45 protein-coding genes and 3 pseudogenes (1 of these 48 running past the window's edge) are annotated in these 50,947 nt (G+C 72.1%); 27 read left to right on the plus strand and 21 right to left on the minus strand.

Annotation, left to right across the window (positions count from 1 at the left end; all coding sequences use genetic code 11):
- The 5 genes from BU52_RS17900 to BU52_RS17920 all read left to right on the plus strand — a co-directional run.
- Positions 1–124: the end of an O-antigen ligase family protein gene (locus tag BU52_RS17900; RefSeq protein ID WP_037935415.1), read on the plus strand. 1,220 nt of this gene lie to the left of the window's left edge; the window shows 124 of its 1,344 coding nt (coding positions 1,221–1,344); the start codon falls outside the window, past its left edge; the stop codon is at positions 122–124.
- A gap of 782 nt (positions 125–906) precedes the next feature.
- On the plus strand, positions 907–2,550 hold the full coding sequence (locus BU52_RS17905; RefSeq protein WP_078903309.1) for a lipid II flippase MurJ: 1,644 nt from the start codon (positions 907–909) through the stop codon (positions 2,548–2,550).
- A complete protein-coding gene (locus BU52_RS17910; protein ID WP_078903304.1) occupies positions 2,534–3,298 on the plus strand; it encodes a polysaccharide deacetylase family protein in 765 nt (254 codons plus the stop codon). The genes BU52_RS17905 and BU52_RS17910 overlap by 17 nt, the downstream gene beginning before the upstream one ends.
- Positions 3,298–4,434, plus strand: coding sequence for a glycosyltransferase (locus tag BU52_RS17915; RefSeq protein WP_037935418.1), 1,137 nt, complete (start codon positions 3,298–3,300; stop codon positions 4,432–4,434). Before BU52_RS17910 ends, BU52_RS17915 begins: the two co-directional genes overlap by 1 nt.
- 15 nt (positions 4,435–4,449) lie before the next feature.
- On the plus strand, positions 4,450–5,100 hold the full coding sequence (locus BU52_RS17920; protein ID WP_037935420.1) for a YveK family protein: 651 nt from the start codon (positions 4,450–4,452) through the stop codon (positions 5,098–5,100).
- A 32-nt stretch (positions 5,101–5,132) separates the two neighbouring features.
- On the opposite strand, the gene BU52_RS17925 is transcribed toward BU52_RS17920, so the two are convergent.
- Entirely contained in the window at positions 5,133–6,431 is a 1,299-nt protein-coding gene (locus tag BU52_RS17925) for a glycoside hydrolase family 26 protein (RefSeq protein WP_037935422.1), read from the minus strand.
- 167 nt (positions 6,432–6,598) lie between these two features.
- Between BU52_RS17925 and BU52_RS17930 the strand changes: the two genes are divergently transcribed.
- Both BU52_RS17930 and BU52_RS17935 read left to right on the plus strand, forming a co-directional pair.
- Entirely contained in the window at positions 6,599–7,861 is a 1,263-nt protein-coding gene (locus tag BU52_RS17930) for a carboxylate--amine ligase (RefSeq protein ID WP_037935426.1), read from the plus strand.
- A 2-nt stretch (positions 7,862–7,863) separates the two neighbouring features.
- A complete protein-coding gene (locus BU52_RS17935; RefSeq protein WP_037935535.1) occupies positions 7,864–9,129 on the plus strand; it encodes an NAD(P)-binding domain-containing protein in 1,266 nt (421 codons plus the stop codon).
- A gap of 103 nt (positions 9,130–9,232) precedes the next feature.
- Here the strand turns inward: BU52_RS17935 and BU52_RS36985 are convergent, their stop codons facing one another.
- From BU52_RS36985 to BU52_RS36405, 5 genes and pseudogenes are all read right to left on the minus strand, one after another.
- A complete protein-coding gene (locus tag BU52_RS36985) occupies positions 9,233–10,171 on the minus strand; it encodes a chaplin (RefSeq protein WP_037935428.1) in 939 nt (312 codons plus the stop codon).
- Positions 10,172–10,336: 165 nt separating this feature from the next.
- Positions 10,337–11,218, minus strand: a complete 882-nt coding sequence (locus BU52_RS17945) for an ABC transporter permease (protein ID WP_037935430.1) — start codon at positions 11,216–11,218, stop codon at positions 10,337–10,339.
- Positions 11,215–13,875: an alpha/beta fold hydrolase gene (locus tag BU52_RS17950; RefSeq protein ID WP_037935434.1), complete on the minus strand. Its 2,661-nt coding sequence runs from the start codon at positions 13,873–13,875 to the stop codon at positions 11,215–11,217. Before BU52_RS17950 ends, BU52_RS17945 begins: the two co-directional genes overlap by 4 nt.
- Positions 13,876–14,006: 131 nt before the next feature.
- A complete protein-coding gene (gene mmsA, locus BU52_RS17955) occupies positions 14,007–15,509 on the minus strand; it encodes a CoA-acylating methylmalonate-semialdehyde dehydrogenase (protein ID WP_037935435.1) in 1,503 nt (500 codons plus the stop codon).
- A 197-nt stretch (positions 15,510–15,706) separates the two neighbouring features.
- Positions 15,707–15,799 (minus strand): annotated as a pseudogene (locus tag BU52_RS36405) (5-deoxy-glucuronate isomerase); the annotation flags it as partial.
- Positions 15,800–15,995: 196 nt separating this feature from the next.
- Here BU52_RS36405 and BU52_RS17960 point away from each other — a divergent pair.
- Together BU52_RS17960 and BU52_RS17965 are read left to right on the plus strand one after the other, a co-directional pair.
- A complete protein-coding gene (locus tag BU52_RS17960) occupies positions 15,996–16,505 on the plus strand; it encodes a hypothetical protein (RefSeq protein WP_235216368.1) in 510 nt (169 codons plus the stop codon).
- A gap of 274 nt (positions 16,506–16,779) precedes the next feature.
- A complete protein-coding gene (locus BU52_RS17965) occupies positions 16,780–16,980 on the plus strand; it encodes a helix-turn-helix transcriptional regulator (protein ID WP_037935437.1) in 201 nt (66 codons plus the stop codon).
- An 80-nt stretch (positions 16,981–17,060) separates the two neighbouring features.
- Here BU52_RS17965 and BU52_RS17970 read toward each other — a convergent pair whose 3' ends face one another.
- Both BU52_RS17970 and BU52_RS17975 read right to left on the minus strand, forming a co-directional pair.
- Positions 17,061–18,104: a zinc-dependent alcohol dehydrogenase family protein gene (locus BU52_RS17970; RefSeq protein ID WP_037935441.1), complete on the minus strand. Its 1,044-nt coding sequence runs from the start codon at positions 18,102–18,104 to the stop codon at positions 17,061–17,063.
- A gap of 41 nt (positions 18,105–18,145) precedes the next feature.
- Positions 18,146–20,401: an MMPL family transporter gene (locus tag BU52_RS17975; RefSeq protein ID WP_037935446.1), complete on the minus strand. Its 2,256-nt coding sequence runs from the start codon at positions 20,399–20,401 to the stop codon at positions 18,146–18,148.
- A gap of 174 nt (positions 20,402–20,575) precedes the next feature.
- Here BU52_RS17975 and BU52_RS17980 point away from each other — a divergent pair, with 174 nt between their 5' ends.
- The 3 genes from BU52_RS17980 to BU52_RS17990 all read left to right on the plus strand — a co-directional run bounded on the left by BU52_RS17980 (position 20,576) and on the right by BU52_RS17990 (position 23,912).
- Positions 20,576–21,223, plus strand: a complete 648-nt coding sequence (locus BU52_RS17980) for a TetR family transcriptional regulator (RefSeq protein WP_037935448.1) — start codon at positions 20,576–20,578, stop codon at positions 21,221–21,223.
- 90 nt (positions 21,224–21,313) lie between these two features.
- On the plus strand, positions 21,314–21,553 hold the full coding sequence (locus BU52_RS17985) for a heavy-metal-associated domain-containing protein (protein ID WP_037935449.1): 240 nt from the start codon (positions 21,314–21,316) through the stop codon (positions 21,551–21,553).
- Between the two features lie 109 nt (positions 21,554–21,662).
- Positions 21,663–23,912: a heavy metal translocating P-type ATPase gene (locus tag BU52_RS17990; RefSeq protein WP_037935450.1), complete on the plus strand. Its 2,250-nt coding sequence runs from the start codon at positions 21,663–21,665 to the stop codon at positions 23,910–23,912.
- A gap of 606 nt (positions 23,913–24,518) precedes the next feature.
- On the opposite strand, the gene BU52_RS17995 is transcribed toward BU52_RS17990, so the two are convergent.
- The 3 genes from BU52_RS17995 to BU52_RS18005 all read right to left on the minus strand — a co-directional run bounded on the left by BU52_RS17995 (position 24,519) and on the right by BU52_RS18005 (position 28,842).
- Complete coding sequence (locus tag BU52_RS17995) at positions 24,519–25,808, minus strand: citrate synthase (protein WP_037935451.1); 1,290 nt, start codon at positions 25,806–25,808, stop codon at positions 24,519–24,521.
- Between the two features lie 232 nt (positions 25,809–26,040).
- Entirely contained in the window at positions 26,041–28,311 is a 2,271-nt protein-coding gene (gene recD2 / locus BU52_RS18000; protein WP_037935454.1) for an SF1B family DNA helicase RecD2, read from the minus strand.
- 39 nt (positions 28,312–28,350) lie between these two features.
- Entirely contained in the window at positions 28,351–28,842 is a 492-nt protein-coding gene (locus tag BU52_RS18005) for a MarR family winged helix-turn-helix transcriptional regulator (RefSeq protein WP_051858335.1), read from the minus strand.
- Positions 28,843–28,925: 83 nt separating this feature from the next.
- On the opposite strand from BU52_RS18005, the gene BU52_RS18010 reads away from it, so the two are divergent.
- Both BU52_RS18010 and BU52_RS18015 read left to right on the plus strand, forming a co-directional pair.
- Positions 28,926–30,029 carry an epoxide hydrolase family protein gene (locus BU52_RS18010; RefSeq protein WP_037935459.1) on the plus strand — a complete coding sequence of 368 codons (1,104 nt, stop codon included), beginning with the start codon at positions 28,926–28,928 and terminating at the stop codon, positions 30,027–30,029.
- A gap of 127 nt (positions 30,030–30,156) precedes the next feature.
- Positions 30,157–30,633, plus strand: a complete 477-nt coding sequence (locus tag BU52_RS18015; protein ID WP_078903311.1) for a hypothetical protein — start codon at positions 30,157–30,159, stop codon at positions 30,631–30,633.
- Between the two features lie 46 nt (positions 30,634–30,679).
- On the opposite strand, the gene BU52_RS18020 is transcribed toward BU52_RS18015, so the two are convergent.
- The 5 genes from BU52_RS18020 to BU52_RS18035 are packed head-to-tail and all read right to left on the minus strand — an operon-like array spanning position 30,680 to position 33,417.
- Positions 30,680–31,192 carry a diadenosine tetraphosphate hydrolase gene (locus BU52_RS18020; protein WP_051858337.1) on the minus strand — a complete coding sequence of 171 codons (513 nt, stop codon included), beginning with the start codon at positions 31,190–31,192 and terminating at the stop codon, positions 30,680–30,682.
- Between the two features lie 57 nt (positions 31,193–31,249).
- Positions 31,250–31,792 (minus strand): DapH/DapD/GlmU-related protein, encoded by a 543-nt coding sequence (locus BU52_RS18025; protein ID WP_037935543.1) that lies wholly within the window; start codon positions 31,790–31,792, stop codon positions 31,250–31,252.
- A 33-nt stretch (positions 31,793–31,825) separates the two neighbouring features.
- Entirely contained in the window at positions 31,826–32,314 is a 489-nt protein-coding gene (locus BU52_RS18030) for a hypothetical protein (protein WP_235216369.1), read from the minus strand.
- 26 nt (positions 32,315–32,340) lie between these two features.
- Positions 32,341–32,559, minus strand: coding sequence for a DUF397 domain-containing protein (locus BU52_RS33745; RefSeq protein WP_078903306.1), 219 nt, complete (start codon positions 32,557–32,559; stop codon positions 32,341–32,343).
- A gap of 6 nt (positions 32,560–32,565) precedes the next feature.
- Positions 32,566–33,417 carry a helix-turn-helix domain-containing protein gene (locus tag BU52_RS18035; protein WP_037935467.1) on the minus strand — a complete coding sequence of 284 codons (852 nt, stop codon included), beginning with the start codon at positions 33,415–33,417 and terminating at the stop codon, positions 32,566–32,568.
- 222 nt (positions 33,418–33,639) lie between these two features.
- On the opposite strand from BU52_RS18035, the gene BU52_RS18040 reads away from it, so the two are divergent.
- Both BU52_RS18040 and BU52_RS18045 read left to right on the plus strand, forming a co-directional pair.
- Positions 33,640–34,050 (plus strand): ATP-binding protein, encoded by a 411-nt coding sequence (locus BU52_RS18040; protein WP_037935469.1) that lies wholly within the window; start codon positions 33,640–33,642, stop codon positions 34,048–34,050.
- Between the two features lie 57 nt (positions 34,051–34,107).
- Positions 34,108–35,466 carry a hypothetical protein gene (locus tag BU52_RS18045; protein ID WP_037935474.1) on the plus strand — a complete coding sequence of 453 codons (1,359 nt, stop codon included), beginning with the start codon at positions 34,108–34,110 and terminating at the stop codon, positions 35,464–35,466.
- 122 nt (positions 35,467–35,588) lie between these two features.
- Here BU52_RS18045 and BU52_RS18050 read toward each other — a convergent pair whose 3' ends face one another.
- Both BU52_RS18050 and BU52_RS18055 read right to left on the minus strand, forming a co-directional pair.
- On the minus strand, positions 35,589–35,927 hold the full coding sequence (locus BU52_RS18050; RefSeq protein WP_037935478.1) for an XRE family transcriptional regulator: 339 nt from the start codon (positions 35,925–35,927) through the stop codon (positions 35,589–35,591).
- The gene (locus tag BU52_RS18055) at positions 35,924–36,310 is read right to left on the minus strand and encodes a type II toxin-antitoxin system RelE/ParE family toxin (protein ID WP_407702046.1); all 387 of its coding nucleotides are present in this window, start codon (positions 36,308–36,310) and stop codon (positions 35,924–35,926) included. The genes BU52_RS18050 and BU52_RS18055 overlap by 4 nt, the downstream gene beginning before the upstream one ends.
- Before the next feature lie 185 nt (positions 36,311–36,495).
- On the opposite strand from BU52_RS18055, the gene BU52_RS18060 reads away from it, so the two are divergent.
- The 10 genes and pseudogenes from BU52_RS18060 (at position 36,496) to BU52_RS36410 (ending at position 46,138) form a co-directional block, all read left to right on the plus strand.
- Complete coding sequence (locus tag BU52_RS18060; RefSeq protein ID WP_037935485.1) at positions 36,496–37,530, plus strand: LacI family DNA-binding transcriptional regulator; 1,035 nt, start codon at positions 36,496–36,498, stop codon at positions 37,528–37,530.
- A complete protein-coding gene (locus tag BU52_RS18065) occupies positions 37,527–39,068 on the plus strand; it encodes a sugar ABC transporter ATP-binding protein (RefSeq protein WP_037935487.1) in 1,542 nt (513 codons plus the stop codon). Before BU52_RS18060 ends, BU52_RS18065 begins: the two co-directional genes overlap by 4 nt.
- Complete coding sequence (locus BU52_RS18070) at positions 39,058–41,016, plus strand: ABC transporter permease/substrate-binding protein (protein ID WP_037935490.1); 1,959 nt, start codon at positions 39,058–39,060, stop codon at positions 41,014–41,016. Before BU52_RS18065 ends, BU52_RS18070 begins: the two co-directional genes overlap by 11 nt.
- Before the next feature lie 23 nt (positions 41,017–41,039).
- Positions 41,040–41,945: a ribokinase gene (locus BU52_RS18075; protein WP_037935494.1), complete on the plus strand. Its 906-nt coding sequence runs from the start codon at positions 41,040–41,042 to the stop codon at positions 41,943–41,945.
- Positions 41,942–42,331 (plus strand): D-ribose pyranase, encoded by a 390-nt coding sequence (rbsD, locus tag BU52_RS18080; RefSeq protein WP_037935497.1) that lies wholly within the window; start codon positions 41,942–41,944, stop codon positions 42,329–42,331. The genes BU52_RS18075 and rbsD overlap by 4 nt, the downstream gene beginning before the upstream one ends.
- Positions 42,332–42,646: 315 nt before the next feature.
- A pseudogene (locus BU52_RS37160) lies at positions 42,647–42,941 on the plus strand (ankyrin repeat domain-containing protein); the annotation flags it as partial.
- Positions 42,942–43,011: 70 nt separating this feature from the next.
- A pseudogene (locus BU52_RS37280) lies at positions 43,012–44,074 on the plus strand (IS630 family transposase).
- Positions 44,075–44,146: 72 nt separating this feature from the next.
- The gene (locus BU52_RS18100; RefSeq protein WP_037935503.1) at positions 44,147–44,686 is read left to right on the plus strand and encodes a GNAT family N-acetyltransferase; all 540 of its coding nucleotides are present in this window, start codon (positions 44,147–44,149) and stop codon (positions 44,684–44,686) included.
- A gap of 358 nt (positions 44,687–45,044) precedes the next feature.
- A complete protein-coding gene (locus BU52_RS18105; protein ID WP_157847891.1) occupies positions 45,045–45,866 on the plus strand; it encodes a hypothetical protein in 822 nt (273 codons plus the stop codon).
- Between the two features lie 143 nt (positions 45,867–46,009).
- Positions 46,010–46,138: a hypothetical protein gene (locus BU52_RS36410; RefSeq protein ID WP_235216371.1), complete on the plus strand. Its 129-nt coding sequence runs from the start codon at positions 46,010–46,012 to the stop codon at positions 46,136–46,138.
- 64 nt (positions 46,139–46,202) lie between these two features.
- Here the strand turns inward: BU52_RS36410 and BU52_RS18110 are convergent, their stop codons facing one another.
- Genes BU52_RS18110 through BU52_RS18120 form a run of 3 tightly spaced genes read right to left on the minus strand, consistent with a single transcriptional unit; the run spans position 46,203 to position 49,332 of the window.
- The gene (locus BU52_RS18110; protein ID WP_037935506.1) at positions 46,203–47,036 is read right to left on the minus strand and encodes a sugar phosphate isomerase/epimerase family protein; all 834 of its coding nucleotides are present in this window, start codon (positions 47,034–47,036) and stop codon (positions 46,203–46,205) included.
- Positions 47,033–48,184, minus strand: a complete 1,152-nt coding sequence (locus BU52_RS18115; protein ID WP_037935507.1) for a dihydrodipicolinate synthase family protein — start codon at positions 48,182–48,184, stop codon at positions 47,033–47,035. Before BU52_RS18115 ends, BU52_RS18110 begins: the two co-directional genes overlap by 4 nt.
- On the minus strand, positions 48,181–49,332 hold the full coding sequence (locus BU52_RS18120; protein ID WP_037935508.1) for a Gfo/Idh/MocA family protein: 1,152 nt from the start codon (positions 49,330–49,332) through the stop codon (positions 48,181–48,183). The genes BU52_RS18115 and BU52_RS18120 overlap by 4 nt, the downstream gene beginning before the upstream one ends.
- Before the next feature lie 248 nt (positions 49,333–49,580).
- On the opposite strand from BU52_RS18120, the gene BU52_RS18125 reads away from it, so the two are divergent.
- A complete protein-coding gene (locus BU52_RS18125; RefSeq protein ID WP_037935511.1) occupies positions 49,581–50,627 on the plus strand; it encodes a LacI family DNA-binding transcriptional regulator in 1,047 nt (348 codons plus the stop codon).
- The last annotated feature ends 320 nt before the right edge of the window (positions 50,628–50,947 follow it).

Here is a 50,947-nt window from a genome sequence, read left to right on the forward strand (position 1 = left end):
GACGGTACTCACCGGCGTGGCCCTGGGCCTGACGGCGTGGTGGGCCCTCTCTCCCGGCGAACGGCCGGACGCCGCGTGCCGGGACCAGGTACCCGGGCGGCTGGAGGAGGCCGTGGCGCGATGACGGTGCTGCCCTCACAGTCCCCGGGGCACGGCCCCGACGGCACGGAGTCCGGCGGCGCGGGGTCCGGCGGCCTCAAGACCGACGGTCCCGAGCCGGGACCCGGCGCGTCCGGGGCCCACACGCCCGCGCCCGCCGGCCGCGACCCGTACGGCCCTGCACCGTACCGGTCCGGGGGCGGTGGCCCCGCCCCGGGCGGCGTCGTGACCGGCCGGGACGGCCCTGCCGTGAACCCGCCCGGCGGGATCGCGGGACGCACGCCCCGGCCGGGCACGACCGCGCCCGGCACGCCCGGGACCGCGCGAACCGGTCCGCACCCGGCCGGACCGGGCCCGAGCGCGGCCGGGACGCCCGACAACGGCACGCGCCCGCCCGACAACGGCACCGGCCCCGGCGGCAGGGGCAGGGCCCGCACGACCCTGCCGGACACCACCCCGCCCGGCGCACCCGGGACCGCAAGAACCAAGCTCCGCCCGCCCGGCAACGGCACGCGCACGGCCGAATACGGCACGCGCACGGCCGGCAACGGCGTGCGCACGGCCGGGAACGGCACCGGACCCGGTGGCAGGGGCAGGGCCCGCACGACCCTGCCGGACACCACCCCGCCCGGTGCACCCGGGACCGCAGGAACCAAGCTCCGCCCGGCCGGAAACGGCAGGGGCCCGGCCGGGGCGGCCGGCAACGGCACGGGCACGGCCGGCAACGGCACGGGCACGGCCGGGAACGGCACGGGCACGGCTGGGAACGGCACCGGACCCGGTGGCAGGGGCAAGGGCCGCTCGGCCCTGCCGGGCACCACCCCGTCCGGTGCGTGCCGGGGCGGGGGTGCCGGGGCGGGGGCGGCTTCCCGGGGGTTCCTCGCGCGGGCCGCGCTGGTCACGGCGGTGCTGTCGATCGCCGGGTCGGTGCTCGGGCTGGTGCGGGACCAGTCGCTGGCCCGGCTGTTCGGGGCCGGGAGCGACACGGACGCCTTCCTGGTCGCGTGGACCGTGCCGGAGATCGCCGCCACCCTGCTGATCGAGGACGGTCTCGCGATCGCGCTGATCCCGGCGTTCAGCGTGGCGCTGGCGCGGCGGGCCCGGGGCGTGCCCGGTGATCCGGTCCGGGAGCTGGTCAGGGCCACCCTGCCGCGGCTGTGCCTGGCCTTCGCCGCGGTGGCCGCGCTGACCGCCGCCGGGGCGCCGTACCTGGTCCGGGTGCTGGCGCCGGGGCTGCCCGATCCGGGGCTCGCCGTCGACTGCACCCGGCTCACCGCGATCAGCCTGCTGGCCTTCGGACTCGCCGGGTACTGCAGCGCCGCGCTGCGCGCGCACCGCCGCTTCTTCGCGCCGGCGGCGATCTACGTCGCCTACAACACGGGCATCATCGCGACGATGTTCCTGCTCGGCGGGGAGTGGGGGGTGCGTGCCGCCGCGGTCGGCGTCGCGGTGGGCGGCTGCCTGATGGTGGCGGTGCAACTGCCGTCGCTGTGGCGGCGGCTGGCGGCACCCACCCCGGCGCCCGCCGCCGCCACCGGCCACGGTGACGAGGAGCGCCCGGTGCGGCTCGCCCTGATCGCCGCCGTGCTGCTGTTCGCGCTGTGCCGCCAGTCGCAGGTCCTCGTCGAGCGTTTCCTGGCGTCGTCCCTGCCCGCCGGGGCCATCTCGCACCTGAACTACGCGCAGAAGGTCGCCCAGATCCCGATGACGCTGTCGCTGATGGTGTGCACCGTCACCTTCCCGGTGGTGGCGCGCGCCCTCGCGGACGGCGACACCGAACGGGCCCGCGCCCGTGTGGAGCGGGACCTGGTGCTGGCCTCCTGCGTGGTGCTGCTGGGCATGTGCGCGGTGATCGCCTGCGCCCCGCAGATGATCGGGCTGCTCTTCGAGCGGGGCGCGTTCACCGCGGCCGACACCGCCGCGACGGCGGAGGTCATGCGCGTGTACGCCCTCGGCCTGCTCGGCCAGACCCTCGTGGGCGCCCTCGTCCGCTGTTACTTCTCGGCGGGCCGCGCCACCTGGTACCCCGTGGGCGTGATGGCGGCGGGCATCGTCACGACGTCCCTGATCGGCGCCCTGGGGGTGGGCCGCTGGGGCGTGGCGGGGATCGCCGCCGCCAACGCCGTCGGCATCACCGTCACGGCCGCCGCGCTGCTGGCGGGGCTGCGCACGGCCCGCCGCGGCGGTGCCACCGGCGTCTCGGTCGGCGTCCGCAAGGTCCTGGCGGAGCTGAGCCGGCCCGTATTCGCCTCCGCCCTCGCCGTCGCCGCCGGGGCGTACGCCGCCGGCCGGTTCGCGTCGCCGGTGGCGGCCCTCACGGCCGGCTGTCTCACCGTGACCGCCGTCTTCGTCCCGCTCGCCCTGTCGGTCGTCGGGACCAGGGGCCCCGCATCCGCCGTGCGCTCCGTACGCACCGTCACACGAAAGCTCACACATGGCCGCTCCCGTTGATTCCCCCGAGACCCGCAGACCCCCGGTCCCCCGGCCCGCGCCCGTCCCCTGGGTGGCCATGTACCACTCGGTGGGCGACTGCTCGGACGACCCGTACCGCATCACCGTCACGCCCGAGCGGCTCGAGCGGCAGCTGGCGTGGCTGCGCCGGCGCGGGCTGCGGGGGGTGTCCGTCGCCGAACTGCTCGCCGCGCGCGCCCGGGGCGCGGGGCAGGACCTGGTCGGTCTCACCTTCGACGACGGGTACACGGACTTCCTCACCGCCGCCGTGCCGCTGCTGCGGCGGTTCCGCTGCGGCGCCACGCTGTTCGTCCTGCCGGGCCGGCTCGGCGGTGACAACGCCTGGGACCCGCTGGGCCCGCGCAAGCCGCTGCTGACCGCCGACGGCATCCGGCGCGCCGCCGCCGAGGGCGTGGAGATCGGCTCGCACGGCCTCACCCACGTCGACCTCACCCGCGCCGACGACGCCACCCTCACGGCCGAGGTCGCCGAGAGCCGCGCACTGCTCGCCGAGCTGACCGGCGCCCCGGTGGACGGGTTCTGCTACCCGTACGGCACGGTCGACGCGCGCGCCGTCGAGGCCGTACGGAAGGCCGGCTACACCTACGCCTGCGCCATCGACCCCGGCCCGCTGACCGGGCCGCACGCCCTGCCGCGTGCGCACGTCGGGCAGAACGACACGGCGCCGCGCCTGTTCCTCAAGCTCCGGCTGCACCGGTGGCGCCGGCGCCCGGTGGAGGGCGTGTGATGAGGGCGCTGCACATCATCACCGGACTGGGGGTCGGCGGGGCCGAGCAGCAACTGCGGCTGCTGCTGCGTCACCTGCCCGTGGACTGCGACGTGGTGACGCTGACCAACCCGGGTCCGGTCGCCGAGGGCCTCGGCGCCGACGGGGTGCGCGTCGTGCACCTGGGCATGGGCGGCAACCGCGATCTGACCGCCCTGCCCCGCCTGGTGCGGCTGATCCGGTCCGGTGGCTACGACCTGGTCCACACCCATCTGTACCGGGCCTGTGTCTACGGCCGGCCGGCCGCCCGGATCGCCGGGGTCCGCGCGGTCGTCGCCACCGAGCACTCCCTGGGCGACTCGCAGATGGAGGGCCGCCGGCTGACCGCGGGGGTGCGCGCGCTGTACCTGGCGAGCGAGCGGCTCGGCTCGGCGACGGTCGCCGTCTCCCCGACGGTGGCCGACCGGCTGAAGCGCTGGGGCGTGCCCGCCCCCCGCATCGAGGTCGTCCCCAACGGCATCGACGTGGACCGCTTCCGCTTCGACCCCGAGCGGCGTGAACGCACCCGCCGCCGTCTCGGGCTGCCTCAGGGCGCGTTCGTCGTCGGCGGCGTCGGCCGGCTGGCGCCGGGCAAGCGGTTCGACGTCCTCGTCCGCGCGCTGGCCCTGCTCCCGGAGGACCACTGGCTGCTGCTGGTCGGCGGCGGTCCCGAGGAGCACGTCCTGCGCCGCACGGCCGGCGAGGCCGGGGTGTCCGGGCGGGTCCTGTTCACCGGTGAGCGCCCCGGCGTCCCCGACGGCTCGCCCGGCCCCGATCTGCCCTCGCTCACCGCGGCGATGGACCTGTTCGCCTCCCCGTCCGCGGACGAGGCCTTCGGGCTCGCGGCCGTGGAGGCGCTGGCGTCCGGCCTGCCCGTGCTCTACGCCTCCTGCCCGGCGATCGAGGACCTGCCGGCGTCGGCGTCCGCCGGGGCCCGACGGGTGCGCGGCGGCCCGGACGCGTACGCCCGCGCGATCGCCGAGGTCCGCGCGGCGGGCCCGGGCCCGCGCACGGCCCGGGAGGCCGCGCGCCACTACAGCATCACCCGCAGCACAGCCCGCCTCATGGACGTGTACCAGGCAGCCGTCTCCGGCTCGTCGCCGTCCCCCGCACCTTAAGGGAGCAAGCCCGTCATGACCGACACCCCGACCCGTCGGCGCCTTCCGTTGCCGGACCGCGTCAAGAAGCTGCCGGCCTGGTCCGCACTGGTGGCAGGCACGCTCGTCGGCGGTCTGCTCGGCGGCGCCTACGGCGTGCTCACGCCCCCGTCGTACACGGCCACCAGTTACGTCGTCGCCGTGCCGACCGGGCAGTCGACACCGGACGCCGCCCGCGGATTCGCCCAGGCCTACGGGCGGGTGGCCACCCAGCTCGCGGTACTCGGCGACGCACAGGTGTGGGCCGGGGTACCGCTGCGCACGCTGCGGGAGAGCGTGCGCACGGCGACCTCGCCGGACGCGCCGATGGTCTCCGTCACGGCCACCGCCGCGCGGCCCGAGCAGGCCGTCGACATGGCCAACGCGGTCTCGCGCGCGCTGACCCGGCACGCGGAGGACACCAAGGGCAGCACCCAGGTGCGGCTGGTGCAGTTCTCGCGTGCGGTGAAGCCGGCCGGGCCGGCGTCCGTGTCGTCGGCGGTGACCGCCCTGGTGGGTGCGAGCGGGGGCGGGCTGCTCGGCGGCCTTGCCCTGCTCGCGCGGCCGAGGCGGGCCGGCCGGGACGACGATCCGGTGCCCGCCGCCTCCGTGCCGGGGCCGGCCACCGCCGCCGATGTGCCGCGGTGACGGCGGTGCGTCCGGCCGGTGCGGCCGCCGTCCTAGCGGCCGCGCGACCACCAGTCGAAGCGGAGGCAGATCTTGCCGCCGAGCCAGTGCTCCACCCAGCGGCCCAGGTCCAGCGACGAGCAGTTCTCCGGGGGCAGTTCCCCGGCCGGCGCGGACGGTGCCGGGGTGACCTCCGGGGTGCCGGGGTCCTCGTCGTGGGTGCGGCCGTGCAGCACGCTCCTGTAGACGCGGGAGGAGTCCGGGTTGTCGTCGCACTGCCACACCCCGTGCGGGCAGTAGTCGGTCACCGTGTTGTAGAGCGGCCGGTGCTTGTCCATCCAGGCCAGCATGCGCCGCATGTACTCGGGATTGTCGCCGTTGCGGAAGAGCCCCCACTCCGGATAGGAGACGGGCTTGTCGTGGGCCTTGGCGAAATCGACGTGCGCCTGGAGACCGTAGGGCTCCTTCACCTGCTCGTCGAACGAACGCCCGGCGGGCTGGTCGTAGGAATCCATGCCGACGATGTCGACCGTGTCGTCCCCCGGGTAGCACGCCGTCCAGGGGACGGCGTCCCGGCCCCGGCTCGGTGTGAAGTCGAACCTGAACCGCTGGCCCGGCACCGCGCGCATGGTGGTCACGATGCGGTTCCAGTACTTCTTCCAGGCGGCCGGGTCGGGGCCGCACCGGTGGGTGTAGGTGACGCCGTTCATCTCCCAGCCGAGCACCAGGATCGTGTCCGGCACCTTCAGCCTCACGAGCCGCTCGGCCAGCGCCCGGAAGTGGTGGTCGAACTCCCCGGCCGCGCCCCTGCGCAGGAGCTGCCGGACCTCGCCGTCGGAGACGCCCTCCTCGTTGCGCTCCTGCATGGGGACGTTGAGGACGAGCATCCGGTCGTCCCGGGCGTTGCGCCAGCGCGCCCACGCCTCGAGGAACCGGATGTCGCCCTCGATGTCGCTCCAGCGGTTACCGGGCAGGTAGGTGTGGCCGACGCGCAGCTCCGCACCGCCCAGCCAGCGGCTGAACTGCTCCATGCGGGCCACGCCGCGTTCGTCGGAGGCGAGGAAGGCGCCGAAGGCCGGCACTCCCCGGCCCGGCACCGGGAGGGGCGGGGCGGTGAGCGACGGCAGGTCGATGACCGGGGGCTTGGGGAGGGTGGGCCTCGGAATGGTGGGCGTCGGGACGGCCGGCGTGACCGCGGGGTGCGGTGGGGCAGGCAGCGCGGCGCCGGAACCGTCGGCCCGCACCGCCCCCGCGCCCGCCGCGGGACCGGCCGCGAGGGCAGCCGAGACGACGACCACCGCCGCGCCCACGGCCATTCCGCGGGCCCGGGCCCGCCTGTGCTGTGCGGCCATTGGCTGCTCCTCTTCTCGCTCGTCCGCCTTCTGCCTGAAGCACCATTTTTGACGAACAGTCATATGAAGTCAGTCATAGGAAGACCGACGGTGCCACCGTCACTGCGGCTTTCGAGTGCCGTTCTGACCCGTGTGGGTGAGCCGGCGCCAGAAGAAAGTGAGAATGCGTGTCACTGCTTGACACCCGTGTCCCCGCCGTCATCGTGCGGATCGACCGGAATCCCTTCCACCACGGAACGCTGGGGGCCGTCCGGTCGCTCGGCCGGGCCGGTGTGGAGGTGCACGTCGTCGCCGACTGCGCCGGAAGTCCCGTGCGCCGGTCGCGCTACGTGCGCCGCATCCATCCCCCGCCGCGCCCGGGAGCGTCCGCGGACGAGATCCACTCCGTGCTGCGCCGCGTGGCCGGGGAGGTCGGGCGCCCGGCCGTCCTGATCCCGATGGACGACGCGACCGCGATCGCCGCGGGGCGCCTGCGCGTCGAGCTCGCACCGTCCTACCTGCTGCCCGCGACGCCGGCCACGCTGCCCGGACGCGTCGCCGACAAGGCCGAACTGGCCGGACTGTGCGCCGCCACCGGGATCCCGCACCCGCGCACGCTCGTCCCGGACAGCCCCGCCCGGGCCGCCGACGACGCGGCGCGGCTCGGACTGCCGCTGGTGGCGAAGTGGAGCCGGCCCTGGCTGCTGCCGCCCGGCAGCGGACTGCGCAGCACGCAACTGGTGCACTCCGTGGCCGAGGCCCGGGAGCTGTACGCGCGTACCGCGGAGGCGGGCAGCCCGCTGCTGCTCCAGGCGTACCTGCCGCCGGGAGAGGACCGGGACTGGTTCTTCCACGGCTACGCCGACCGCTCGGGCACGGTCCGTGCGGGCGGCCCCGGCCGCAAGCGGCTGTCCTGGCCGCGGGGCGCGGGGCTGACCGCGGTGGGCCACTGGGCACCCAACGCCGAAGTGTGCGCGCTCGCCGAACGGCTCACCGGCGAGCTCGGCTACCGCGGCGTCTTCGACCTCGACTTCCGCCGGTGCGGCACCACGGGCCGCTACCACCTCCTCGACTTCAACCCGCGCCCCGGCGCCCAGTTCCGGCTCTTCGCGGACAGCGCGGGACTGGACGTCGTACGCGCCCTGCACCTGGATCTGACCGGCCGTCCGCTGCCGGACGGGGACCCGGTGGCCGGGCGGTCGTTCGTGGTGGAGAACTACGCGCCGTTTGCCGCGCTGCGCACGGCGCCCGGCGGACGCGAACTGGCCTGGTACGCCAGGGACGACCGCGTCCCCGGATGGGCGATGTGGGCGCTGTGGGCCCGCCATGTGTCCGGCCGGCTGCGCCGGCGGCTGGGCACGACGGCTCCGGTACCGGCGCCGCGTCCGATCCCCGGGGCGGCCACGCCCTCCCCGGACTCCTTTGCCGACAACGAGAAAGCGAGCAGCTGATGATGTACGACCTTCTGGTGGTGGGCGCGGGTCCGTACGGTCTGTCGATCGCGTCCCACGCCGCGGCCGCCGGACTGAACCTGCGTGTGTTCGGCCGGCCCATGGCGTCCTGGCGGGACCACATGCCCGCCGGCATGTTCCTGAAGTCGGAGCCGTGGGCGTCCAACCTCTCCGACCCGGCCGGACGCTGGCGGCTGGACGCGTACTGCGCCGAGCAGGGCATGACGGCGCGTCACGCCCAGCCGATCCCGGTGGAGGCGTTCGCCTCGTACGGCCTGTGGTTCGCCCGCAACGCCGTGCCGCCGGTGGACGAGCGCACGATCACGCGGGTGTCGTCCGGCCCCGACGGCTTCACCGCGGTCACCGAGGACGGCGAGGCGCTGCACGCGCGGACGGTGGCGCTGGCGATCGGCGTGATGCCGTTCATCGAGGTGCCGGCCGCCCTGCGCGGACTGCACCCCACGCTGGTGACGCACAGCAGCCACCACAGCGACCTGGGCCACTTGCAGGGCAAGGACGTCACGGTGATCGGCGGCGGCCAGGCGGCCCTGGAGACGGCGGCGCTCCTCGCCGAACAGGGCACACGGGTGCGGGTACTGGCGCGGGCCGAGCGGCTGCGGTGGAACGACGTCCCGCCGGCCTGGGAGCGTTCCTGGTGGCAGTCGGTCCGCTCGCCGCACAGCGGCCTCGGTCCCGGATGGCGGAACTGGTTCTACTCGGAGCGCCCCGGCCTGTTCCGGCGGCTGCCGGAGGCGACGCGTTCGCGGATCGCGGCCACGGCGCTGGGCCCGGCCGGCGCGTGGTGGGTGCGGGAGCGTGTGGAGCGGGCGGTGGACCTGCTGCCGGGCCACGAGGTGACCGCGGCCGCCGCGGTGCCGGGCGGACTGCGGCTGGACCTGACGGACCGCGCCGGCGCCCGGCGCAGTCTGGAGACCGAACACGTCATCGCCGCCACGGGCTTCAAGGCGCACCGTGACCGGCTCGGGCTGCTCTCCGCGGAGTTGCGCGGGACGCTCGCCGCGCTGCCCGACGGCTCCCCGGCGCTCGGTCACACCTTCGAGTCCTCGCACCCGGGTCTGTTCTTCGCCGGGCTGGTGACCGCGTCCGGTTTCGGACCGGCGATGCGCTTCGTGCACGGCGCCACGTTCACGGCGTCGACACTGGTCCAGGGGGTGCGCCGGCGGCTCGGGGCGACCCCGGTGCGCGGCACGGTTCCCGTGCCGGGGAGCGCCCACCGCAGCGGGACGCCGGCGCCGGTGCGCGGCTGAGCGGGGAGCACGACGCAACGTCCCCCGGACCTGGTAGGTCCGGGGGACGTTTCCGCTGGAGGGGGCGGGTGCCGGGCGGGGCGGGTCCGGCACCCGTCGAGGGCTACCGGCGGGCGGGACGGCCGCGGCGGTACAGCATCGCACCGCCCGTGAGCAGCACGGCTCCGGCGGCCGATGCGGCCATCAGGCCGTCGGTGCCGGTCTCCGCCAGATGCGGCGGGTTCCCGGGCTCCTCCTCGGCGGGCGGCTCCTCCTCGCGGGTCGGAGGCGTCTTCACCTTGGCGGGAGGCTCGGGCTTCTCCTTGTCCTTCTCCTTTTCCTTCTCCTTCTCCCTGTGGCCCGTCTCGTTGACGCACGTGTTGCCGCTGGCGTCGTTGAACAGGCCGACGAGGTTGACGCTGTTGCCGCACGCGTTCAGCGACAGGTCGATGGGCGCCTGGATGAGGTTCCCGGACAGCACGCCGGGCGAGCCCTTGGCGGCGCCCACCGCGTGCGCGCCGCCGCTCTCGGCGTGCGAGGCACCCGACGCCGGCTCCCCGTGGGAGGAGTGCGCCGAGCGGTCCGCGGACTTCCCGTCGGCGTCGGAGCCGTGCGAGCCGTGCGAGATGTTGGCGCAGGTGTTGTCGGTCGCGCTGTTGAGCGCCGCGGCACCGTTGACGGAGTTGCCGCAGGCGTTCACCGGAGCGTGGACCGGTGCCTGCACGTTGTTCCCGGAGATCACACCGGGCGAACCCTTGGTGCCGCCGACCGCGTGGGCGCCGCCCGCGGATTCACCGTGCTTGTCACCGGACGTGCCGGAGCTGTTGACGCACGTGTTGTCGGACGCCTCGTTCAGGGCGCCGAACGCGGTGACGGTGTTGCCACAGGCGTTCACCGGCACGTGGACCGGTGCCTGCACGTTGTTCCCGGACAGCACACCGGGAGAATCCTCGGCACCGCCCCCCGCGAACGAGTCGGCGAGGGCGGGGGTTCCGTACAGGGACAGAATGCCCGTGGCGGCGGCGGCCGCCGCGAACACTCCCCTGCTCAGATTCTGTCGCAATGTGGTTGTCTTCCTGCTTGAAGAGTTGGGAGCGGCCACGCGTTCTGGCCCTCCGCTGCCGCATGGCCTACTCCCTCATCAACCCGACTCGGCGGAATCGGTTGCGCAGGTTCACCCGGTTGGCCCGATCCGCGGGCCGGCGCCGGGGCGCCACGGGGCGGGTCGTCAGGACACCACGTCCTTGCGCACGAACCCGCGGAACGCCAGCGCGAACAGCACGAGTGCGTACGTCACGGAGACCGCCGCGCCCTGGATCATGCCGGACCACTCCGGGCTCGGCTGGACGGCGTCCGCCCACGCGAACTGCCAGTGCGCGGGCAGGAAGTGACGCCAGTCGCCCAGGGCGGTGACGGCGTCCAGCACGTTGCCGACGATGGTCAGGCCGACCGCGCCGCCGACCGCGCCCAGCGGGGCGTCGGTGCGGGTGGACAGCCAGAACGCGAGCCCGGCGGTGACGAGCTGCGACACGAAGAGGTACGCCACCACCACGACGAGCCGCTGCGCCGCCGTCCCCGGGTCCAGCGCGCCGCCGGTGGGGATCTGCAGCGGGCCCCAGCCGTAGGCGACCGTGCCGACGGCGAGCGCCACCACCGGGAGCAGCACCATCGCGGCGAGGCTCAGCCCCAGTCCCACGACCAGCTTGGACCACAGCAGCCGCATCCGGGGCACGGGCGCGGCGAGCAGATAGCGCAGGGAGGACCAGCCTGCCTCCGAGGCGACCGTGTCCCCGCAGAACAGGGCCACGGGGATGACGAGGAGGAAGCCCGCCGACACGAACAGGTTCACGGCGGCGAAGTTGGCGCCGGACGCGGTGGCCGTGTCCATCAGGTTCACCCGGCCGCCCGGGCGGTCGGGCTCCCCGCCGATGGCGAAGGCGATCACCAGCACGAACGGCAGGAGGGCGAGGATCGCGCCCATGACGAGGGTGCGGCGGCGCTTCAGCTGGCGGACCAGCTCCACCCGCAGCGGCAGGGTGCGGCCCGCGCGGTAGCCGTCGGCGACCTCGACGGGCCGGGCGGACTCGTTCCGCTCGGTGAGCGTGCTCATGCGGAACCTCCGATCAGGGTGAGGAAGGCGTCCTCGAGGCGGCGGTGCGGGCCGACCGATGCCACGGGCACCTCCAGCCGGACCAGTTCGGCGACCAGGCGCGGGGCGGTGCCGTCGGCGTCGAGCCGGACCAGCAGCCCTTCGTCGGTGCGGACGGCCGAGGCGACGCCCGGCAGCGCGGCGATCTTCTCGGCGACCGGCTCGTCCACGGGGGTCACGGTGCCGACGAGCAGGGTGTCGCCGGAGCCGATGATCTCGTGCACGGGGCCGGCCTGGACGAGCCGCCCGCGGTCCATGACGACGAGGTGGGTGCAGGACTGTTCGACCTCGGACAGCAGGTGGCTGGAGACGATCACCGTACGGCCGGCCGCGGCGTACCGGATCATCACCTCGCGCATCTCGCGGATCTGCGGCGGGTCGAGGCCGTTGGTCGGCTCGTCCAGGATGAGCAGGTCCGGGAGGCCGAGCATGGCCTGGGCGATGGCGAGGCGCTGGCGCATGCCCTGCGAGTAGGTGCGCACCGCGCGGGCGAGGGCGTCGCCGAGGCCGGCGATCTCCAGGGCCTCGGCGAGGTGCGCGTCCCCGGGCGGGCGGCCGGTGGCCCGCCAGTACAGCTCCAGGTTCTCCCGGCCGGACAGGTGCGGCAGGAAGCCCGCGCCCTCGACGAACGCGCCGACCCGGGACAGCACCGGGGCACCGGGGCGGACGGCGTGGCCGAAGACGCGGACCTCGCCGTCGTCGGGCCTGATGAGACCCATGAGCATGCGCAGGGTGGTGGTCTTGCCCGCGCCGTTCGGGCCGAGGAGGCCGAGCACCTGGCCCTTCTCGACGCGGAAGGACAGGTCCCGCACCGCGTACCGGTCGGAGGAACGGGCGTAGCGCTTGCTCAGGCCGGTGATCTGGAGCGGGACGTCGGCCAGTGCCGGGTCGGGAGCCGGGGCGGTGGTGCGGCGACGGCCGGTCAGCAGCAGCGCGAGGGCGATCAGGGCGCCCGTGACCGGCAGCCAGACCACCCAGGCGGGCAGGGGGGCGGCGGCGGTGCTCACGCCCGGCGCGGTGGGCACGGTGAGGTCGCTCTTCAGGGACACGGTGTACGTCGCCGGGGCGGCCGGTGAGGCGTAGCCGAGGTCGGTGGAGGCGAGGACGAGGCGCAGGCGGTGCCCCTTCCGGACCTCGTGGTCGATGACGGGGAGGGTGAGGGTCACGTCCTTGCCGGACCGGGCGCCCTCGACGCGGACCGGCGCGACCAGCTGCGAGGGCAGCACCTGCGAGCGGCCGTCCGGGCCGACGTCGTACACCTTGCCGAACAGGACGGCGTCGTCGCTGGTGGACCTCACCCGCACGGTGACGGTCGGCGATCCGGTGATGCGCAGGTCGCCGGTGACCGGGGCGGACTCGTAGCGGGCGTGCTGGCCGGGGAAGTCCACGGAGATCCCGACGCCGAGCGAGGACAGCTGGGCGAGTCCGCCGGAGCCGCCGAGGCCGGGCAGGCCGGAGACGGCGGGCGGGTTGGCGCCGGCCGGGTTGGCGAAGCTCTGTTCGCGTCCGGTGAGAGGGAGGGACCGGGGGCCGTTCGCCAGTCCCGGGTAGGTGTCGGCGCTCGCGCCGTTCAGCACGGCCCGGCCGTCGGTGGAGTCGACGCCCCCGGTGCGGGTGACGCGGAAGGCGGGGCCGGTGTCGGCGTTCTTCTCGCCCTTCAGGTGACGGTCGAACCAGGCTCCCACGCGCTTCTCCACGCGACGGGTCTCCATGTCGCCGCCGTCGTGTCCGCCCGCGATCCAGTCGACGTCGACCGGGGCGCCGTTGGCGCGGATCGCGCGCGCGGCGGCGTCGGCCTGGCCGAGCGGGAAGAGGGAGTCCGACTGGCCCTGCACCAGGAGGGTGGGCACGTCGATGCGGTCGGCGACGGCGGACGGCGAACGCGCCTTCAGGAGCTCGCGCGCCTCGGCGTCCGGGACGCCCGACTCGGCGACGCGTTCGTACATCTCGCACAGCGCGGGCTCGAACCTCCCGCAGCCGCCGCCGGAGGTGACGAAGACGCCGGCCCACAGCTTCTTGAACACGCCGTTCGGGAAGAGCGCGTCGGCGAGGTCGAAGTAGGTGATCGCCGGGGCGATGGCGTCGACCCGGTCGTCGTACCCGGCGCCGAGCAGGGCGATGGCGCCGCCGTAGGAGCCGCCGGCCATGCCCACGCGCGGGTCGCCGTCCCCGTCGAGCCGCACCTCGGGCCGGTCCGCCAGCCAGTCGATCAGCCGGGACACGTCGGCGACCTCGCCCTCCGGGTCGTTCAGCCCGATCCTCCCGGTGGACCTGCCGAAGCCGCGGGCGGACCAGGTGAGGACGGCGTATCCGTCGCGCGCGAGGTCCTCGGCCTGCTGCCGCACGTCGTCCTTGCTGCCGCCGAAGCCGTGCCCGAGCAGGACGGCGGGCCGGCGGCCGCCGGGTCCGGCGGTGAAGTAGGAGGTGTCGATCCGCACCCCGTCACCCATCGCCACGACCCGGTCGGCGCGGCGGACCGCGGGTACGTCGTCCGAGGCGACGGCGGTCCAGGTACCGGCACCGGCACCGGCGAGCACGACGACGGCGGCCGCGGCGGCGGTGAGCCGTCGCGGCCGCCGTGACCGCAGCCACCGCGATCCGGGCAGTCGAAGATCCATGCGTCAACGGTACGGGGTCGGCCCGTCGTCCAGGTGCCGACCGGAGACCGAACCGTGGCACCTCCGTCAGGCGTACGCGGGCACCGCCGCGTACCGCGTCCGTGGTACGCGGCGGTGCGTGGGCGTCCCGTTCAGTGGTTGCGCGGGAAGCCCAGGTCGACGCCGGCCGGGGCGTCCGCCGGGTCGGGCCAGCGGGTGGTGACGACCTTGCCGCGGGTGTAGAAGTGCGTGCCGTCGTTGCCGTAGATGTGGTGGTCGCCGAAGAGGGAGTCCTTCCAGCCACCGAAGGAGTGGTAGCCGACGGGGACCGGGATCGGCACGTTCACGCCGACCATGCCGGCTTCGACCTCCAGCTGGAAGCGGCGGGCCGCGCCGCCGTCCCGGGTGAAGATCGCGGTGCCGTTGCCGAAGGGGGAGGCGTTGACGATGTCGAGGGCCTCCTCGTAGGTCTCCGTGCGCAGCACGCACAGGACGGGGCCGAAGATCTCGTCCTGGTAGGCCTTGGCGGACGTCGGCACCTTGTCGAGGAGCGAGATGCCGATCCAGTGGCCGTTCTCGTGGCCGTCCACCGTGTAGCCGGTGCCGTCCAGGACGACCTCGGCGCCCTCGTCCGCCGCGCCGGCCACGTACGAGGCCACCTTGTCACGGTGGGCCCTGGTGATCAGCGGGCCCATCTCGGAGGCCGGGTCGCTGCCGGGGCCGATCTGGATCTTCTCGGCGCGCTCGCGGATCTTCTCCACCAGTGTGTCGCCGATCGCGCCGACGGCGACGACCGCGGAGATCGCCATGCAGCGCTCGCCGGCCGAGCCGTAGGCCGCGGAGACGGCCGCGTCGGCCGCCGCGTCGAGGTCGGCGTCGGGGAGGACCAGCATGTGGTTCTTGGCGCCGCCGAGGGCCTGGACGCGCTTGCCGTTCGCGGAGGCGGTGGTGTGGATGTAGCGGGCGATCGGGGTGGAGCCGACGAAGGAGACGGCCTTGACGTCGGGGTGCTCCAGGAGGCGGTCGACGGCCACCTTGTCGCCGTGGACGACGTTGAAGACGCCGTCGGGCAGTCCGGCCTCCGCCAGCAGCTCGGCGATGCGGACGGAGGCGGAGGGGTCCTTCTCGCTCGGCTTCAGCACGAACGTGTTGCCGCAGGCGATGGCGAGGGGGAACATCCACATCGGCACCATCGCCGGGAAGTTGAACGGCGTGATGCCCGCGACCACGCCCAGCGGCTGGCGGATCGACGCGACGTCGACGCGGGTGGCGACCTGCGTGGACAGCTCGCCCTTGAGCTGCACGCTGATGCCGCAGGCCAGGTCGACGATCTCCAGGCCACGCGCGACCTCACCGAGGGCGTCGGAGTGCACCTTGCCGTGCTCGGCGGTGATCAGCTCGGCGATCTCGTCGCGGTGGGCGTCGAGCAGCGCCCGGAACGCGAAGAGAATGGAGGTGCGGGCGGCCAGCGAGGACTGGCCCCAGCTCAGGTACGCCTCCTTGGCGGCGGCGACCGCGGCGTCCACCTCCTCGACCGAGGCGAACGCGACCTTCGTGGTGACCTCGCCGGTCGCCGGGTCGGTGACCGGCCCGTAGTTCCCCGAGGCGCCTTCGGCGGTCCTGCCGCCGATCCAGTGGTTGACGATCTTCGTCATGACCCAGAACTCCTTCGCAGATGGCGGCGTCGGGTGGAGACGTGCCGTTCGTGCAGCTCATGCGCTCCGGCCGCGGACGCGCGTGACGCGGCCCGGGCCATGCCTCCATCCCACCAGGCCCCACGCCCCGGACGGGCCCGACACTGTGTCGGCCGTTCGGGTCGGAGAGTGGACACATGGGACCTCGGCGATGTCGGCGGAACCTCCGGCGCGGGGCCGCGGCGGGCGGGGAGTCGTCGCTCGCACTTCGCTCCTGCCAAAGCGAAGCGGTCTCCCGCGCCGGAGGCGATCGGTGGGGCCCCGGGGACGGCGCCCCCGGGAACGTACGGACAGGGAGGACGTACGGCTCGGTCGCACGACGGTCGTACGCCATCGTGGTGCCTTCACTCGTACGGCTCTCCCCGGTTTCTAGCCCCGGGTGCGAAGCCCTGTCAATGTTTTGTCCGGACATTCGGACGAAAACATGCAAGTCTTTTCCGGATCCCGTTGTGGACCAATGACCTGTGCAAGGTCCTTGCCCGCGAGGGCTACGCGGGTGAGCGCCTGACCGTGATGTTCGGCGGGCCGCACCAGTCGCTGCCGAGCTTGCGCGCCGGGGTACGCCCGGGCGACGTGATCCATCCCGTCCGGGTCTTCCGCAGACGGATGTGGGTGCTCGGGGCGATGGAGGTGGGGCGCGTCCTGGACCACGACACCGTCGGCGAGGAACTGCCGATGGAGGACCACCTCCGGCTCATCCGCTGGAAGCCGCCGAAGGCGGGCTGCGTCAGCGAGGTCGTCGTCGGGCCGCCCGGCAGCCCGCTCACCTTCGAGCGCCCCGTTCCGCCCGGCCTGCCGGCCCGGCTCACCTACCGGTCACGGCGGGGCGAGCGGCAGGTCAAGCACGTGGTGGACGGCGAACTGCGCAGCGCGGTGAGCGTGCACGGCATCTACCGGCCGGCCCCGGAGTCCGCCGCCGAACTGAAGGAGCTGGTGCGGGAGTCGCACACCGCGTGACACCGCCCGGCGTCAGGGAACGAGGCGAAAGTCAATGCGCCCCGCCGATGAGCCGGTGTGCGCCTGTGCGTCACTCCTGTCACAAAAGCTCCCGTGCTGTCACGGACGTCACGCCCGCGCGGGCCTTCCGTCACATCCGGCGCACAGCCCCTGCCCTGCCGTCGGCCGGTCTCGTTCACCGGTCACAACGCATGCCTGATCACCAGCGCCGCACCCGGCTCCCCCTGACGGCCGCCCCCGGCCGCCTCCGCGGTGCGCGCGGGGAGGAAAAGCCATGACCGACCGACGGCTGTGGTCCTACAAGGACATCGCGGCACACATCAAGGTGCAGCCGGACACCGTGCGTTCCTACCGGAAGCACGGTCTGCTGCCTCCGCCGGACCATGTGGAGGGCGGCAAGCCCTACTGGTACGCCGACACCGTCCGCACCTGGGTCGCCGCCCGCCCGGGCAACCGGGGCCGCAGAGCCGACTAGGACCTGTCCGGCCGCACAGGAGCAGCCGTGCCCCGCCCGGTGGGCGGGGCACGGCTGCTCGTCCGTGGGTCCGGCCGCGCTCAGCTCCAGGGTTCGACGACCGTCACGCCCGCGCCCGGGGCTGTCCCCAGGGCGGCCAGGGCCGCGGGGGCGGCGTCCAGCCCGATCGTGGACGTCACAAGCAGGTCGGGGCGGAGCACGCCCGCGCGGACCAGTTCCAGCATCGGCGGGTAGGAGTGCGCGGCCATGCCGTGGCTGCCGAGCAGTTCCAGTTCCAGCGCGATGGCGCGGGCCATGGGGACGGGTGTGGTGCCCGTCGGTGAGGGCAGCAGGCCGACCTGGACGTGACGGCCCCGGCGGCGCAGGCCGCCCACCGAGGCGGCACAGGTGGCGGGCGCGCCGAGGGCATCCAGCGAGAGGTGGGCGCCCCCGCCGGTGAGGTCGCGGACCGCCTCGGCCGGGTCGCGCACGGCGGAGGCGTCCACGCACTCCGCCGCGCCGAACCGCCGCGCCAGGCCGAGCGCTGCGGGTGACACGTCGACGGCGACCACGCGCGCGCCGGCCGCCGCCGCGATCATGACGGCGGACAGTCCCACGCCGCCGCAGCCGTGCACGGCGACCCACTCCCCCGCCGCCACCCGGCCCTGCTGCACCACCGCCCGGTAGGCCGTGGCGAAGCGGCAGCCGAGGGAGGCGGCCGTCGCGAAGGACATCCCGTGGGGGACCGCGACCAGGTTCACGTCGGCGTGGTCGAGAGCCACATAGTGGGCGAAGGAACCCCAGTGCGTGAAGCCGGGCTGGGTCTGCCGCTCGCACACCTGCTGGTCGCCGGCAGCGCAGGCGGGGCAGGAACCGCAGGCGCAGACGAACGGGACGGTGACCCGGTCCCCGGCACGCCAGCCCGTGACCCGCGCGCCGACCGCTTCGACGACGCCGGCGAGTTCGTGGCCGGGGACGTGCGGGAGCGTGATGTCCGGGTCGTGGCCCTGCCAGCCGTGCCAGTCGCTGCGGCACAGGCCGGTGGCCTCGACGCGGACCACGACTCCGTGCTCCGCGGGCTCCGGGTCCGCCACCTCCCGCACCGCGGCCGGTTCCCCGTACCGCTCGAACACCACCGCCCGCATATCTGGTCCCGCCTTCCGGTGATCGTCGCTTCCGGCGAACGCTATCCCCGGGCCTCCACCGTGTCGCGGGCGCCCTCCGTCCGACTCGCGTGGCCGGTGGCGGAGCCGGCCGCTGTCTCCGCGGCCTCGGCCGGTGGCCGCACCGGCTCCCCCTCGCTCAGCCCGAACCGCTCGTGGAACCTGCGCAGCGGGCGCGGGGCCCACCAGGTCGCGCGGCCGGTCAGGCGCATGACCGAGGGGACCAGGAGGCTGCGGACGATCATCGCGTCCATGAGGACCGCCAGCGCGATGCCCAGGCCCAGCATCTTGGTGTTGGTCACACGCGAGGTGCCGATCGCGACCATGACCACCGCGAGGATGACCGCCGCCGCGGTGATCAGCCCTCCCGTGCGCCGCAGACCCAGCCGCACCGCCTGCTCGTGGTCGCCGCCGTGGTCGTGCTCCTCCTTGATGCGGGAGAGCAGGAACACGCCGTAGTCCATGGAGAGCCCGAAGGCCACGCAGAACATCAGGACCGGGAGCGTGGTCTCGATCGAGCCGGTGGTGGTGAAGCCGAGCAGGCCGGAGAGGTGACCGTCCTGGAAGACCCAGACCACGGCGCCGAACATCGCCGTGAGGCTGAGGGCGTTGAGCACCACCGCCTGCACCGGTATCAGCACGCTGCCGGTGAGCAGGAAGACCAGGAGCAGGGTGACGACCACGATGAAGACGGCCGCCGCGGGGATGCGCTCGCCGAGGGCGTCCTTGGAGTCGACCAGCACGGCCGCCGCACCGGTCACGCTGGTGTCGAACGGGGCGTCCAGCGCGCGGAGATCGCCCACCAGCCGCTGGGCGGGATCGTCGACCGCCTCCCCCTCGGGCAGCACGGTGAAGTAGGCCGTGTCGCCCTTCACCAGGGGTCCGTCGACCCGCACCACCTCGGGCAGGGCCGCGACGCGCTCCTTGTAGGCGGCGTACTGGGCCCGGGTCGCGGGGCCCTCGGCGAGGACGTCGAGGCCACCGCCGGGGCTGCCCGGGAAGCCCTCCCGGATGTGCTGCTGCACCGTGTGCGACTCGGCGGTGGAGGGCAGCTGGCGGTCGTCCGCGGTGCCGAACCTCACGCCGAGGAAGGGCAGCCCCAGCAGCACCAGCACGGCCGTGGTGCCGAGCGCGAAGAACGGGGCGCGGCGCATCACCAGCGTGGCCGCCCGGCCCCAGGCGGCGCCCTCCTCGTCGGGCCGCTTGCCGGGCCGCCCGCGCCGCAGCAGTGTGCGCAGGTCGAGGGAGTTCACCCGGTGGCCGAGCAGCACCAGGGCGGCGGGGAGCAGGATCAGGGCGGCCGCCGCGGCCAGCAGCACCACGGCGATACCGGCGTAGGCGAAGGAGCGCAGGAAGTACTGCGGGAAGAGCAGCATCGCCGCCAGGGACACCGCGACGGTGAGGGCGGAGAACAGCACCGTGCGGCCGGCGGTGCGCAGGGTGGTGCCGACGGCCGTCAGCGGTTCGGCGCCGGTGGACAGCTCCTCGCGGAAGCGGCGGACGACGAAGAGCGCGTAGTCGATCGCCAGGCCGAGTCCGAGGGCGGTGGTGAGGTTCATCGCGAAGACCGAGACGTCGGTGAACTCGGTCAGTCCGCGCAGCACCGCGTTGGTGCCGAGGATGGCGACGATGCCGATGCCGAGCGGCAGCAGGGCCGCGACGGCGCTGCCGAAGACCATCACCAGCAGCACGAGCGTCACGGGCAGGGCGATCAGCTCGGCCCGCAGCAGGTCCTCCTGGATGATCGTCTGCATCTCGTGCCGCACGGCGACCGGGCCGCCGACCTTGACCTCCACGACGCCCCGTTCGCCACGGAAGGACGGTGCGATGCGGTCCAGCGTCCTGCCCATGGCGGTCTCGTCACCCGTGAGGCGGGCGGCGATCAGCGCCTCGTGCCCGTCCTCGGCGCGCAGGGCGGGTGACCGCGACTGCCAGTAGGAGCCGACGCCGGTGACGCCCCGCTCGCCGGCCAGGCGCCCGGCGAGTCGCCGGGCCTCGGCGGCGACGGCCGGATCGTCGACCGAGGCGTCCCCCGCGTCCACCAGCAGCAGGAGGTTGGGCTGGGCCTCGGGGAACTCGCGCTCGAGCGCCTGGGTCGCATAGCTGGACTCGGCGTCCGGGTCCTCCCACCCGCCGCTGCCCATGCGGTCGGCGACGCCGCTTCCGGCCAGGACGGCGAGCACGGTGAGCACCAGGGCCGCCAGCAGGGCGAGGCGGGGCCGGGCGGTCACGAAGCGGGTCCAGCCCCCGACGCGCGGCCCCTCGTTGACTTCGGTCATCCTGCGGTGTCCCCTTCACCGTGGACCATGCCGCGCGCACCGGGACACCCGGGGCACGCGGCATGGCTGTGCCATTGCCGTAGACTGGCAAACACGAGAGATCGCTCGCGTTTCACAAGAATGCGAGTGGCCGCTCGCGTTTGTCAATCGCGTGCCGAGAGCTGGGGATAACGCGTGCCCGACAAGACCGAGAAGTCCGGGAAGCAGCAGGTGGCGGACGAGCGGCCGGTCCGCAGGCAGGCGCGCGGCGAACGCCGTATCGCGCAGCTGCTCGATGCCGCCGCCTCCGTCTTCTGCACGACCGGCTACACGGCCGCCAGCACCAACGCCATCGCCCGCGAGGCGGGCGTCTCACCGGGCACGCTGTACCAGTTCTTCCCGAACAAGGAAGCGATCGCCATCGAGCTGGGCAGCAGGCTCATGCACCGGATGCGGGAGACGTACGGCGAGGCGCTGGCACCGCCGGACCCCGCCACCCCGCTGGAGGAGGCCGTCACGGCGGCCGTCGACCGGTTCATCGACTTCAACTGCCGCAATCCGGTCTTCTTCGCGCTGATGCACGGCCCGGACATCCCCGGCCGCATGGCCGAGGAGCACGACGCCCTGCACGCCACCCTGATCACCAGGGTCGAGACGCTGCTCACCCCGTTCGTGCCCGGGATGCCCGCCGCCGAGGTCCACCGCGTCGCCCAGGTCTGCGTGGGGATCTACAAGGCCGGCCTGGAACTGGTCCTCGCCCACGAGGGCGCCGAGCGCGAGGCGTACGTCCAGGAGCTGAAGAACGTGCTCGTCCGGTATCTCGGCGCGCTCGTCGTGGATTAATACCCCCTAGGGGTATATCCTGGAGCAGGTGGCCCCCCGTGGGCCCCAGCGATCCCGCCCCACCCCTGCGTCCCGACGAGGAGTAACGACATGACCTCCCAGACCGACACCCAAGGTTCCGTCACCACCGTCTACAAGGTGAGCGGGATGAGCTGCGGGCACTGCGAGGGCGCCGTCTCCGGCGAGATCTCCGCGCTCCCCGGAGTCAGCTCGGTGAAGGCCGTCGCCTCCTCCGGCGAGGTGACCGTCGTCTCCGCCGCCCCGCTCGACGAGGAGGCCGTGCGCGCCGCCGTCGACGAGGCCGGCTTCGAGCTCGCCGGTACGGTCTGAGCACCCGGCGGAACCACCGCGCGGCGTGAACCGGGCCGTTCCGGCCACCCGTTCCGTGCGGCCCGGCCGCCGCCCGTCACCGGATCCCGGACGTCCCTGGAGTACGGACATGACCAGCACCACCGCCCCCGAGGCACCGGCCGCCGAGCAGCCGGCGGCCTCCGAGGTCGAGCTGCTCATCGGCGGGATGACCTGCGCCTCCTGCGCGGCCCGCGTCGAGAAGAAGCTCAACCGCATGGACGGCGTGACCGCCACGGTGAACTACGCGACGGAGAAGGCCCGGATCACCTACCCGCCGGGCGTCGAGGTCGCCGACCTGATCAGCACGGTGGTGCGCACCGGGTACACCGCCGAGGAGCCCGCGCCCCCGCGGGACGAGGGCGCCGGTACGCCCGCCGCGGAGGCCGACCCCGAACTGGCCGCCCTGCGCCGGCGGCTGACCGTCTCCGCGCTGCTCGCCCTGCCGGTCGTCCTGCTGGCGATGGTCCCGCCCCTGCAGTTCGACAACTGGCAGTGGCTCTCGCTCACCCTGGCCGCACCCGTCGTGGTCTGGGGCGCCGCCCCGTTCCACCGGGCCGCCTGGACCAACCTCCGGCACGGCGCGGCCACGATGGACACCCTGGTCTCCGTCGGCACCCTCGCCGCGTTCGGCTGGTCCCTGTGGGCGCTGTTCCTCGGCGACGCGGGCATGCCGGGCATGCGCCACCCCTTCGAGCTCACCGTCTCGCGCGCCGACGGCGCCTCCACCATCTACCTGGAGGTCGCGGCGGGCGTCACCGCCTTCATCCTGCTCGGCCGCTACCTGGAGGCCCGCTCCAAGCGGCGCGCGGGGGCGGCCCTGCGGGCACTGATGGAGCTGGGCGCCAAGGACGTGGCCGTGCTCCGGGACGGGCGCGAGGTGCGGATCCCGGCGGACCGGCTGGCCGTGGGCGACCGGTTCGTGGTGCGCCCCGGGGAGAAGATCGCCACCGACGGCACGGTGGTGGAGGGCACCTCCGCGGTGGACGCCTCCATGCTGACCGGCGAGTCCGTGCCGGTCGACGTCACCGTGGGCGACACCGTCACCGGCGCCACGGTCAACGCGGGCGGCCGGCTCGTCGTCGAGGCCACCCGGATCGGCTCCGACACCCGGCTCGCGCGGATGGCGCGGCTGGTGGAGGAGGCGCAGAACGGCAAGGCGCAGGTGCAGCGCCTCGCCGACCGGATCTCCGGGGTCTTCGTCCCCGTGGTGCTGCTGATCGCGGTCGCCACCTTCGGCGGGTGGCTCGGCGCGACCGGCGACACGGTCGCCGCGTTCACCGCCGCCGTCGCCGTGCTGATCATCGCGTGCCCGTGCGCCCTCGGACTCGCCACGCCGACCGCGCTGATGGTGGGCACCGGGCGTGGCGCCCAGCTCGGCATCCTCATCAAGGGCCCCGAGGTCCTGGAGTCCACCCGCCGCGTGGACACGGTCGTCCTGGACAAGACCGGCACGGTCACCACCGGACGGATGTCCCTGCAGGAGGTGTACACCGCCGAGGGCACGGACGAGCGGCGGCTGCTGCGGCTCGCGGGCGCTCTGGAGCACGCCTCCGAGCACCCCGTCGCCCGGGCGATCGCAGCGGGGGCCGAGGAACGTGCGGGCGCGCTGCCGGGGGCCGACCACTTCGAGAACGTCCCCGGGCGGGGCGTGCGCGGGCGCGTGGAGGGCCACGAGGTCGCTGTGGGACGCCTCTTCGACGAGGTGCCGCCGGAGCTGGACCGGGCGCGGGAGGAGGCCGAGCGCGCGGGCCGTACGGCCGTGGTGGCCGGCTGGGACGGCGTGGCACGCGGTGTTCTCGCCGTCGCCGACGCCGTGAAGGAGACCAGCGCGGAGGCGGTGCGCGACCTGCGTGCGCTGGGGCTCACGCCGGTGCTGCTGACCGGCGACAACAGGACCGTGGCCGAGGCGGTGGCGCGGACCGTGGGCATCGACCAGGTGATCGCCGAGGTGTTGCCCGAGGACAAGGCGGACGTCGTGCGCCGGCTGCAGAAGGAGGGGCGCAGCGTCGCCATGGTCGGCGACGGCGTCAACGACGCGGCCGCACTGGCCGTCGCTGATCTGGGTCTCGCGATGGGGACCGGCACGGACGCGGCGATCGAGGCGGGCGACCTGACCCTGGTCCGCGGCGACCTGCGGGTGGCGGCGGACGCGATACGGCTGTCCCGCCGGACCCTGGCCACCATCAAGGGCAATCTCGTCTGGGCCTTCGGCTACAACGTCGCCGCGCTGCCGCTGGCCGCCGCCGGACTGCTGAACCCCATGATCGCCGGTGCCGCCATGGCCTTCTCCTCGGTGTTCGTGGTGACGAACAGCCTGCGACTGCGGGCGTTTCATTGAGATCTCGAGTTGGGGTGCACCCCTGGAGTCCGGTACGACCCTCACATAAGCTCTTCACAACGCTCACGCATCTTCTCTACGCTTGAGTCCTGTGAGCGGTTTGCGGACTCTTGCGCAGCTTGAAGACATATGCAAGAGACGCAGATCACAGTGATCTGAACGTAACCATCGAAGGGGTTCGAAGGTCTAAGTTGGCGATGTCGGGCAGCGTCTTGGGGGGCGCATCCTGACATCTGGGGATGTCTTGGGGGACTTTCCCAGAGATTGCGTTGCCGGGACACGTACCAGCGGGAAGCTTTGAGCGGCCCTCCCGACCGTGCGCTGTCCCGGCAGACCGCACACCGACGAGTACGGCGGGTTCAGGTCCGTCCGTACTCACACAGCGATTCAGGCGCTGTCCTCACAGGCGCCCGGCCGGATCCCGTGGGGGGAATCCGCACCGGGACATGGAAGGCGCCCTGGTTCGTCGGCCCGTGGGGGGACCGGCGGCCGGGGCGCCTTTTCCATACGCGCGTTCGGTTCCGCACGCGTGTTCTCGACGACGAAGCCCCGCACACAGCCGTCGGCGTGTACGGGGCCCGATGCGTTCGCGGCTCGGAGCGGCGGTCAGCGCTCCTCGACCGGGATGAAGTCGCGCTCGACGACACCCGTGTAGATCTGGCGCGGGCGGCCGATGCGGGAGCCCGGCTCCTTGATCATCTCGTGCCACTGGGCGATCCAGCCGGGCAGGCGGCCGAGGGCGAACAGGACCGTGAACATCTCGGTCGGGAAGCCCATGGCCCGGTAGATCAGGCCGGTGTAGAAGTCGACGTTCGGGTAGAGGCTGCGCGAGACGAAGTAGTCGTCGGAGAGCGCGTGCTCCTCCAGCTTCAGCGCGATGTCCAGCAGCTCGTCGGACTTGCCGAGGGCGGACAGCACGTCGTGCGCGGCGGCCTTGATGATCTTGGCGCGCGGGTCGAAGTTCTTGTAGACCCGGTGGCCGAAGCCCATCAGCCGGACGCCGTCCTCCTTGTTCTTCACCTTGCGGATGAAGGAGTCGACGTCGCCGCCGGCGTCGCGGATGCCCTCCAGCATCTCCAGCACCGACTGGTTGGCACCGCCGTGCAGCGGGCCCCACAGGGCGTTGATGCCGGCGGAGATCGAGGCGAACATGTTCGCCTGGGAGGAGCCGACCAGGCGGACGGTGGAGGTCGAGCAGTTCTGCTCGTGGTCCGCGTGCAGGATCAGCAGCTTGTCGAGGGCGGAGACGACGGTCGGGTCGAGCTCGTACTCCTGCGCGGGGACCGAGAACGTCATGCGCAGGAAGTTCTCGACGTAGCCGAGGTCGTTGCGCGGGTAGACGAACGGGTGACCGACCGACTTCTTGTAGGCATAGGCCGCGATCGTCGGGAGCTTGGCGAGCAGGCGGATGGTGGAGAGGTTGCGCTGCTGCTCGTCGAACGGGTTGTGGCTGTCCTGGTAGAAGGTGGACAGCGCCGAGACGACCGACGACAGCATGGCCATCGGGTGGGCGTCGCGCGGGAAGCCCCGGTAGAAGTTCTTGACGTCCTCGTGCAGCAGGGTGTGCTGCGTGATCTCGTCCTTGAACCCCGCAAGCTGGTCGACGGTCGGCAGCTCGCCGTTGATCAGCAGGTAGGCGACCTCCAGGAAGGTGGAGCGCTCGGCCAGCTGCTCGATCGGGTAGCCGCGGTACCGGAGGATGCCGGCCTCGCCGTCGAGATAGGTGACCGCGGATTTATAGGCGGCGGTGTTGCCGTAGCCGCTGTCCAGCGTCACCAGACCGGTCTGGGCGCGGAGCTTTCCGATGTCGAAGCCCTTGTCACCGACGGTGCTGTCGATCACCGGGTAGGTGTACTCGCTGCCGTCGTACCGCAGTACTACAGAGTTGTCGCTCACGTCTTCCCTCACCGACGTTGTGCCTCATCTTCGAGGTGCCCTGACTGTCTCTACCATCCCCCACTCGGCTCAGGAGAGTGCACTCGGGGTCGACCATCGGGCCTATTGGCGGCACTGAGTGCCGCCAACTTGCCCATCCTGCCCCCTGTGTTCTCCATCCGGAAGGCCTCTGTGACCTTCGTGACTCATTTGATCGATCATTTTTTGGTGACGGACCGTTCACAACGGTGCGTCACGCCCCTGAGAGGCGGGAACCGGCGAGGCGGAAGTCCAGCGCCGTACACCGGCGGCCCGCCGACACGGTGCGCACCGCCTGCCCGATCGCCTTGCGGGAGCCGACGAGGACGACCAGCCGCTTCGCCCGGGTGACCGCCGTGTAGAGCAGGTTGCGCTGGAGCATCATCCAGGCGCCCGTGGTAACGGGGATGACGACCGCCGGGTACTCGCTGCCCTGGGAACGGTGGATGGTGACGGCGTAGGCGTGCGCCAGCTCGTCCAGCTCGTCGAAGTCGTACGGCACCTCCTCGTCCTCGTCGGTCAGTACCGTCAGGCGCTGGTCGACCGGGTCGAGCGAGGTGACCACGCCCACGGTGCCGTTGAAGACTCCGTTCTCCCCCTTCTCGTAATTGTTGCGGATCTGGGTGACCTTGTCGCCGACGCGGAAGACCCGGCCGCCGAACCGCTTCTCGGCGAGATCGGGGCGGCCGGGGGTGATCGCCTGCTGGAGCAGCCCGTTGAGCGTGCCCGCACCGGCCGGACCGCGGTGCATCGGGGCGAGCACCTGCACGTCACGGCGCGGGTCGAGGCCGAACTTCGCCGGGATGCGGCGCGCCGCGACGTCGACGGTGAGGCGGCCGGCCTCCTCGGTGTCGTCCTCGACGAAGAGGAAGAAGTCCTTCATGCCGTCGGTGACGGGGTGCTGCCCGGCGTTGATCCGGTGGGCGTTGGTCACCACACCGGACTGCTGGGCCTGGCGGAACACGCGGGTGAGCCGGACCGCCGGGACGGGGCCACCGGCGGCGAGCAGGTCCCTCAGCACCTCCCCCGCGCCTACGCTGGGCAGCTGGTCGACGTCGCCGACGAAGAGCAGGTGAGCGCCCGGCGGCACCGCCTTGACCAGCTTGTTCGCGAGGAGCAGGTCCAGCATGGACGCCTCGTCGACCACCACCAGGTCGGCGTCGAGCGGGCGGTCCCGGTCGTAGGCGGCGTCGCCGCCGGGCTTGAGCTCCAGCAGGCGGTGGACGGTGGAGGCCTCGGCGCCGGTCAGCTCGGCGAGCCGCTTGGCGGCGCGGCCGGTGGGGGCGGCGAGCACCACCTTGGCCTTCTTGGCACGGGCCAGCTCCACGACGGACCGCACGGTGAACGACTTGCCGCACCCCGGTCCGCCGGTGAGGACGGCGACCCTCTCGGTGAGCGCGAGCCGGACGGCCGCCTCCTGTTCGGGGGCGAGGTCCGTGCCCGTACGTCCCTTCAGCCAGCCGAGCGCCTTGTCCCAGGCCACGTCCCGGAAGGCCGGCATCCGGTCCTCGTCGGTGCGGAGCAGGCGCTGCAGCTGGGCGGAGAGGGCGACCTCGGCGCGGTGGAAGGGGACGAGGTAGACGGCGGTGACGGGGTCGCCGCCCTGGGGGTCGGGGACCTTCTCGCGGACGACGCCGGGGTCCTCCCCGGGGTCCTCCGGCTCGGCGGCGAGCTGGGCGAGGCACTCGATCACCAGTCCGGTGTCCACCTGGAGCAGCTTGACCGCGTCGGCGATCAGCTTCTCCTCGGGGAGGTAGCAGTGCCCCTGGTCGGTGGCCTGCGACAGCGCGTACTGCAGTCCGGCCTTCACGCGGTCGGGGCTGTCGTGCGGGATGCCGACGGACTGGGCGATCTTGTCGGCGGTGAGGAAGCCGATGCCCCAGACGTCGGCGGCGAGCCGGTACGGCTGGTTCTTCACGACGGAGATGGAGGCGTCGCCGTACTTCTTGTAGATGCGCACGGCGATGGAGGTGGACACCTCGACGGTCTGGAGGAAGAGCATGACCTCCTTGATCGCCTTCTGCTCCTCCCAGGCGTCGGCGATCTTCCTCGTCCGCTTGGGGCCGAGACCGGGGACCTCGATGAGCCGTTTCGGCTCCTCCTCGATGATCGTGAGGGTGTCGGTGCCGAAGTGCTGCGTGATGCGGTCGGCGAAGACCGGGCCGATGCCCTTGACCAGGCCGGAGCCCAGGTAGCGGCGGATGCCCTGCACCGTGGCGGGCAGGACGGTCGTGTAGTTCTCGACGTGGAACTGCTTCCCGTACTGCGGGTGCGACCCCCAGCGTCCCTCCATCCGCAGGGACTCCCCCACCTGGGCCCCGAGCAGCGCGCCGACGACGGTGAGCAGATCGCCGGCGCCGCGGCCGGTGTCGACCCGGGCGACCGTGTAGCCGTTCTCCTCGTTGGCGTACGTGATGCGCTCCAGCACGCCTTCGAGCGTGGCGAGTCGGCGTTCGCCGGGGGCCGCGGATGGCTGGTTGGACATGATCCGACGGTACCGGTGCGGTGTGACAGAGGGGCGCGGTCAGCGCTGCTCGTCCGGACGCGGGTGCGCGGGGCGGTGGTGTTCGGTGAGGGCGGTGAGCAGGCGGGTGAGTTCGGCCCCTTCGCCGGGGGTCAGGGGGGCGAGGAGTTCGCGCTGCGCGTCGTCGATGAGCGCGTCCAGGCGGTCGAGGCGGCGGCGGCCGGCGGGGGTGAGGGTGATGACGTTGCGGCGGCGGTCGGCGGGGTCGGGGTCGCGGCGGACGCACGCGGCGTCCGCCAGTTCGTTGAGGACGGCGACCATGTCGCTGCGGTAGATGCCGGTGCGGCGGCTGAGTTCGGCCTGGCTGGCGGCGCCGGCCTCGGCGAGCGTGACCAGCACGGCGAAGTGCCACTTGTGGGCGCCCTCGGCGGCCAGGCGCTCATTGACGAGCCGGTCGGCGACGAGCGCGGCCCCGGACAGCAGACGGCTGGGGATGGCGCGCAGCCGGGCCGGGGCGGGCTCGGGGGTCGGGCTCACAAGGTTCCTCCACATCTTGTGTTAGTGACACTAACAGTCTACCTTCATTAGTGACACGAACGTTCGTCTTCCCAACCATTACTCTCGGAGTGAGACCCGTGATCAAGCCGTTCCGCATCGACATCCCCCAGGCCGACCTCGACGACCTCACCGACCGCCTCTCCCGTACCCGCTGGCCCAACGAGGTCGCCGACGCGGGGTGGGACTACGGCTTCCCGCTGACGCGGCTGAAGGAGCTCGCAGAGTACTGGCGCACCGGCTACGACTGGCGTGCGCACGAGGCCAGGCTTAACGAACTCCCGCACTTCACCACCGTGATCGACGGCCAGACCGTCCACTTCGTCCACGTGCGGTCCGCGAAGCCGGACGCGCTCGCGCTGGTCCTCACGCACGGCTGGCCCGGGTCGTTCCTGGAGTTCCTCGACGTGATCGAGCCGCTGTCGCGCGACTTCCACCTGGTGATTCCGTCCATCCCGGGATACGGCTTCTCGGGCCCGACCCACCGGCGCGGCTGGGACATCGTCCACGTCGCCCGGGCCTGGGCCGAGCTGATGCGCCGCCTGGGCTACGAGCGCTACGGCGCGCAGGGCGGCGACTTCGGCTCGGGCATCTCCCTGGCGCTCGGTGCGGTGGCGCCTGAACAGGTCGTCGGAGTGCACGTCAACTACCTGCCCACCCGGCCGGACCCGGCCGCCGGCGTCGCCCTCTCGGACACGGACGAGGCCCGGCTGGACAAGGTCCGGCACCTGATGGCCCACCGCCCGCCGTACCAGGCGCTGCAGGCCACCACCCCGCAGACCATCGGCTACGCGCTCACCGACTCACCCGTGGGCCAGCTCGCCTGGATCGCCGAGCGCTTCGCCCAGTGGACCGACCCCCGCTCGCCGGTCGGCGACGAACGGATACTCACCGACGTCTCCCTGTACTGGCTCACCGCCACCGCGGCCTCCTCGGCACGGCTGCACCGCGAGGCGCCACGGCGGGCCGAGCCGTGCCCGGTGCCGGTGGGTGTGGCGGTGTTCGCGCACGACATCACCCAGTCGGTGCGACCGCTGGCCGAGCGGCTGTACGACGTCCGGCACTGGTCGGAGTTCGAGCGCGGCGGCCACTTCGCCGCGATGGAGGTACCGGACCTCCTCGCGGGGGACGTACGGGACTTCTTCCTCACCTTGCTGGGGAGGGCTGAAGCCTGCCTTGCCTGAATGACGAGCGGACGCCGGCCAGCGGCACCAGGCACCCGACCTTCCCAACGAGCTCGCCGACGTTCTGCTGTGTACGGACGGGCCGCTGAAGACGCTGATGCACCTGGCGCCGGGCAAAATGAGCGGCATGGTCAACGAGGGGAACATCGGCTTCACGCTGCCGCGGGGGGCGACAGGCTTCTTCCGGCCGAAGGACGGCCGGCTCCCAAGGACTGACCTGCGAGCGTTCCGCGCCGCTCTGTATGCCGCTGCCCGCGTGGTCGGAGGCGAAGTGGGCGAGGTGGAGGAACAGGCATACCCCCGGACCTTCCACACCGCAACGATCGTCACACGCGCAGGCGAGAACATCGTCCTGTGCCACGCTCATCACCCCTGGGTCGCCTTCGCCCGGACGCGTCGGGACTGGTACGGGGAGGAGTTCCTCAACCCGCCGCCGTGGGCTCACACGTTCACCGACGCGGGCTTCGTCGTGCTTGGTCATGAACAACTCGTCACACCGCTCTCCCACGTGGACACCTCAGTGCTCACGCAGGGCGAGTGGCGTGAGGTGCGTTTCTACGGCATCACCACGTTGGGCGGAGTGCTCTTCAACGCGTGGGACTGACATCCACACGGGAGGCCGTGATCGACGCCGGACCATGAACGACAAGCTAAGGCGCCTCGAGCGCACTTTGCCGACCGTCACTGGTCACCGGACGCAAGCGGTCCAGCTCGGTGCCGATCGCGTCCCGCAGCACGTCGTGCTGCGGACCGATTCCGAACTGCTCCTCACTCCACCGCTCACGCGGATAGAGCCATACCGGGGCACCCACCACGTCGGCCGGCTCCCACTGGTACCGCGGCCAGACATGCGCGTGCAGGAACGGGTCCGTGTTCCCCAGGATCTCGAGGTTGACCCGGCGGAAGGCCGGGTCCAGTCGCCGGCAGGCACGCTCGACCGCTTCACCGAGGTGGTCCATGTCGCACAGGAACGACAGCCGCTTCGTCCTCGGCAGGTCGGACAGCCGCTGCACGCTCGGTTCGTCCACGAGCAGAACCGAGTAGCCCGGCAGGAACTGCACATCCCCGATCACCGCGAACCCCGACGTCAACCGGCGCATCACGGTGGGGTTCTCGCCCCTCAGCGCGGCCCCGATCCGGTCCGTCCGCCAGTCACCAGTCATGGCCGAAACGTACATCCTGGTGGTTGAGGACCGCCGTGATGGCCGCTCGCACGGCCGTCACCACGTCCGGTGCAGGGTTGCCTTGCCGCCGGTCACCAGGCTGGCCGGCGGGACGTCATCGGCCACGACCGCACCGGCGGCGACCACGGCGTCACGGCCGATGCTGACGCTGGGCAGGATCGTGGCACCGGCACCGATCCACACGTTCTCCGCCACGTCGATGGGTGCGCCGGTGAGGTACAGCCGCCGCTCCTCGGGATCAACGGGGTGGCCGCTGGTGATGAACGTGACCTTCGGTCCGATCATCACGCGCTCGCCGAGCCGGATACCGGCATAGTCCAGGAACGTGCAGTTCTGGTTGATGAAGACGCGCTCGGCGAGATCGAGGTTCAGGCCGTGGTCCGTGTAGAAGGGCGGATAGATCGTGACTCTCGGCGGCAGCGGCTTGCCAAGGATCCGCTCGAACAGTTCCGCCTTGCCCGCTTCGTCTTCGAACGGCAGGACGTTCAGGCGGGAGGTGAGCTCGATGACCCGCAGGACCCTGTCGGCCATGGCCTGGAACTCGGCGCTGTGGATGCGCATGAGACGGTCACTGGACATGCCGCGATCCTTTCCGTGCAGCGGATCGATCATCTAGCAGCCCGCCTCCGCACCGCTGTTCACGACCGTGTCGGCCTCCACCGAGTATCCGGCACCGGTGGTGAGGTCGGGGCGGTTTCCGTGACCGTCCTCCGCGAGGCTCTCGGCGGTGAGGAAGACGATCCGCAGGACCGTCCCCTCCTTGACGAAGCACAGGTCACCGGACGCGGCTTCTGGCTCCGGCCGCCATCCGTCCCGTGCCGCTGCCGTCCGGTAGTGCGCGGTCACTTCGGCCGGAGTTCCGGGGAACGCGTAGGTCCGGGAGGCGTACACCGAGACGTCGCCGCTGTCCGCCCAGCAGCCGGCGCCCACCTCCTCGAAGCCGCGGGGGACCGTCGCCCCGGCGGGCCGGGAGCCGAGGATGCCGAGCCCAGCCATCTCCTTGACCCGGTCGTCGGTCCCTTCACAGTCCCTGGCGAGTTCCTGCAGCGCGCAGCCGGTCAACGTCCCGGCCGCGACCACGGCGGACAGGAGCAGGGACATCGGGCGTGCGGTACCCGCCGCCGGCCTCATCCGAGGGACGTCGTGCCGGTTCCCACCGGGCCAGGCCCCTTCAATTCCGCGAGGAAATGGGCGAACGCGGCGGTGGGGAAGGTGAGGGTGGACCATGCGGGGGCCTTGGAGTCGCGGACGGCTGTGATGGTGGGGGAGGGAGCGATCTCGACGCAGTTGTTGCCGTCGCCTCCGCCGGAGTAGGACGACCTGCGCCAATTGTCAGGGGTGGACACGGAGCCTCACAGTTCCTTGGCCAGTCTGTGGATGAAGTCGCGCGACCGGCTGGCGTCGAGCGACACGTCCACTACTCTACGGAAAACCGTTCGAAAGACGCCGAGTTGGGCCTCGGAGTCGATGAATCCGGTGCCGTGCGGGGCATCGCGTACAGCCGTGTCCAGCTTGGGCACCGCTCCGCCGGCGAGCATCATGGAGCTCCAGGCACCACCGAAGCCGTCCAGGTCGAAGGGGATGACCCGCACGGTGACGCGATCGGCTTCGGAGAGTTCCAGGAGCCGGGTGAGCTGGGACCTCGCAGTGATTCGGTCCCCGACTCTGATCCGCAGTGCCGCTTCATGGATGACCGCGTCATAGGGCACGGGGTTTGGGGCGTCGAGGATCACCTTGCGTTGCATCCGGTGACGAACTCGCAGTTCCAGCTCTTCGCGGGGAAGCTCGGGCACCCTTGAGGAAAAGGCGGCACGGGCGTAGTCCTCCGTCTGAAGCAGGCCTGGGATGAACAGAAACTCCACGTCACGTCGGTACGTGGAGTGGTGCTCCAACTCGGCCAGATCCAGGAATGAGGTCGGCAGGAGACCTCGGTACTCCTCCCACCAGCCACGACTCCGATCGGTCGCCATAACGACGAGCGCCTCGACGAACGTCTCGTCCGTGCAGGAGTAGTGCGCCGCCAGACGACGGAGGCGCTGTTCGCTCACGCCCGCGAGTCCGGACTCGATGTGACTGATCTGAACGCGCCCCACTCCGAGTAATGCCGCCGCCTCGACGGCGGATAGCCCTGCCGCATCACGCAGCCTGCGCAGTTCGACTGCCAGGCGCATCTGCCGAGCAGTGCATTCGCGCCTCAGGACCATGGACGACTCCCTCGATTCAACGGCCCAGCCAGTGAGACTCGTTCGGGTCCAGATTAGGCGATCAGCTTGCTGCGTATGACATGTTAGTCCTACCGTCAGTGACGCGACGCACACCGTGCGGCGCCGATCCATCGGAAGCGCACCGCTCCGCCCTGCCCTGACGGCTGCGGCATCGACACCGGGGTTCGACTCCAACTTCTCCTCACACCGACGGAGTTCCGCATGCCCGAGAACGAGCCCTGGGAGTACTCCCTCCACATCCCCAACGACCTCCGCGCCGTCACCGTCAGTCGCCGGACCCTGCGTCTGATCCTCACGATGCACGGGCTGATCCGTCTCGTCGACGTCGCCGAACTGCTCGCGACCGAGCTCGTCTCCAACGCCGTACGGCACACCAAGGGCCCCGCCGCCCTGCGCGTGCGCTGGTCGCCGCCGGGCACGCTGTGTATCGGGGCGTGGGACGCGGAACCCGAACCGCCGCAGCCGCCCCAGCCGTTCGAGGCGGGCGTCGAGTCGGAGGACGGGCGGGGCCTGGCCATGGTGCGGGCGTGCGCCGACGTGTGGGGCTGGCAGCCGCTGGCCAGGGACGGCAGCCGGGGCAAGTACGTGTGGTGCGAACTGTCGGCGGCATGACGGGCTCGCGGACAAATGAGTTGTCCGTAAGCGGCTTCCCACGGATGCTCGGCACTCATGAGCGGGGATGAAGTCGGCCGGCGGCTCGTGACGGCCGTCCAGGCCGGGGACAGGGAAGCGGTGCGGTCGTCACTGGACGCGGGCGCCGACCCGGACGCGCCGGGCGACGACGGGCTGCCGGTGCTGTGCACGGCCGTCGCGGCGTTCGACTCCGCCGTCGCCGATGTGCTGGTCGAGGGCGGGGCCGACCCGGACCGGGTGCTGCCCGACGGGACCACACCGTTGTGGCGGGCGGTCGACGGCGGCTCCCCGGCTGTCGTCACCGCCGTACTCGGCGACGAGCCCCGGCTGCGGCTGCCCGAGGAGACCCGCGAGCGACTGCTCGCCCTGGCCCGCGCCTGGTACGAGACGGGCGCGGCCGAGGAGTTGCGGCGCCGGACCGACGCCCCCGGACCGGCCGAAACGGTCCGCGTGCCGGACGACGCGGACGCGTACCACCAAATCCACCAGGTCTCGCTCGGCGGTCTCGTCGTACGGGACGGGCACGGCGCGATCCTGACCGCCCTGGAGTGGGCCTTCCGCGTCCTGACCCCGGTCGGCGAACTGGTCGCCCGGGCGGCCGGCCAGCCGGACGAGGAGCACGCCGTGTGGTGGGAGGTGATCCGGGTTCTCCTCCAGCGCCGCAGCTTCGAGACCTGGTCGGCGGTGGTGGCCCACCGCCACCACCCCGATCCGGCGTACCGTCGTTTCGTGGTGGAGTACCTGCGGTGCCGGGGAGTCCTCGTGTACGACTCCCCTTACGCGGAGCAGGAGGGCGACTTCCTGGGCGCCTGGGCGGCGGAGGAGACCGACGCCGAGATGCTCGCGAAGGTGCTGGAAGCCTTCGCCGAGTACGAGCATTCCGGCCTGGAGGTGGCCGGGCTGCGCCACGCGGGTCACCCCGACGCACGGGTCCGCCGACAGGTGCCCGAGCTCTTCCGCCCCTCCTGGGGCGCTTCTCTGACGCCCCCGGCCAGGGCCGCGCTGCTCACCCTCACTCGCGACCCGGACGCCAGGGTGCGGCTTCTCGCCTGCAGGGTGGCCGTCGCCGACGACGCCCTGCTCACCCCCGCCGTGCAGGCGCTCCTCGCACTGGCCGAGGGCCCGGACACCGGACTACGAGGCGGAGCGGCGGCACTCCTGGCCTCCTGCCCGGACCACTCGCCCGCGGTCGCCGACGCCCTGTTCGCGCTGCTGGACGAGGACGGCCACCTCACCCGCCTGGAGGCCGCCTACGGCCTCGCACTGCGCGACGACCCGCGCACCGTCGAGGCCATCGGGCGGATCGGGCACCTCGACGACACCTTCGCGGACGACCACCGGTGGTGCACGCTGTGGCGCTGGCAGTACGACAAGGAACACCCGGCCGCCGGGTGACGGTCCCCGGACGAGCGGGGAACAGCGGTGAACGGTGCCAAGTCCGACGAGGGCGAAGTCGATCCGTTCATCCAGGTCAGCGACCTGGACCTTGCTGGTTGACGAGAGCTTTGGCGCGCGCCTCAGGCGACGGTGTACTCCGCGTCCCCGAAGTCTGCGACTACTCGCAAGCGACCGCCGAGCGCTTCCACGTAGGCCCGGAGAGTCGCGACCTCCGCACGATCCAGCTCACCGTGCTCAATGGCGGAGACCCTAGGTGCCGAGACCCCCATTGACGCGGCGACTTGGCGCTGCGTCAACGCCTGTTCACGCCTGACCTCCGCGAGCTTGTGAGCACGCACTTCGGCGGTCAATCGGTCCATGGCCGCTTGCTTCTCCTGCGGCGACCGCACCGGCAGCCCCGAGGCCGCACGTCGCTCGCGCGCCCTGCGCTTGGTCTCCTCCCAGCTCACGGTGCTCATTCGTACTCCCTGGTTTCAAGATCAGCCAGATGTGCCTGGTACCGCTTCTCAGCGAGCGGAATATTGATGTCGTACCAGCGCTGCCAGTTTCCGGCCTTGTCACCGGCCACCAGCAGGACTGCCCGGCGCACCGGATCAAAGGCGAAGAGGATGCGGATCTCACTGCTCCCGGATGATCCCGGCCTCAACTCTTTCAGGTGATGGTTCTCAGCACCCTTGATCCGATCCACCAACGGACGGCCGAGCGTCGGGCCCGTTGCCGCCAACATGTCGATGGCGTCCTCTACCTGTTCAGAGCTGTCCCAGTCCTCTTCGGCCAAAGCCTCGAACCATGCCGCGACCTCCCCGACGAGAACCACTTCCCATTGAGCCACGGCCACGATGTTAATGCAAGGGTTAACCGCGCCGTGGTGGTCGACCAGGCCGGGGCCGACGCTCGGGGTGCACGCCGGGCAGCCCGCCGGACGGTCACGATTGGGTTTCGGCCACCCGGCAGCCCCTTGTCAGCCACCCGTGTAATCGATTCCAATCCTCCGTGTAATCGATTCCACGAGGAGGTGGAACGGCGATGGCGAGCATCAAGGACGTCGCCGCCGAGGCGGGGCTGTCCGTCGCCACGGTGTCGCGCGTGCTGAACGGGCATCCGTCGGTCAGCCAGGACGCCCGCCGGCGGGTGACGGCCGCCGTCGAGCGGCTGGGCTACCGGCCGAACGCCGTCGCGCGCTCCCTGCGCACCGACCAGACCCGCACGCTCGGACTGGTCATCAGCGACGTGATGAACCCGTACTTCACCGAGCTGGCCCGCTCCGTCGAGGAGGAGGCCCGCGCGCTCGGCTACAGCGTGATCATCGGCAACGCCGACGAGCGGCCCGATCTCCAGGACCACCACGTCACCACCCTGCTGGACCGGCGGATCGACGGGCTGCTCGTCTCCCCCACCGACGGCGGGTCGCCCGGGATGCTGGGCGCCGCACAGGCCGGGACGCCCATGGTGTTCGTCGACCGCTGGATCCCCGGCGTCGACGTGCCGGTCGTCAGGTCGGACGGGCGGGCCGCCGTACGGGACCTGGTGGCGCATCTGCACGGGATCGGGCACCGGCGGCTCGCGATCATCGCCGGGCCCGCCGCCACCACCACCGGCCGCGAGCGCGTGGACGCCTTCCGGGAGGCGCTCGGCGCGTACGGGCTCGCCCTCCCCGACGCCTACGTCGGCCAGGGCGACTTCCAGGCCGCCAGCGGGCGCCGGGTCACCGAGGGCTTCCTCGACCTGGCCGAGCCGCCCGAGGCCGTGTTCGCCGCCGACAACCTGATGGCACTCGGCGCCCTGGACGCCGTCCGCGCGCGCGGGCTGCGCGTCCCCGACGACATCGCGCTGGCCGCGTTCGACGACATCCCCTGGTTCGTGCACACCGATCCGCCGGTCACCGCCATCGCCCAGCCGACCCGCGAGCTGGGACGCGCCGCCGTGCGCGCGCTGGTCGACCGGATCGAGGGGCGGACAGGTGCGTCCGTCACCCTCCCGGCACGGCTGGTCGTCCGCCGTTCCTGCGGTGAGCCGGCCTCCCCAGAACCCCCGTCCCCCGTACGAAGGAGTACGCCGTGAGCAGCCGCAGTCCGGACGAGTTGCTGCGCATCGAGGGCATCCGCAAGACGTTCCCCGGCGTGGTCGCGCTCGACGGCGTCGACTTCGACCTGCGCCGGGGTGAGGTGCACGTGCTCCTCGGTGAGAACGGCGCGGGCAAGAGCACGCTGATCAAGATGCTCTCCGGCGCCTACACGCCCGACGCCGGCCGGATCGTGGTCGGTGGCGAGGAGGTGCGCATCCAGGGTGCGCAGGACTCCGAGCGGCTCGGGATCGCCACCATCTACCAGGAGTTCAACCTCGTTCCCGATCTGACGGTCGCCGAGAACATCTTCCTCGGGCGCCAGCCGCGCCGGCTGGGGATGATCGACCGGAAGAAGATGGAGGCGGACGCCGCGGTGCTGCTGGAGCGCGTCGGCGTGAGCGTCTCCCCCCGTGCCCGTGTGCGCGAACTCGGCATCGCACGGCTGCAGATGGTCGAGATCGCCAAGGCGCTGAGCCTCGACGCGCGGGTGCTCGTCATGGACGAGCCGACCGCCGTGCTGACCTCCGAGGAGGTCGAGAAGCTGTTCGCCATCGTGCGGCGGCTGCGTGAGGACGGGGTCGGGATCGTCTTCATCACCCATCACCTGGAGGAGATCGCCGCCCTCGGCGACCGGGTCACCGTCATCCGGGACGGCCGGAGCGTCGGGCAGGTGCCCGCCGCCACGCCCGAGGACGAACTCGTCCGGCTCATGGTCGGGCGGTCCATCGAGCAGCAGTACCCCCGCGAGCGGGGCGACGCCGGTGACGCGCTCCTCAAGGTCGACGGCCTGACCCGCGACGGCGTCTTCCACGACGTGAGCTTCGAGGTGCGGGCCGGTGAGGTCGTCGGCATCGCGGGGCTCGTCGGTGCCGGACGGACCGAGGTCGTCCGGGCGGTGTTCGGCGCCGATCCGTACGACGCGGGGACCGTGCACGTCGCGGGGACTCCGCTGAGGCGCCACGACGTGAACGCCGCCATGGCGGCCGGGATCGGCCTGGTGCCGGAGGACCGCAAGGGGCAGGGGCTCGTGCTCGACGCCTCCGTGGCGGAGAACCTCGGCCTGGTCACCCTGCGGTCCGCCTCCCGCGCGGGGCTCGTCGACCTCAAGGGGCAGCACGAGGCAGCCGAGCGGATCTCCGGGCAGCTCGGCGTGCGGATGGCCGGTCTCGGGCAGCACGTGCGGACGCTGTCCGGCGGCAACCAGCAGAAGGTCGTCATCGGCAAGTGGCTGCTGGCGAACACGAAGGTGCTGATCCTCGACGAGCCGACGCGCGGCATCGACGTCGGCGCGAAGGTCGAGATCTACCAGCTGATCAACGAACTGACGGCCGCCGGGGCCGCCGTGCTCATGATCTCCAGCGATCTGCCGGAGGTGCTGGGCATGAGCGACCGGGTCGTGGTCATGGCGCAGGGGCGCGTCGCGGGCGAACTCCCCGCCGAACGGGCCACCCAGGACGCCGTGATGGCACTCGCCGTCAGCACCCCCCACAGCAACAGCAGCAGCGACGGAACGGAGGCCGACCGTGGCCACTGACACGCTCAAGAGCAAGCCGGGCGCGCAGGGCGGCGCCACGGGCGGCCTGCGCCGCCTGCTCCTCGACAACGGCGCGCTGACCGCGCTGATCGTCCTCGTGATCGCCATGTCGGCGCTGTCCGGGGACTTCCTGACCGCCGACAACCTGCTCAACGTCGGCGTCCAGGCCGCCGTGACCGCGATCCTCGCCTTCGGCGTCACCTTCGTGATCGTCTCGGCGGGCATCGACCTGTCGGTCGGCTCGGTCGCCGCGCTGTCCGCCACCGTGCTGGCGTGGAGCGCCACTGAGGCCGGGATACCGGTCGCCCTGGCGGTCCTCCTCGCCGTCGCGACGGGCATCGTCTGCGGTCTGGTGAACGGTTTCCTCGTCTCGTACGGGAAGCTGCCGTCGTTCATCGCGACGCTGGCGATGCTCTCGGTGGCGCGCGGTCTGTCGCTCGTCATCTCGCAGGGCTCGCCCATCGCCTTCCCCGACTCCGTCTCCCACCTCGGTGACACGCTGGGCGGCTGGCTGCCGGTGCCGGTGCTCGTGATGGTCGTCATGGGGCTGCTCACCGCCTTCGTGCTCGGCCGGACCTACATCGGGCGCTCCATGTACGCCATCGGCGGCAACGAGGAGGCCGCGCGGCTGTCGGGCCTGCGCGTGAAGCGGCAGAAGCTCGCCATCTACGCCTTCTCCGGCCTCTTCGCCGCCGCCGCGGGCATCGTGCTCGCCTCCCGGCTGTCCTCCGCGCAGCCGCAGGCCGCGCAGGGCTACGAACTGGACGCCATCGCCGCCGTCGTCATCGGCGGCGCCTCGCTGGCGGGCGGCACCGGCAAGGCGTCGGGCACCCTGATCGGCGCGCTGATCCTCGCGGTGCTGCGCAACGGCCTCAACCTGCTGTCGGTGTCCGCGTTCTGGCAGCAGGTCGTCATCGGCGTGGTCATCGCTCTGGCGGTGCTGTTCGACACGCTGCGCCGCAAGGCCGGCGCGACCACCCCGGCGGCCGGGGCGTCCGGGAGCGGCAACCGGGGCAAGCAGGCACTCACGTACGTCATCGCCGCCGCCGTCGCCGTCGCGGTCGTCGGCGCGACCTCGCTGCTGCACAACGGGTCCCCGGCCGCGAAGACGCAGAAGATCGGCCTGTCGCTGTCGACGCTCAACAACCCGTTCTTCGTGCAGATCCGCACCGGGGCCGAGGAGGAGGCGAAGAAGCTGGGTGTCGACCTGACGGTCACCGACGCGCAGAACGACGCCTCCCAGCAGGCCAACCAGCTGCAGAACTTCACCAGCGGCTCGCTCTCGTCCGTCATCGTCAACCCGGTGGACTCCGACGCCGCCGGTCCCGCGGTCCGCGGCGCGAACAAGGCCGGCATCCCGGTCGTCGCGGTGGACCGCGGCGTCAACGAGGGGGACACGGCCGCGCTGGTCGCCTCCGACAACGTCGAGGGCGGCGCGCTGGGGGCCAGGGCGCTCGCCGAGAAGCTCGGCGGCAAGGGCACGATCGTCATCCTGCAGGGCCAGGCCGGCACCTCCGCCAGCAGGGAGCGCGGCGCGGGCTTCGCCGAGGGGCTCAAGGACTACCCGGGCATCAAGGTCGTCGCCAAGCAGCCCGCGGACTTCGACCGCACCAAGGGCCTGGACGTGATGACGAACCTGCTCCAGGCGCACCCCGGCATCAACGGCGTCTTCGCGGAGAACGACGAGATGGCGCTCGGCGCGATCAAGGCGCTCGGCTCCAAGGCCGGCAAGTCGGTCCAGGTCGTCGGCTTCGACGGCACGCCGGACGGGCTGAAGGCGGTCGAGGCCGGCACGTTGTACGCCTCCGTCGCGCAGCAGCCGTCGGAACTCGGCCGGATCGCGGTGCGGAACGCGTTGCGCGCCGCCGACGGCAAGAACGTGGAGAAGATGGTGAAGGTGCCCGTGAAGGTGGTCACCAAGGAGAACGTCGCCGGCTTCGAGGGCTGACGTTCCGGATCGGGGAGCGATTCATGTACGACTACGACCTCCTGGTCGTCGGATCGGCCAACGCCGACCTGGTGATCGGTGTCGAGCGCCGGCCGGAGGCCGGGGAGACCGTGCTCGGCTCCGACCTCGCCGTCCACCCGGGCGGCAAGGGCGCGAACCAGGCGGTCGCGGCCGCCCGGCTCGGTGCCCGTACGGCCCTGCTGGCCCGGGTCGGCGACGACGGGCACGGGCGGCTGCTGCTGGACTCGCAGCGGGCGGCCGGGGTGGACACGGTGGGTGTGCTCGTGGGCGGGGCGCCGACCGGGGTCGCGCTGATCACGGTGGACCCCTCGGGGGACAACAGCATCGTCGTCTCCCCGGGAGCCAACGGCCGGCTCACGCCTCAGGACGTGCGGACGGCCGCGAGCCTCTTCCACGCCTCCCGGGTGGTCTCCACCCAGCTGGAGATCCCGTTGGAGACGGTGGTGGAGGTGGTGCGGAGCCTGGCGCCGGGCAGCAGGTTCGTGCTGAACCCGTCCCCGCCGCGCCCGCTGCCGACGGAGGTGCTGACGGCCTGCGATCCGCTGATCGTCAACGAGCACGAGGCGAAGGTCGTCCTCGGCGACGCCGCCGGGGTGAGCGACGTGCCGGAGGACTGGGCCCGGCTGCTGCTGGCGAAGGGCCCCCGTTCGGTGGTGGTGACACTGGGCGGCGAGGGCGCGCTGGTCGCGTCCGCGGAGGGCGTCGCCCGGGTGCCGTCGGTGAAGGTGCACGCCGTGGACACCACCGGTGCGGGCGACGCCTTCACCGCCGCGCTGGCCTGGCGTCTCGGCGCGGGCGCGTCGCTCGCCGAGGCGGCGGCGTACGCGGCCCGGGTGGGGGCGGCGGCGGTCACCAAGGAGGGGGCGCAGGTGTCGTTCCCGACGGCGGAGGAGGTCGCCGCCCTGTGAAGAAGCACGGAATCCTGAACCGCGGGCTCTCCGGCGCACTGGCCGGCCTGGGGCACGGGGACGGGGTACTCGTGTGCGACGTCGGCATGCCGATACCCGACGGGCCGCACGTGGTGGACCTGGCCTTCCGGGCGGGGGTGCCCTCCTTCGCCGAGGTGCTCGAGGGGCTGCTGGCGGAGCTGGTGGTCGAGGGCGCGACGGCGGCGGCCGAGGTACGGGACGCCAATCCGGCGGCGGCCGGTCTGCTGGCGGGCCACTTCCCCGGTCTCGCGCTCGTGCCGCACGAGCGGCTCAAGGAGCTGAGCGCCGGCGCGCGGCTCGTCGTCCGCACCGGCGAGGCACGGCCGTACGCGAACGTGCTGCTGCGCTGCGGCGTGTTCTTCTGAGGCACCGCCCGACGCACGAACCTTCGAGGGGGCCCGGTCCGTCGACCGGGCCCCCTCGGTTCCCTCCCCCTGCCAGAACTCCCCGATCCCCCCCCCGGGTCCCCACCCAGAAGTCCTGACGCGAAGTTCGACCCGCGAGGTGGGGGGAGGGTTGCACGACCGGCACAAGAATTTTTCCCGGTCGCGGTGCTGTCCGAAGCACGGGATGCCGTCCAGCCCTGGACGTTCCGCCGGTGCGCCTCTCAGCAACGAGACGAAGGACCGGCGTACCGCAGGGTCAACATCACTGCTCACGCGGTCGCTAGCCTCTGCCTTGTGAAACAGCGGCAGCGGAAGAAGCTCTCTCGGCGTCTCTTCGAGGCGACCGTCGCGGGGGACGTCGTTTCGGGTGCAGGCCGTTCTGCGGGCCGGCGCGGACCCGGAGCGCAAGGACAGTGAGGGCATGACACCGCTCTACGCCGCGTCCGTGAACGGAGCCTCGGACGTTGTCCGGCTGCTCCTGGCCGCCGGGGCCTCCCCCGGCACCGAGAGCGGCGGGCCCGGACCGGAGGGCACGCCCCTGTGTGCGGCCGCATGCTGGGGACACACCGAGACCGTGATTGAACTGCTGCTGAACTTGATTGGGTGATGTCGGAGCCGTTCGCCTGACGGCGGCAGGTCCGCTCCCGTAGCCCTGGACCATGAGATACGCGCAAGGCGGCGGGTTGACCGACGCTGGGCGGGCCGCGAGGGAGCGGGTGCGGCTGCAGGCCGTGGAACGCTTCGAGGGCGGGCAGAAGAACAGGGAGATCGCTGCCGCGCTGCGGGTCAGCGAACGGTCGGTGGAACGGTGGCGCCGCCAGTGGCGCGAGCGCGGTGAAGCGGGGGTCCTGTCGAGGGGATCGCCTGGGCGGCCGAGGCTCAGCGAGAAGCAGATCGCGAGGCTGGAACGGGAGCTGGAACGCGGGCCGCTGGCCCATGGCTGGGCCGACCAGCGCTGGACACTGGCACGGATCAAGACGCTGATCGGCCGGCTGTTCCACGTGAGCTACACGGTGGAGGGAACGTGGCTGCTGCTGAAGCGACACGGCTGGTCCTGGCAGCAGCCCGCCCGGCGGGCGATCGAGCGCGACGACGCGGCGGTCGAGGCGTGGAAGAAGGAGACCTGGCCGCGGGTAAGAGCACCGCGGCGGCGTGTGACGGCTGGATCGTCTTCGAGGACGAAGCCGGCCAGTCGATGACGCCGCCGCGCGCGAGAAGCTGGGACGCAAGGGCGTAACGCCGGTGGTCCGGGTCCGTGGCCGGGGCTCGGGCCGGGTGTCCATGGCCGGGCTGACCTGCTATAAGCCTGGGAAGCGGTCGAGGATGTTCTACTCGGTCCGCGAGTACCGGGGCCGCAAGGGCGAGCCGAAGGGCATCGGCTGGCGCGACCTGCGCGACCTGCTGGTCAGGGCGCACATCCAGCTCGGCGGCCCGATCGTGCTCGTGTGGGACAACCTGCGCATGCACCTGGCCGAGCCACTGCGCGAGTTCATCGCCGCCCACGCGGACTGGCTCACCGTCTTCCAACTTCCGAGTTACTCACCGGACCTGAACCCGCAAGAGGGCATCTGGTCGCTGGTCAAGCGCGACATCGGCAACCTCGCCGCCGCCGACTTGGGCCAGATCACCCGGGCTGTGAAGCGCAGACTCAAGCAGATCCAGTACCGCCCGGACCTGGTCGACGGCTGTCTCACCGGCATCGGCCTGATCATGGACGGCTGACCGACATTCAGTCGCTGCACGCCACCAAAAAGCCATGGCAGGGGCCCATTCCCCGTCGTAGGGTCAGGCGACATGGCCGGTAGTCATCACGACAAGCACTTCTTTCCCGAACTCAAAACCAGCGTCTCCGGATTGACGCTGTGTGCACTCGATGCTGAGCAAGCCGATGAATATTACGCGCTCATCGACAGAAATCGCGAACACCTTACCCAGAACGGCGACTACCAGGCGCTGGCCGCATCGGACTACAAGACGGCACATGCCGAGCTGCTCGACGACCCCAGCCCGTCCCTCCGCTGCGGCGTCCTCCTTCACCGCACCCTCATCGGCCGCGTTGACCTTGTGGCCGTCAACCCACCCAAGTACGGCTTCGGATACTGGCTCGACCACGAGGCAACGGGCCATGGGTACGCCACTGCAGCCTGCCATACGCTGATCAAGTACGGAGCCACTATGTTGGGCGCCACCGACGTGTTCGCGGGCGTCACCCACGGAAATGGAAAGAGTGGCGCCGTACTGACCCGGCTCGGCTTCAAGGTCGCCGAGGTCTTCGAGACCTACACCCGATACCACTTGGCCCTCGTCGCCTCACCCTGCACATATCCCGCGTAACGGTGCGATCGGACCGAACCGGCAACCGTTAGGTGGACGGGCCCGACATCACCCAATCAACTTCAGTGGCACACGCCGCCGATCCGAACCTTCGCGAAGACCAGGGTGTGGGCCGCTCTCCTCTGGACTGGGCGCACAGCGGTTCTTACACCGAGACGCCCGCCTCCTCATCGCGTCGGGCGCGCTTCCTGCAGACCATGTTCAACAAAGCGCCTCACTTCAGGGAAAACCCAGAGGCTGCACGGAAGACGCTCACCCTCCACCGGAAATACTACCCATGATGTACCACTTGATGATTCGCGCCACTGATGCGCCAACTCGTCTGCCGCTTATTCTCGCTGATACGTTCCATGTCGCGTTGGCGCAGACGGATGTATCAGCAGGGTCGGAGTGGGAGGACCGCAACTGGGATGCTGTCGTCACCTGCGAGTACGAGCGCCTGCAAGGTGTTTTGAACTGGTCACTGACCATCTACGCAGCCCACGAAGTCGAGCACCGGCCAACGGAAGACGAACTGGCCGCGTCAATGGCCCGGCGGCTCTCGGTGTCGGTTTTCACTTCCTGGGACGCCAGGTTCCCGTGGGTTCGAAAGGTGGCCCTGCCGGACGGCGGCTCCACACTGGCAAGAGTGCTGCAACCCGAGGACGACAACCCTGCTTATACCGTCGACACCGCGGAGTCGAGACTCCCGGATCTCCCCGACGTCCCAGTGGTGCACCTACCGGAAGCAGTGCGAGCATACAAACTCACCACTCCGATCACCGACTCAGTCGAAAAGGAGGATCCCGCAGGAGCAATATTCAATGTTGTCGACCTCTCGAGAAACTGGGAGCGTCTGTGTTTGAGACTGCGCTCCGGGTTCCCTCCGCACGGGTGGTTTCCGGCGAACCTGTACCGCGAAGACCTGGAACTCCGGGACCGCCTCGGAGAAGCGATGGATGGGCTCTCCGCGGAGATCGCGGCAGACGCGGCTAGGGACGCAGTGGAGCAACTCGACGAGCTTTATCGACGTTTCACTATTGATGATGACGGACTGGCGCTTTCCTCAGCGCTGGATGAGGAGATCACGGGCCTGCCACGCCTGCCGTGGTACTGGCGTCGTCGCCCCCTCGCCCTGCCATGGTCCGAGAGGGTCGAGCAGAAAGCAGCGCCAGCCGATGACGAGACGCGCATCCAGTGATGGTCGTCGAGGCTCGGCCCCCTTCCGGGTCCGGGAGCGTTCGAGACGGAAGCGCCCTCGGTCGAACCCAGTCGGCGCAGAGGAGCAGGCTTCTGTGAGGCCCCGCTGGTCGAGTCGGAGTATCTGACCGAGCTTCCCACGTGATGCTGGGGTCCGCCGCCGAGCCCGCCCTGCACTATCCGCTGGGCGACGGATCGGACGCCGGTGCGCTGGTCGAGCTGCGCCGTCTGGCGGCTCACCTGCGGGCGGGTGTGCCCGGGGCGGAGGCCTGACGGGGTCCTCCGTCCCGGGTGGGCCCGGAGCGCGCCGCACACGTGCCGCGGGTCACGGTGCGGCTCAGGGTTCGACGTGTTCGGTGAACCTCCGGGCCGTCTCGGCGAGGACCTCGCGGCCGTCCCGGGCCCACAGCGCGTCGTTGAAAAGCTCGACCTCGATGGGGCCCGTGTACCCGGCCGCCTCCACGTGGGCCTTCCACTCCCGCAGGTCGATCGCGCCGTCGCCGATCTGGCCGCGGCCGTTGAGGACGCCCTCGGGCAGCGGGGTGGTCCAGTCGGCGAGCTGGAAGGTGTGGATGCGGCCCTGGGCGCCCGCGCGGGCGATCTGGGCGGGGGCGGTGTCGTCCCACCAGACGTGGTACGTGTCGACGGTGACGCCGACCTGGTCGGCGGGGAAGCGTTCCGCGATGTCCAGGGCCTGGGCGAGGGTGGAAACCACGCAGCGGTCGGAGGCGAACATGGGGTGCAGCGGCTCGATGGCCAGTCTCACGCCGTGCTCCCCCGCGTAGGGGCCGAGTTCGGCGAGCGCGTCCGCGATGCGTTCCCGGGCGCCGCGCAGGTCCTTGGAGCCGGCGGGGAGTCCGCCGGAGACCAGGACCAGGGTGTCGGTGCCGAGGGCCGCCGCCTCGTCGACGGCGCGGCGGTTGTCGGCCAGGGCGGCCGCCCGCTCGCCGGGGTCGCTCGCGGTGAGGAAGCCGCCGCGGCACAGCGTCGTCACCGCCAGGCCCGCGTCGCGCACCAGTTTCGCGGCCGCCTCGACGCCGTACTCCCGGACCGGCTCGCGCCACAGGCCGACGCCCGGTACGCCCAGGTCGCGGCAGGCGTCGACGAGGTCCGGCAGGGACAGCCGGCGGACCGTCATCTGGTTGATGCTGAAGCGGGAGAGGTCGGTCACGGGGTCACTCCGTACAGGTGCAGCAGGGTCCTCATCCGTTCCTCGGCCAGCTTCGGGTCGGGGAACAGGCCGAGTCCGTCGGCGAGTTCGTAGGCGCGGGCGAGGTGCGGCAGGGACCGGGCCGACTGCAGGCCGCCGACCATCGTGAAGTGCGACTGGTGGCCGGCCAGCCAGGCGAGGAGGACCACGCCCGTCTTGTAGAAGCGGGTGGGGGCCCGGAAGAGGTGACGGGAGAGTGCGACGGTCGGGTCGAGGAGGGTGCGGAAGCCCTCCGTGTTCCCGGTGTCGAGCACGCGGACCGCCTCCGCCGCGAGCGGGCCGAGCGGGTCGAAGATGCCGAGCAGGGCGTGGCTGAAGCCCTGCTCGTCGCCGGCGATCAGCTCGGGGTAGTGGAAGTCGTCGCCGGTGTAGCAGCGAACGCCCCGCGGCAGGCGGCGGCGCAGGTCGACCTCGCGGCGGGCGTCCAGGAGGGAGACCTTGATGCCGTCGACCTTGTCCGGGTGGGCGGCGATGACCTCCAGGAAGGTGCCGGTGGCCGCGTCGAGGTCGGAGGAGCCCCAGTAGCCCTCAAGGGCCGGGTCGAACATCGGGCCGAGCCAGTGCAGGATCACGGGCTCGGCGGACTGGCGGAGCAGGTGGCCGTACACCTCCAGGTAGTCGTCCGGTCCCTGGGCCGTCGCGGCGAGGGCGCGGGACGCCATGAGGACGGCCTGCGCGCCCGATTCCTCGGTGACCGCGAGCTGTTCCTCGTACGCCGCCCGTATGTCGGCGAGGGTGCCGCCGGTGAGCTGGTCGGTGCCCACGCCGCAGGCGATGCGGCCGCCGACCGCCTTCGCCTCGGCGGCGGAGCGGCGGATCAGCTCGGCCGCGCCCGCCCAGTCCAGGCCCATGCCGCGCTGCGCGGTGTCCATGGCCTCGGCGACGCCCAGGCCGTGCGACCACAGGTGGTGGCGGAAGGCGAGGGTGGCGTCCCAGTCGACGGCCGCCGGTGAGTCGGGGGTGGTGTCGGCGTACGGGTCGGCGACGACGTGCGCGGCCGAGAAGACCGTGCGGGAGGTGAGGGGGGCGCCGGGGGTGGGGGCGAAGGGCTCGGTGCGGGGCTCGTAGGGCCTGAGGGTGCCGTGCGCGTCGGGCAGGTGGAGGGTCACAGCGCGATCTCCGGCACGTCGAGGCGGCGGCCCTCGGCCGAGGACCTCAGGCCCAGTTCGGCGAGCTGGACGCCGCGGGCGCCGGCCAGCAGGTCCCAGTGGTAGGGGGCGTCGGCGTGGACGTGCTTGAGGAACAGCTCCCACTGGGCCTTGAAGCCGTTGTCGAACGCGCCGTTGTCGGGGACCTCCTGCCACTGGTCGCGGAAGGTCTCGGTGACGGGGAGGTCCGGGTTCCAGACCGGCTTGGGGGTGGCGGAGCGGTGCTGGACGCGGCAGTTGCGCAGCCCGGCGACGGCGGAGCCCTCGGTGCCGTCGACCTGGAACTCGACGAGTTCGTCGCGGTTGACGCGGACCGCCCAGGAGGAGTTGATCTGGGCGATCGCTCCGCCGTCCAGTTCGAAGACGCCGTAGGCGGCGTCGTCGGCGGTGGCGTCGTAGGGCTTGCCGTTCTCGTCCCAGCGCTGCGGGAGGTGGGTGGCGGTGAGGGCCTGGACGGACCGCACCCGGCCGAACAGCTCGTGCAGCACGTACTCCCAGTGCGGGAACATGTCGACGACGATGCCGCCGCCGTCCTCGGCGCGGTAGTTCCACGACGGGCGCTGGGCCTCCTGCCAGTCGCCCTCGAAGACCCAGTAGCCGAACTCGCCGCGCACGGAGAGGATCCGGCCGAAGAAGCCGCCGTCGACGAGGCGCTTCAGCTTGAGCAGGCCGGGGAGGAACAGCTTGTCCTGGACGACGCCGTGCTTGACGCCGGCGGCGTTCGCCAGGCGGGCCAGCTCCAGGGCGCCGTGGAGGCCGGTGGCGGTGGGCTTCTCGGTGTAGAGGTGCTTGCCGGCGGCGATCGCCTTCCTGAGGGCCTCCTCGCGGGCGGAGGTCACCTGGGCGTCGAAGTAGATGTCGATGCTGTCGTCGGCGAGGACCTCGTCCAGGTCGGTGGAGACGTGGTCGAGGCCGTGGCGTTCGGCGAGCGCCCTCAGGGCGTGCTCGCGGCGGCCGACCAGGACCGGCTCCGGCCACAGCACGGTGCCGTCGCCGAGATCGAGGCCGCCCTGTTCGCGCAGGGCCAGGATGGAGCGGACGAGGTGCTGCCGGTAACCCATGCGTCCGGTCACACCGTTCATGGCGATTCGCACCGTCTTGCGTGTCACGTCGTTCCCTTCGTACGCGGTCCGCGCGCCGCGTACGCCCCACCCGTCGTGCGGCGGGGGCCGTCGCGGGACGGGTGACTGGTGAACGTCACAGCAAGCGCTTTCTATGTAGGGAGAAGTTAGCCTCTGAACGGCGCCCCGGACAAGACCGTCACGCCTCCCGGCTTGTTCGAGGGGGCGAACGAACGGGCGTGGAGCCGTAGGGTCTGCTCGGAACCACGACGACACGCGCGACCGGAGGACGAGACATGACGGTGACCCTGGCGGACGTGGCGGCGCGCGCACAGGTCTCACCCGCGACGGTGTCGCGCGTGCTCAACGGGAACTACCCCGTGGCCGCGTCCACCCGCGAGCGGGTGCTGAAGGCCGTGGACGAGCTGGACTACGTGCTCAACGGGCCCGCCAGCGCCCTGGCGGCCGCCACGTCCGACCTGGTCGGCATCCTGGTGAACGACATCGCCGACCCGTTCTTCGGAATCATGGCGAGTGCGATCCAGGCGGAGATCGGGGGGCCGGGCGGGCGCGCGGGCGGGGAGAGACTCGCGGTCGTGTGCAACACGGGCGGCTCGCCCGAGCGTGAACTCACCTATCTGACGCTGCTCCAGCGGCAGCGGGCGGCGGCGGTGGTGCTGACCGGCGGCGCGATCGAGGACGCGCCGCACCGGGCCGCGATGGACGTGAAGCTGCGGAAGCTGGCGGAGGCCGGGACGCGGGTGGTGCTGTGCGGGCGGCCGCAGGCGCCGGAGACCGGGGCGATCGCGCTGACCTTCGACAACCGCGGCGGCGGGCAGGAACTCACCGAGCACCTCATCGGGCTCGGGCACCGGCGGCTGGGGTACATCGCGGGGCCGCAGGAACGCACGACCACCCGGCACCGGCTGGAGGGTCACCGGGCCGCGCTGGCCGCGCACGGCATCGAGGAGGACCCGCGGTGGACCGTGCACGGCCGGTACGACCGGCGGTCGGGCTACGAGGCCACGCTGGAACTCCTGCGCCGTGATCCGTCGTTGACGGCCGTGGTCGCCGCCAACGACTCCGTCGCGCTGGGGGCGTGCGCGGCGCTGCGGGAGTCGGGTCTGCGGATTCCGGACGACGTGTCGGTGGCCGGGTTCGACGATCTGCCGTTCAGCATCGACGCGGTGCCGGCGCTGACGACGGTGCGGTTGCCGCTGGCGGAGGCGGGGGCGCGGGCGGGACGGATCGCGATGGGGCGGGAGGAGGCACCGGCGGACGGGATCGCCGTGGTGCGCGGGGAGTTGGTGGTGCGGGGGTCCACGGCGGCGCCGCGGGGGTGATCGGGCACGGCCCGGTCGCTTCGGAGCGCGGGGCCTGCTCGTCGTGGGCGGGTGCGGGTTGTGGGGGCTGGGCGCGCAGTTCCCCGCGCCCCTGAGGGTGTCCGGGTGAGCGGGACCGCTTGTGCGCGGAGAGTTCGGGCACGGCGGGGCCGCGGGGGTGATCGTGCACGGCCCGGCGGTTCCGGGTGCGGGGCCTGCTCGTCGTCGGCGGGTGCGGGTCGTGGGGGCTGGGCGCGCAGTTCCCCGCGGCCCCTGACGGGTGTCCGGGTGTAGCGGGACCGACTTGTGCGCGGAGACGTTCGAGGGTCCGCGGCGGGGCC

This window comes from Streptomyces toyocaensis, assembly GCF_000725125.1.
GTDB classification, from domain to species: Bacteria; Actinomycetota; Actinomycetes; order Streptomycetales; family Streptomycetaceae; genus Streptomyces; species Streptomyces toyocaensis.

Bases quoted from the DNA above. Each gene is read 5' to 3' on its own strand.
- BU52_RS17910 (WP_078903304.1), top strand. From the start codon at position 2,534: ATGGCCGCTCCCGTTGATTCCCCCGAGACCCGCAGACCCCCGGTCCCC.
- BU52_RS17915 (WP_037935418.1), top strand. From the start codon at position 3,298: ATGAGGGCGCTGCACATCATCACCGGACTGGGGGTCGGCGGGGCCGAG.
- BU52_RS17920 (WP_037935420.1), top strand. From the start codon at position 4,450: ATGACCGACACCCCGACCCGTCGGCGCCTTCCGTTGCCGGACCGCGTC.
- BU52_RS17925 (WP_037935422.1), bottom strand. From the start codon at position 6,431: ATGGCCGCACAGCACAGGCGGGCCCGGGCCCGCGGAATGGCCGTGGGC.
- BU52_RS17935 (WP_037935535.1), top strand. From the start codon at position 7,864: ATGTACGACCTTCTGGTGGTGGGCGCGGGTCCGTACGGTCTGTCGATC.
- BU52_RS17945 (WP_037935430.1), bottom strand. From the start codon at position 11,218: ATGAGCACGCTCACCGAGCGGAACGAGTCCGCCCGGCCCGTCGAGGTC.
- BU52_RS17950 (WP_037935434.1), bottom strand. From the start codon at position 13,875: ATGGATCTTCGACTGCCCGGATCGCGGTGGCTGCGGTCACGGCGGCCG.
- mmsA (WP_037935435.1), bottom strand. From the start codon at position 15,509: ATGACGAAGATCGTCAACCACTGGATCGGCGGCAGGACCGCCGAAGGC.
- BU52_RS17965 (WP_037935437.1), top strand. From the start codon at position 16,780: ATGACCGACCGACGGCTGTGGTCCTACAAGGACATCGCGGCACACATC.
- BU52_RS17970 (WP_037935441.1), bottom strand. From the start codon at position 18,104: ATGCGGGCGGTGGTGTTCGAGCGGTACGGGGAACCGGCCGCGGTGCGG.
- BU52_RS17975 (WP_037935446.1), bottom strand. From the start codon at position 20,401: ATGACCGAAGTCAACGAGGGGCCGCGCGTCGGGGGCTGGACCCGCTTC.
- BU52_RS17985 (WP_037935449.1), top strand. From the start codon at position 21,314: ATGACCTCCCAGACCGACACCCAAGGTTCCGTCACCACCGTCTACAAG.
- BU52_RS17990 (WP_037935450.1), top strand. From the start codon at position 21,663: ATGACCAGCACCACCGCCCCCGAGGCACCGGCCGCCGAGCAGCCGGCG.
- recD2 (WP_037935454.1), bottom strand. From the start codon at position 28,311: ATGTCCAACCAGCCATCCGCGGCCCCCGGCGAACGCCGACTCGCCACG.
- BU52_RS18005 (WP_051858335.1), bottom strand. From the start codon at position 28,842: ATGTGGAGGAACCTTGTGAGCCCGACCCCCGAGCCCGCCCCGGCCCGG.
- BU52_RS18015 (WP_078903311.1), top strand. From the start codon at position 30,157: ATGGTCAACGAGGGGAACATCGGCTTCACGCTGCCGCGGGGGGCGACA.
- BU52_RS18020 (WP_051858337.1), bottom strand. From the start codon at position 31,192: ATGACTGGTGACTGGCGGACGGACCGGATCGGGGCCGCGCTGAGGGGC.
- BU52_RS18025 (WP_037935543.1), bottom strand. From the start codon at position 31,792: ATGTCCAGTGACCGTCTCATGCGCATCCACAGCGCCGAGTTCCAGGCC.
- BU52_RS18030 (WP_235216369.1), bottom strand. From the start codon at position 32,314: ATGTCCCTGCTCCTGTCCGCCGTGGTCGCGGCCGGGACGTTGACCGGC.
- BU52_RS18035 (WP_037935467.1), bottom strand. From the start codon at position 33,417: ATGGTCCTGAGGCGCGAATGCACTGCTCGGCAGATGCGCCTGGCAGTC.
- BU52_RS18040 (WP_037935469.1), top strand. From the start codon at position 33,640: ATGCCCGAGAACGAGCCCTGGGAGTACTCCCTCCACATCCCCAACGAC.
- BU52_RS18045 (WP_037935474.1), top strand. From the start codon at position 34,108: ATGAGCGGGGATGAAGTCGGCCGGCGGCTCGTGACGGCCGTCCAGGCC.
- BU52_RS18050 (WP_037935478.1), bottom strand. From the start codon at position 35,927: ATGAGCACCGTGAGCTGGGAGGAGACCAAGCGCAGGGCGCGCGAGCGA.
- BU52_RS18060 (WP_037935485.1), top strand. From the start codon at position 36,496: ATGGCGAGCATCAAGGACGTCGCCGCCGAGGCGGGGCTGTCCGTCGCC.
- BU52_RS18075 (WP_037935494.1), top strand. From the start codon at position 41,040: ATGTACGACTACGACCTCCTGGTCGTCGGATCGGCCAACGCCGACCTG.
- BU52_RS18100 (WP_037935503.1), top strand. From the start codon at position 44,147: ATGGCCGGTAGTCATCACGACAAGCACTTCTTTCCCGAACTCAAAACC.
- BU52_RS36410 (WP_235216371.1), top strand. From the start codon at position 46,010: ATGCTGGGGTCCGCCGCCGAGCCCGCCCTGCACTATCCGCTGGGCGAC.
- BU52_RS18125 (WP_037935511.1), top strand. From the start codon at position 49,581: ATGACGGTGACCCTGGCGGACGTGGCGGCGCGCGCACAGGTCTCACCC.